The organism is Desulfonatronum thiosulfatophilum, from assembly GCF_900104215.1.
GTDB lineage: Bacteria > Desulfobacterota > Desulfovibrionia > Desulfovibrionales > Desulfonatronaceae > Desulfonatronum > Desulfonatronum thiosulfatophilum.
Window position 1 is genome coordinate 115,054 of sequence record NZ_FMXO01000007.1, and the last position, 57,671, is coordinate 172,724.

Consider the following 57,671-nt stretch of genomic DNA (forward strand, 5'->3'; position numbering starts at 1 on the left):
AACGGGCAGGAAGCCTTTCTGGTCACTCTCCAGGACATCACCCGGCGCAGACAGGCCAAGAATCTGCTCCGGCAGCGCCGCAAACAACTGGCCGTGCTGCTTGACGGGAACCCCATCGCCACCTTTGTCATCGACACCAGCCACCGGGTCATCTTCTGGAATAAAGCCTGTGAAATCCTGACCGGAGTCCCGAAGGCCCAATGCCTGGGCAAGCCCACGGACTCGCGGATATTCTACTCGGGACTTGTCAGGCCCGTGCTGGCGGATCTGGTCCTGGACATGGACCGTGATACGATTCAAGAGTTGTACAAGGACAAGAACCTGAAGCCCAGTTCCTTCATTCCCGAAGCCTTCGAGGCCACGGACCGGCTGACCATCCAGGGCTCGCCCAGATCCATCTATTTTCTGGCGGCCCGGTGCCGCGACGAAGGGGGCAGGGTGGTCGGAGCCATCGAGACCATCCAGGACATCACCGAACGGACCATGGCCGAACAGGCTCTTATCGCCAGCAAGAAACTGCTCACCGAGGTGACGGCGAACATTCCCGGCGTCGTCTACCAGTACCGCGTCGGATCACATAACCACGGACAATTCACCTTTATCAGCGACGGACTCCGAAGTTTGTTCGGTCTGCCGCCGGAAATTGCAATCCAGGACCCGGAACCGTTTTTCTCCATGGCCGGGCCGGATGTCCGGAAGCAGTTCGCCGCATCCTTGTCCCCGGCCAAACCTTCGGCCAGCCTGGTTGAGTTCGAATTTGCCCTGGACAGTGCCGGCGGCAAGAAATGGTTCAGGAACAGCGCCCTGGCTTCAACCGGAAAGGATGGACAAATCCTCTGGAACGGCATGCTCACGGACATCACGGAGCTCAAGCGCATGGAGATGATGCGTGTCGATGTGGAACGGATGATCCGACATGACCTGAAATCTCCGCTCACAGGTATTGGCGGCCTCGCCAAGGTCATGCTCCGGGACGATCTCACGGACCGACAGCGGGAGATCGTGGCCACGATCTATCAGAGCGCCATGAAGCTGCTGCACATGATCGGTCATTCCATGGCCCTGTTCAAGATGGAAGAGCAGACGTACAGGCTGCAGCCCGAGCCCCTTGACCTGATCAAGCTGCTGCGCTCTCTCCATGAAGAATTTCAACCTTCCGCCCGAGCCAAAGGCTTGCGGTTCACTTATCTGCTAAACCACGCTTCCCTGACCTGGGAGAATACCCTACAGATCTTCGGAGAGGCGATCCTGCTGGAATCGTTGTTCGCGAATCTGATCCAGAACGCCGTGGATGCCGCTCCCGATGGTTCAGTTATTACCATTGCCGTCAGCTCCACGGAGCAGCATCATGAAATCGACATCCACAATTTCGGCGCCATCCCGGAACAGATCCGGCATAATTTTTTCGAACGCTACGTGACCTGCGACAAGAGTCACGGCACCGGCATCGGCACCTACAGCGCCATGCTCATCGCCAGGACCCATCAAGGGGATATTCGTTTCACAAGCTCCGAAGAACAAGGAACCCACCTGATTGTTTCACTGCCCAAGTCCTTTGATGCCACCTAAATCTCAGATTTTTGTCTTTGCTCGCCATGACTGTTCAAGTCACGGTCATGCATTTTCTGAAGTTGTACTTGCATTCACCGGATTCCTCGGACATCATCTTGTGTGCGAGTAAAATCAATCCAACCGCAGAATTAGCGAAACTCCCGGATAATGACCGACAACACTCCTTTCCATCGAGAGAATGCAACTAATACCCGACATGGTTCAGCGGAAAAGACAATCCACTGCATCAGCCTTGGCTGTCCGAAGAACCGCGTGGACACCGAACGGATGCTGGGTGATCTGGGGACCATGCGTCCGGTCGACGACATCGGGCAGGCGAAGATCGTCCTGATCAACACCTGCGGATTCATCGCCCCTGCCGTGGAGGAATCCACCAGGGTCATCCTGGAGGCGGCGGAACAAATCAAGGAGTTGTCTCCACGTCCTTTGCTCGTGGTGGCCGGTTGCCTGGTGTCGCGCTACGGATCCGAACTGCGTACCGCCATTCCCGAGGTCGATTTGTGGCTGGCCGTGGAAGAAGAGCGTGAACTGCGAGCCCGGCTTCGCCCCATGGCCGATTTCGAACTGCCCGCTCAGGACTTGCCCACTCTGCGAGCCCTGAGCACCAAGCCGGTTTTTGCCTATTTGAAAATCGGCGAGGGGTGCAATCATCGCTGTCATTTCTGCACGATTCCGTCCATTCGGGGGCCACGGCGGAGCATGGGCCTGGACGCGGTGGTCCGGGAGGCCGAGACGATTCTGGACCAGGGTGTCCGGGAACTGATTCTGGTCGCCCAGGACCTGACCGCCTACGGACGCGATCTTGGCTTGCGCCATGGGCTGGAAACCCTGCTCGGCCGTCTGGCAAGGCTGTCCGACTTGCATTGGCTGCGGTTGATGTATCTCTACCCGGCAGGATTGACTCCACGCCTGCTGCGGTTCATGGCGGAACTTGGACCGCCGCTGTTGCCCTATTTCGACATCCCGGTTCAGCATGCCCATCCGGACATCCTGCGGGCCATGGGCCGTCCCTTTGCCAAGGATCCTCGCCATACCGTGGAGCGCGTACGGGAGCATTTCCCGGATGCCGCTCTGCGTACCAGCGTTATTGTCGGTTATCCCGGCGAACGACCCCACCATTTTCAGCGACTTTACGATTTCGTGACGGAAACGCGCTTTCATCACCTGGGCGTATTCGGATTCTGTCCCGAGGCCGGAACCAGGGCGGCATCCTTGCCCGGGCAGGTGGGCACGAAGACCAAGGCCAAGCGCCGCGACCGGTTGATGGAACTGCAGGCCGGCATCAGCGCCGATATTCTTGCGCAGTGCCAGGACCAGGAAATGGACGTGTTCGTGGAACGTCCAAGTCCGGAGTGGCCTGGACTCTTTGAAGGCCGGGTCTGGTTTCAGGCTCCGGAGGTGGACGGCATGACGTACGTCAGCGGCGTGGACATCCAGCCCGGCGATCTGGTTCGGGCCGCCATTGTTGAGACGAAGACATACGATCTCGTAGCGTTGCGCTGACCCCTCAACCGCCTCATCCGCTTTCCGCATTTTTGAAAAAATGGCTTATGGTTGTCATTGTCCAAACGATCTGCTAGGGACTTTCCAAAATATTTGTCGTTAGGACAAGGTTCAGGGGGAACACAATGAACAACACAACAGAAACGCAGGATCAATTCGCCGAGGAGATGGAACTCGACTTCGAGGCAGAGCTGGAGCAGTATCTCAACGACGATTTCGGGGATGTCGATGAAGGATGCATCGTCCAGGGGGAAGTGGTCAAGATTGATGGAGATTACGTCCTTGTTGACGTGAACTTCAAGTCCGAAGGCCAGATTCCCGCCCAGGAGTTCAAGGATCACGAAGGCAATGTGACCGTGAAGCTGGGCGACAAGATCGACGTCTACGTCATCAAGAAGAACGAAGGCGAAGGCTCGATTCTGCTGTCCAGGGAAAAAGCCAAGCGAATGCAGCTTTTCGACAAGCTTGAAGCGATCCTGGATTCCAATGAAGTCATCACAGGCGAGATCACCAAGCGTATCAAGGGCGGTTATCACGTGGACGTGGACGGGGTGGAAGCATTTCTTCCCGGGTCCCATGTGGATCTGCGGCCGGTTCCGGATATGGACGCCCTGGTCGGGCAGGAGTTCGAGTTCCGAGTTCTCAAGGTGAATCGACGCCGCAGCAACGTTATCGTTTCCCGCCGTGTCCTTCTGGAAGAAGAGCGTGACAGCATGCGTCAAACCTTGCTGCAAAACATCGAGGAAGGTCAGAAGGTTGAGGGCAAGGTCAAAAATATTACGGATTACGGCGTCTTTGTCGATCTGGGCGGGCTTGACGGCCTGCTGCACATCACGGACATGGCCTGGAAACGCATTCGCCATCCCAAGGAAATGGTTCAGATCGGGGACGAACTGGAACTGATGGTCCTCAACTTCGACAAGGAACATCAGAAGGTTTCTCTCGGCTTGAAGCAGCTTGTTGCGGATCCGTGGACGAACATTGCCGCGAAATTTCCGGAAGACACTCGTCTGACGGGCAAGGTTACCAACCTGGTGGATTACGGCGCCTTTGTGGAATTGGAGCCCGGCGTAGAGGGCTTGGTGCATATCTCTGAAATGTCCTGGACTCGAAAATTGCGCCATCCCTCCCAGATGGTCCGCGTCGGCGACGCCGTGGACGTGATCGTTCTGGGCGTGGATCAGGAAAAGAAGCGCATTTCCCTTGGCATGAAGCAGGTCGCGCCCAATCCATGGGACGTAGTGGGCGAGAAGTATCCTGATGGAACAGTGCTTGAGGGCACCATCAAGAACATCACCGAGTTCGGGATGTTCGTGGGCATCGAGGACGGCATCGACGGTTTGATCCACGTTTCGGACATTTCCTGGACCAAAAAGGTCCGTCATCCCAGCGAGATCTTCAAGGTGGGGGATATTGTTCAGGCCAAGGTGCTCACTGTGGACAAGGACAGCGAGAAGTTCACCCTGGGCATCAAGCAGCTCAGCGACGATCCCTGGTCTTTGGTTCCCACCCGCTACCCGGTCGGCTCCACTGTCTCCGGCACGGTGACCAACATCACGGACTTCGGTCTCTTCATCGAGGTTGAAGAGGGGATTGAAGGACTGGTTCACGTTTCTGAGGTCAGCCGCAAGAAGATCAAGAAGCCCAGCGAACTGTTCCAGGAGAACCAGGTGATTCAAGCCAAGGTCATCCACGTCAGCGCGGATGAGCGGCGCTTGGGGCTGTCCATCAAGGCTCTTGAGGAAGATGAACTGAAAAAAGGACGCGAGTTCCATGGTGCCGCCGGGGCGACCACCCAGGCCGCCAGCACCAACCTGGGCGATTTGATTCGGCAGAACATTGAGGATGGAACAGAGTAAGCCCCGATTCAGTCAGCGTCATCCTTTCCTCTTTGGATTATTGCTGATGTTCACGGCCGTGGCCCTCTTTTCGGGGGTCATGGCCGTTTGGCGTTCCTATGCCGAGAAGCACCCCGAGTCCTTTCTGTCCTTCGGCAAGCCGAAAATCGGACTGGTCCATGTCGAGGGCATGATTGTCGATGCCACGGACACCCTGAACTGGATTCGGCGGCTTCGGGAAGATCCCGGAGTCAAGGCTGTTCTGGTTCGGATCGATTCTCCCGGCGGCGTGGTGGGGCCCTCCCAGGAGCTTCACGGCGCTTTGGAGCGACTGCGGGACAAAAAGCCCGTGGTCGTTTCCATGGGCGCGGTGGCCGCATCCGGAGGGTATTATATAGCCGTGGCCGGCGACAAAATCGTGGCCAATCCCGGTACGCTGACCGGCAGCATCGGCGTCAGAATGGAATTGACCAATCTGCAAGGGCTGATGGAAAAACTTGGCATTCGCCGCCATGCCATCGCCAGCGGGCAATTCAAAACAACCGGGTCGCCCTTCGAGGAACTTACCGAGCATGAACGCGCCTACCTGGAGGCCGTGGTCATGGACATGCACGGCCAGTTCGTGCGGGCCATTTCCGCGGGAAGAGACCTGACGCTGGAAGATGTGGAAAAGGTGGCCGACGGCCGGATCATGACCGGGCTGCAAGCCCTGGAATACGGCCTGGTGGACGTGCTCGGCGGCCGGGAGGAGGCCCTGGAACTGCTTCGTGCCCTGGCCGGGATTGACGATCACTTTGATCTGATTGAGGATCCGACACGGCAACGCCCGATCTGGAAGCGCATTCTCGGGTCGGTGGAGGATGAATTACGCATTCAGGGACCGGTATGGGTATTCAAATAGCAACTTCTCACCAGAGGCCCGTCGCGTAATCACGCGGCCTCGCAATCTTGTTTGGAAGGATAAACAACGTGCCGGCGAGAATCTTGGACAAGGCAGCGCAAGGGGAACGGCTGACGCTGGACGATGCCCTGATTCTGGCTCAGGAGGCGGACATCCATAGCCTGGGTCGTGTGGCTCTGGCCCGCCGTACTGCGCGCCATGGCCGGAATGCCTATTTTGTCTACAACCAACACATCAACTACACCAACATCTGTCAGAACGCCTGCCGTTTTTGCGCTTTCAGCCGCCAAAGCGGAGACCGAGATGCCTACACCCTGAGCGTGTCCGAGGCCGTGGAGCGGGTCAGTTCACGTCGCGAAGATCCGATTAGGGAGGTTCATATTGTTGGCGGGTTGAATCCGAATCTACCTTACGAGTACTATCCTGAACTCGTGCAGGGTGTGAAAAATGCCCGTCCCGCTGCCTCGGTCAAAGCCTTTACCGCCGTGGAGGTGGCTTTTCTGGCTGAGCGCGGCAACATTTCTCCGCGTCAGGTCCTGGAAGATCTTCGTCAGGCCGGTCTTGACGCTCTGCCTGGAGGCGGCGCGGAAGTCTTTTCTCCAGCGCTGCGCCAAAAGCTCTGCCCGGAAAAAATTTCGGGACAGCAATGGCTGAACATCCATCAGCTGGCTCATGAACTGGGCATTCCTTCCAATGCCACCATGCTCTTCGGGCATGTGGAGACCTGGTGGGACCGCCTGGAACACCTTCTGGCATTGCGGGACCTGCAGGATCGCACCGCCGGTTTCCTCTGCTTCATTCCCTTGCCGTACCAACCGCACCATAATGAACTTCGTGCCAAAGGACCGGACGGACTGGACATCCTGCGCATGCTCGCGATTTCCCGTATTTTTCTGGACAACTTTGCTCATCTGAAGGCCTACTGGGTCATGACCGGGGTCAAGGCCGCCCAGATGGGCCTGTGGTATGGCGCCGACGACCTTGACGGAACCATTGTCGAGGAACGTATCGGTCATGCCGCCGGAGCGACGTCGCCCAAAGGCATGACCCGTGATCAGATCGCGCAGGCCATTGTTCAATCCGGGTTCACGCCTGTCGAACGGACCAGCCATTTTGAGGCGGTTGCGCAGTAGCCGCCCGTTCTCTCCTCGCGATCGACGCATCAACTTTTGCATCATCCCTTTCAGGGAGCAATCCAAACGTGAAAGTCATCAAAATCGGCGGCGGCTGCCTTAACGGCAAGGAAACCATCGCCGCTATCCTGGACCTGCTGGTCACGCGGGGCCGGGGAAATGTTATCGTGGTCTCGGCTCTGGGCGGCGTGACGGACTTGTTGCTGGGCGGCATGTCCCAGGCCCTGGCCGAAGAGGAGGCCGTGGGCCGGATCATGGACCGCCTCAAGCACAAGCACATGCTCGTGGCCCGGCACCTGATCCACGACGAGCAGCATATCCGGTCCTATGCCCGGGAACTGGGCAAGTCCCTCGCCAGACTGGAACGGCTGTTGTACGGACTGCACTACACCGGGGAAATCACCGCGAAAATGGAAGACGCCATCAGCAGCTTTGGCGAGAGGATCTGCGCCCAACTGCTTGCGGCGGTTCTGAATGCGCGAGGATGCAAGGCGTCCTGCCGCCTGCCCGAAGAAATCGGCGTGGTCACGGACGGCAAGTTCGGAGATGCTTCGGCCCTGCTGGCTCCCTCGGAACGACATTTCCGGGAGCGGCTTCTGCCCCAGATCAACAACGGCCAGGTCACCATCATTCCAGGGTTCTACGGAATCAGCTCCTCCGGGGAGACGACCACCTTCGGCCGGGGGGGGAGTGATTATTCAGCGGCCGTGCTGGCGGCAATTTCCGGAGCCGAGGTTCTGGAAATCTGGAAGGACGTGGACGGATTTCTGAGCGCGGATCCCAAATTCGTGCCCGAGGCCAGGCTGATCTCCGAGCTGTCCTACGACGAGGCCGCGGAACTGGCATATTTCGGCGCCAAGATCCTGCATCCGCGCACCGTGGAACCGTTGCGGAAAAAAGCTTTGCCCATCGCCATCAAGAACACGCTGCGCCCCGACGAGGTGGGCAGCCGGATCACGGCCCGCGGCAAGGCGGATGCGGGAGTGATCAAGAGCGTGGCCTACACCACGGATATCGCCATCCTCAAGGTTCATGCCTCGGGGGTGGGCAAGCGGCGGGGAATTCTGGGGGAAGTGGCCAACGCCGTGGCCGCACGGGGCGTGAATATCAAGTCGGTGGTCACCTCCCAGACGTGTATCAGCCTGCTCCTCTCCCGCCGGGATCTGGAGCCGGCAGCCCAGGCTCTGGCCGCGCTGAAACCCCGCCCCTACCGCAAACTGGAAAAAAACGAGAACATCGCCCTGATCGCCGTGGTGGGCAAAGGGCTGTCCACCAAACCGGGCATTGCCGCGGCCTGCTTCAGCGCGGCCGCCGGATGCCGGGTGAACATCGAGATGATCGCCTTCGGTCCCTCTCCGGTGGCGCTGTACTTCATTGTCCGGGAGCATACCCTGCACAAGGCCGTGACCGCCATCCACTCCGCCTTTTTCGCTGATCCGGCTTGCGCCGTGGACGCATCGGCTACGCTGTCGAAATAACCTGGACGTGGGGCTTCGCACGCCAGCAGTGCTCCGTCCACGCAGCCTCGATCGCTCCCGCCACGCAGGAGCGAACTTTCTCCACGCATGCATTTCATCGGTCCAGGACGGGAATCACGACATGACAAATACAAAGCAGTCAACAAACAAGGCCGACCTGGAACTGGATCTGGAACACTGTTCCGGTTGTCAGGCCTGCCTGGAAATGTGTCCGGAAGTGTTCGGCTGGGATGACAATCTTGATAAACCCGTGCTCAAGGAATCATCAGGTCCGCGTGATCAGGTGCTCCAGGTCGCGGCGTTCTGCCCCATGGACTGCATCCGGGTGGCGGGCTGGAAACGGGACTGGTAGCTTCGCGCTATTGCGGGCTTGGCGTCCCCGCCTCTTTCCCCTCCGCAACCTGGGTTGATCCGTTCAGGGGCCTGACAGGGGCCAAGCGTGCGCTGAGCCGGGTGGGGGAGTTGCCGAGACGGTGTTCATAGATTGCGGTATAGCACAGCACGCGCTCCACATAATTCCGGGTTTCATTGAAGGGGATGGTTTCCACCCATGCATCCGCGGGCAGTTCGTTTTCCCGGGGCAGCCATCCCTTTACTCGGTGCTGCCCGGCATTGTAGGCGGCGGTGGCCAGGGCGTAATGGTTCTGCAAGTCGTCCAACTGCCGGCGCAGATACGTCGTCCCGAATCGGATATTCCGGTCCGGCTGAAGCAGAAGCCGTGAGTCGCTTAACTGTTCTCCATGCCATCCCGCGATACGTTTGCCCGTCTGGGGCATGATCTGCATCAGGCCGAGCGCTCCCGCCGAAGAGCCGACATCCTCCATGAACAGGCTTTCCTGGCGCATCACGCCGTACACCCAGGCCGGATTGAGATTCTTTGCATTGCTCTGGATGGTAATGGCCGCTGCATGGGGCAGGGGAAAACGAATATCCAGGTCCGTTGAATGTCTGGCAACGACCGTGGCCGTAATTGCCCGGTCATGCCAGCCGATCTCCTGGGCCCACCTGGCCGCGGCCTGGGCCTGGGCGTTATCGAGCCTTCCCAAGGCTTTCTGCCACTCGCTGCGCCCCGGGCCGTAACGCTCCAAGGCGAACAATTCCACGGCGCGCTGGAGTCCGGCTTCCTGACGGACAGCGGCCATTTGCTCCGATGTCACCGCAATGGGTGCGTGGTCGACATTATAGGTTCGGCCGAGTCGATCCGCCGCCAACATGCCGAAATAGTGAGATTCCGGGGCCAGCGTTTCATATATGGCCAAAGCCTGCTCCGTCCATCCGGTTTGCTCCAGAGCCCGGGCCCGCCAATATTGCCAGCGCGGCTCCGCTTTCTGACGCTCGGTGAGACCATCAACCATATGCAGCACCTGTGGCCAGTCCAGACGGCGCAGGGCGGCTCGCACCCCCCATTCCCGGAGTCGGTCGCTGCGCAGATCGCCAGGCAGCGAGCCCACTCTTTCCAAGGCGCCATCCTCAAAGCGCAGGCTCATGTACAAGGCAATATCTTCTTCAATGGCGGAAAACCGTTCCCCGATGAGCCCGTTCCGCAACTTCAGCCTGTCCCATTCTTCAGCGGTTCTGGAAGCATCAACGCGGGTCAACTTGCGGATACCGTGGGTCAGGACCGGAATCACGAAATCGTTTTCAACTCCTTTCCAATTTCGGTCCAATACCAGGCGCGGGGATTCATTCACGCTTTGCCAATAGGCCACCCAGGCTTTGTCCTCCTCAGCAGGCAGAAAACGGCTCAGGTAACGCACCAGCGAGATCTGCCCGGCGTTTATGGCAAGTTGCATGCGCTCGATAACCAATTCCCTGGTCAACCCTTTGCTGTTAATCAGGGCTTCGAACAAGGGATCACAGCTCTTGGGCCGAGAATTTCCAGACAACCACATCACCCTGGCCTGTTCCATGGCCTGTTCCGTTTTGCCGGCGCCGAGCAGAGCCTGACCATAGAGGCACTGCAGGTTCTCATTGGATTGGGGAGTATAATCCTGCAGAAAATCATTCCAGCGACGATGTTTTGCCAGTTCCGAGAGCCATTTTCGGCGCAGGGAATCCGCCACCGGAGAATCTCCGTATTTTTCAAGATAGGAACGGACATCATGAGCCAACGACGGGCACAGCCTTCTTTCCAGATCCTGCCCGACCAGATAGGGGGTCAGCGGATACCCTTCAAGCCTGGACAGAAGAGTGCGGAAGGTCTGCTGCTGCCCCTTGCGTAGGGCTTCCTCAGCTTGCAGGAAAAGCTCTCGTTGTCCCGCTCTGAAATCCGCATCGGCGTGCAGCGGCCAAAGATGCAGGGCGAACAAGGCGACAAGGCCGCAGATCATCAAACGCAGTATGCTCATGTGGGAAACTCCGAACGGTTGTGGTTCTCCGACTCAGTAGGTATGCATACTGTCAATTACTGACGAAGCTGGCAACCCCTTGACTCTCACGACGGGCTGGGGTCATGTTCCGGGGGGATGCTGGAAGGCCTGCTACCCGAAAAACGGCTGCTCAGGCAGATCCGGAAGACTTTCGATGCCGTAAAAATGAGATTTTAAGTGAAAAAATGATAGACGCACTGATATTTGACCTCGACAACACCGTGTACCCGGCTTCGGCCTCGCTTTTCCCGCTTATCGACGCCCGGATCAACAGGTATATGATGGAACACGCGGGCATTCCCGAGGACCAGGTTGACCATCTTCGCCGAAGCTACTGGAAGGAATACGGCCTGACCATGGTCGGGTTGACCTTGCACCATGGCGTCGATCCGGAGGAATACCTGGAATATGTTCATGACGTGAATGTCATGGATGTCTTGCAGCCCTGTCCGGAACTGGCAATATCTCTGGCCGCACTGCCGGGAACGAAGGTCATCCTGACCAACGGTTCTCTGGGGCATGCGCACCGGGTTCTGGAAGCCCTTGGGATACGTGATGTTTTTACGGAAATATTTGATGTCCGGTTGGCGTCCTACCGCCCCAAACCGTATCCGGAACCATACCGGGAGGTCTTGAAGCGACTGGGATATGCGGGATCGCGATGCATCATGGTCGAAGATATGGCCCTGAATCTCAAAACGGCCAAGGACTTCGGCATGTCCACCGTGCTCATCGGCCCGGGCAACGGAGAAACGTACGTGGATGTCCGGATTGATGAAGTGGCCACGTTTCCGGCTGCATACGAACAGATATTGCAACTGCTGGAGTAGCAGAAGGCAGGAGTCCTAAGACTATAAAAAATGTAACAGTCGGAATGGGTCCTATGGGTCCTATAGGTCCCATAGGACCCATTCCGACTCAAAAAAAGGCGTAACTCAGGTTCGCCCTCTGACTTTACTTGCCGGCTGTCCGCGCGGCGTTGCGAAGCCATTCGTACCATGCCTCCAGCCCTTCTCCGGTGCGGCAGGATACCGGAAAGACGAGAATTTCCGGATTCAGGGCCCGGGCAAACCGGGAGGCTTTGTCGAGATCAAAATCCACATAGGGCAGCAGATCGATCTTGTTCAGCAGCATCACCTTGGACTGGGCAAACATCATCGGATACTTTTCCGGCTTGTCGTCGCCCTCGGTCACGCTGAGCAGGGTCACCTTGGCTTCCTCGCCCAGGTCGAATTCCGCGGGACAAACCAGGTTGCCCACGTTTTCGATGAACAGAACGTCGAGTTCAGAAAGATCCATCTGTTTCAGGGCTTCCAGGATCATGGAACTGTCCAGGTGACATCCGCCGTCCGTGTTGATCTGCACGGCCTGGGCGCCGGTGGCGGCCACACGTTGGGCGTCGTTGTCGGTTTGCAGATCGCCTTCGATCACGGCCATGCGCAATTCTTCCCTCAGGTCGGTCAAGGTGCGCTCCAGCAGGGAAGTCTTTCCCGCTCCCGGAGAACTCATCAGGTTCAGGGCAAGCAGCTTGTTGGCGGCATAGACATTTCGGAGCTGGTCAGCCAGACGGTCGTTGGCTTCCAGGATATTGCGGATCACAGGGATGATCTTGGCCATGGCCTTACGAATCTCCTTCGATTTGTTCGAGGTTCATTTCCTTGCCGCTGATCACGGTATGGCCAAACTCTTCACCGCATGACGGGCATGGGGCAAAATGCAGACTCTGCACTTCCGGCGCGAATGTGGTGTTGCAGGCATTGCACCGCATGGTCAGGGGCACTTTTTCGTATTCAATCACGACCCCTTCCAAGGCCGTCCCTTTGGTCATGATTTCAAACGCAAGATCCAGCGCGTCCGGCACCATGGTGGAAAGCGCACCGTGTTTGATCTTGATCCGTTGGACGGTGCGCAGGCCGTGGTTGGCCATTTCCGTCTCCACCATACGTATTAGCGACTCGGCGATGGACATTTCATGCATGGACAAATCATTACCGGAATCAAGTGAAATCGTCCAGAGAAGAACTTGGACCGCACAGTGTTGATGCCGATGACGGCATGACTTCCGTCAACTCCTTGGCGCTGCAATCTTTGCTGGACTCAACGGCCTCAAGCGATTATCAGTCGCGACACTGACAGACAATGATCCTGCCGGATTTTTCCGTTCATGCATTGATAGCGCCGTTCGCGGAGAAGGCATGGACAACGTTCGGTTCGCGATGTCTTTTAATTGACCTTTTTCATACCTACGTCTTCACAAGCCCCAAGGAGCGCCCCGCCATGTATGTCGGACTGAAAATGATCACGGACATGCCTACCATCACCCCCGCGACATTGGTGATGGAAGCGGACAAGATCATGGAAAAAAACCGCCTCTGGATGCTCATGGCGGTTGATCAACAGAATCGGTTTCTCGGAGCCGTGCGCAAGGAAGACGTCAGGGCGGCCCTGCCTTCTCCCGTGACCACCTTGAGCCGACATGAACTGAACTATTTGATGTCCAAGCTGAGCGTGGAAAAATTGATTCTCAAGAACATCCCGTCCATCCCTCCGCAGATGGAGATCGAGGAAGCAGCCAAAATTATGTTCGATGAGGATCTGGCCGGATTGCCCGTGGTGGATTCGAAAAACAACCTGCTGGGCTACATCAACCGCAATGTGATGCTGGATGTGCTGGTGGAGGAGATGGGCCTGGCGCAGGGTGGTTCACGCATCGTTTTTGAGGTCGAAGAACGAACCGGCGTAATTGCCGAGGTATCCGGCCTCATCGCGGACATGAGGGTGAGCATCATTTCCACGGCCACCTTCTATCACAACGGCAAACGCATGGTGGTCATTCGGGTTCAGATGGACGATCCGGCCCCGATCATCAAGGCCTTGCTGGAGCGCAACTACAATATCGTCGGCCCATGCGACTTCGCCAAGGAGTGGTGCTGATCATGCCCTTGCTGGAAGTCCAGGGTGTGACCCTGACCTTTCGGGGTCTGGCCGCCTTGCTCAACGTCGGCTTCAGCGTCGAAAAAGGCCAGGTTGCATCCCTGATCGGCCCCAACGGCGCGGGCAAGACGAGCATGCTCAACTGCATCAGCGGCCGTTACCATCCTGATGAAGGCCGCATCACGCTCGACGACCGCGACCTGCTTTCCATGGCCGCCCATGACCGGGTCAAGGCCGGCCTTTCCCGCACCTTTCAGAACATCGCGCTGTTCAAAGGCTTGAGCGTGCTGGACAACCTGATGGTCGGCCGCCATGTCCGGCTGGATTACGGACTGCTTTCCTCTCTGTTCTATTGGGGCAAGGCCCGGCGCAAGGAAGACCTGCACCGGAGGCGGATCGAGGAAATCATCGATTTCCTGGGGCTGTCGCCCTATCGACATCAGGTCGCGGGCAAGCTGCCCTACGGGGTCCAGAAACGTGTTGAACTGGGACGAGCTTTGGCCGGCGAACCGGAACTGTTGCTTCTGGACGAACCCATGGCCGGGATGAACCTGGAAGAAACCGAGGACATGGCCCGCTATATCCTGGACATCAACGAGGAGTGGGGCATCACCATCCTCCTGGTGGAGCACGACATGGGCGTGGTCATGGATATTTCCGACCATGTCGTGGTCCTGGATTTCGGTCAGATCCTGGCCGCCGGGACACCGGCACAGATCCAATCCGATCCGGACGTGATCGCCGCCTATCTCGGCAGCGACAATGCCGCTTTCACCGGAAGATGATCGCTGGTTCACAAATCTGAAATTTTTGGAAGAGGCGCCTTCGGCCTCTGAACATGACGATAAGCACGGCCATGGGCTTCGGCTGACGGTCTGGCAAGACACGCACGTATACGGAAGAATCAATGCAGGAAGATTATCAACGCAACGGGAAAGGACATGAAACGACTCTGCCCCGGTTGCTGCTGGACAATGCGCAACGTTACGGCGCCAAGACCGCTTTGCGGGAGAAGGAGTGGGGCGTCTGGCAGCCGTATTCCTGGGACGAGTATCTGCGCAAGACCGCGGAGTTCGCCGCCGGGATGAAGAAGCTGGGGATGGGTAAGGGCGACGTGCTGGTGCTGATCGGGGACAACCGTCCGGAGTGGCTCTGGGCCGAATTGGCCGTGCAATCCATCGGCGGCATGGCTCTGGGGTTGTACCAGGACGCTCCCGTGGACGAGATCGAGTACATCTTCTCGTTGACCAAATGCCGGATGGTCGTGGCCGAGGACCAGGAGCAGGTGGACAAGATGCTCTCCCTGAAGGACCGGGTTTCCCACCTCCAGTACATCGTCTACCACGATGCCAAAGGCCTTTCCGGTTCCACCGAGCAGGGACTGCATCCTTTTGAGAGGATCTGTGAGCAGGGCCGCGGGGATATTGAAAAATTCGCCTCCTGGGTGGATCAGATCCAGCCCGACGACACCTGCCTCATCGCCACCACCTCCGGGACCACGGGACGGCCGAAGCTGGCCATGCTTTCCCACCGCAACCTGCTGTCCATGGCCGCCAACCTGGGACGGGTGGATCCGAAGCAGGACAGCGACGAATTCGTTTCGTTCCTGCCCCTGGCCTGGATGGGTGAGCAGATGATGGCCGTGGCATCGGCGATGCTGTTCGGCTTTTGCGTCAATTTCCCCGAAGAACCGGACACGGTCCAGGAGAACATCCGCGAAATCGGCCCGCACCTGATTTTTTCACCTCCCCGGGTCTGGGAAAACCTGGCCGCTCGGGTGCGGGTCAAGATCATGGAAACCAGCCCGCTGAAGCGGTTCCTGTACAACCTGCTGCTGCCCATGGGCATGCGGTACGCGGACTGCCTGCTGGCCGGCACCAAGCCGGGCGTGGCGTTGCGCCTGGGGCGGGCTGTGGCGGATGCCGGGCTGTTCCGGCCGTTACGGGATCGACTGGGCTTCTCGCGAATCCGCTCGGCCACCACCGGCGGCGCGGCTCTTGGCCCGGATACCTTTCGTTTCTTCCATGCCCTGGGCGTCAATCTGAAACAGATTTACGGGCAAACGGAAATCGCCGGTATTTCCTGCATCCATGCGGACGGCCGCATCGATTTCGATTCCGTGGGCGAACCTATCCCGGAAACCGAGATCATCATCTCCGAGGAAGGGGAAATCCTGTCCCGCTCGCCGGCCGTGTTTCAGGGCTACTACGCCAATCCCGAAGCCACGGCCGAGACCATCCGGGACGGCTGGCTGCTCTCGGGGGATGCCGGTTTTTTCAAGGAAAACGGGCAGCTCGTGGTCATCGACCGGCTCAAGGACGTCATGCACCTGGCCGACGGCACCCGCTTTTCCCCGCAGTTCATGGAAAACAAGCTCAAGTTCTCCCCCTACGTCCGCGAAGCCGTGATTCTGGGACGGGACCGACCCCACCTTGCGGCCATCATCAGCATTGATCCGGAAATTGTGGGCCGGTGGGCCGAGAGCCGGTTGATCACCTACACGACGTATCAGGACTTGGCATCCAAGGAACAGGTCTACAATCTGATCCGCGACGAGATCGCCGACATCAATTCGTCCTTGCCGGAAACAACGCGCATCAAGCGCTTCGCCCTGCTTTTCAAGGAACTGGACGCCGACGACGGGGAATTGACCCGAACCCGCAAGCTGCGCCGCAAGGTTGTCGAGGAGCGCTACGGGAACCTGATCGAATCCCTCTACGGCCCGGACGCCTGCATCGACCTGACGGCCTCCATCCAGTACCAGGACGGGCGAACCCGCGAAGTATGCGGAACCATTCAGATCGCCTCGGTACAGTGAGAGATGTTCCAGCCACGGAACCAAGATAAATTACCCAAAACCAGATAGCCACTTAACATGGAATACTACCTCCAACTTATCGTCAATGGTCTCGTGGTCGGCAGCATCTACAGCCTTGTGGCCCTGGGTTTCGTGATCATCTACAAGGCGACCAAGGTCGTCAATTTCGCCCAGGGGGAAATGGTCATGGTTGGGGCGTACATTTGTTTCGCCCTGACCGTGCAGATGGGGCTGCCGTTTCTGGTTTCATTTTTCATGACCCTGGCCTTTTCCGTTATCCTCGGCTTATGTATCGAACGAGTGATCCTGCGGCCGCTGATCGGTCAGCCCATTATCAGCGTAATCATGGTCACCGTGGGTTTGGCCACGGTCCTCAAGTCCCTGGTGCAGCTCTTTTGGGGCACCCAGATTCGGGTTTATCCGCCCATCCTGCCCACCACGCCGATCTGGATCGCCGGGGTTCCGGTGGCTCCGGTCTACATCGCGGCCTTTGCCCTCTCCGCGCTGCTCTTTGCCGTCTTTGCCTTGTTCTTCAAGTATTCCCGGACCGGCATCGCCATGCGGGCCACGGCGCAGGACCAGCAGGCGGCTCAGTCCATGGGCATCGGGGTGAAGAACATTTTCGCGCTGTCCTGGTGCATTGCGGCGGTGGTTTCCAGCATCGGCGGCATCATTTTGGGCAATATCAACGGGATCAATGCCCAGCTTGGTCACCTGGGCCTGAAGGTTTTTCCGGCGGTCATCCTCGGCGGGTTGGACAGCCTTCTCGGCGCTGCCCTGGGCGGGTTGATCATCGGCGTCCTGGAGAATGTGGCCGACGGGTTCATGCAGCAGGTCTTCAATCTGCCCGGCTTCAAGGAAGTGGCCGCCTATGTAGTGCTGGTGATCATTCTGATGATCCGTCCCTACGGCCTTTTCGGAACCAAGGAAATTGAAAGGGTCTAGGCCGAATGCGATACACGATTCAATCGATAAAGCAGGTTGCTCATGCGCGGTAAATGCGGACTTTTCCATACCTCCTACGCTTCGGAATCCCATTTTTTTCAAACGGGATTTCAGAAAATATGCCTGGCCGTCTTTCTCGGATTGATGCTTTGCTCCCCGCTGTTTTTGAGCAATTACCAGGTTTCCATGTTGATCATGATCAACATTGCCGTGATCGGCGCGGTGTCTCTGAACCTGCTTACAGGCTGCTGCGGCCAAATTTCCCTGGGACACGGCGCGTTCATCGGGGTCGGAGCCTATACCACGGGCTTGTGCACGCTGGCGGGCTGGCCTTTTTTCGCGGCCTTGCTCTTCGGTGGATTCGTCACGGCAGTTGTGGGCATGATCTTCGGCATTCCCTCGTTGCGCCTGAAGGGAATTTACCTGGCCATCGCCACTTTGGCCGCCCAGATGATTCTCAGCTATGTCTTTTTGCACTGGGAATCCGTTACCGGTGGAGCCATCGGCATGGGCCTGGACGCCCCGGTGGTTATGGGCATGGCTTTTGATAACGACGCCAGGATGTTCTATCTCACATTCGGCGTAGCCGCGGCCTGCGTGCTCCTGGTGGCCAACATTCTGCGCACGCGCCATGGCCGGGCTTTCGTGGCCATCCGCGATTTTCATCAATCCGCCGAGTCCGTGGGCGTGAACCTGTTCTCCTACAAGCTTCAGGCCTTTGCCGTGAGTTCCTTTCTGGCCGGAATCGCCGGCGGCCTCTGGGCGCACTACACCATGTACATCACCCCGGAGCAATTCGACATCATGCTGTCCATTCAGTATCTGGCCATGATCATCATCGGCGGGCTGGGCAGTGTCCTGGGAAGCATTTTCGGCGCCGTCTTCGTGGTCCTTTTGCCGGAAGGGCTGGGCATCCTGGCCCAGTTTGCCGGCACATTCTTTCCGAACATCAGCTCGTATTTTCTTGCCCTGCGCGAAGGCATCTTCGGCCTGATCCTCGTGCTTTTCCTGATTTTCGAGCCGGAAGGACTGGCCCACCGCTGGCGGCTGATCAAGGCGTACTGGAAACTGTATCCCTTTGCGCATTGATTCATATATTGTTTTGCACATGTTTCCAGGAGGGATTGAAATGAGACGTGCATTGATTGGCGTATTGACGGCCATGGTGCTTTTTATTGCCGCACCGGCTCTGGCCCAGATCAAGATTGGCGTGCTTTCCGATTTGAGCGGCCCGACTTCCGATGTGGGGCGGCCCTATGCCGACGGCATCCGCCATTGCATCGAATACCTGAACAAGCAGGGGGGGATTGCCGGACAGCCCATCGAGATGCTGCAGGTGGACTATGCCTATAATGTTCAGCAGGCCATCGCCGCGTACAACCGCTTCAAGAGTCAGGGTATCGTGGCCTTGCAGGGATGGGGCACGGCGGACACGGAAGCCCTGGTCCGTTTTGTGGCCCGGGATCAGATTCCGACCTTTTCCGCATCGTATTCCGGGCACTTGGCCGATCCCAAAAACGGCCCCTACAATTTTTTCGTTGCCGCGGACTATTCCACCCAGGGGCGGGCTGTCCTGCAATATCTGAAGGACAACTGGACAGAGGAACGCGCTCCGAAACTCGGCTTGCTCTATCCCAACCATCCTTACGGACTGGCGCCGATTCCGGCCATCAAGAGCTTTGCCGCGGAGTTGGGCTTCGAACTGATGGCCGAGGACAACGTGGGGCTGGGCGATATGGACGCCACAACCCAGCTTTTGCGCATGCAGCGTCAGGCGCCGGACTACATCTGGGTGGGCGGAACCATCTCCTCCACAGCGGTCATCCTCAAGGACGCCCAACGGATCGGCATGCAGGGCAAATTCATCACCAATATCTGGGGCAGCGACGAGCAGCTTTTGAAGCTTGCCGGACCTGCCGTGAACGGCCATTTGGGGCTGCACACTTCCGTTGTTTACGGAGCGGATGTTCCAGGCATGAAAGTCATCGAAGAGATGACCGGCGGCCGGCCGCAGATGATCCACTATGTTCGCGGTTTCGCTTCCATGTACGTCATGGCCGAGGCCATCCGGGTCGCAGCGGAAAAGGGCAGGGTCACAGGGCCGTCGATCCAGGATGCCGCCAGAAGCCTGCGCGATTTCGACCCCATGGGCCTGACTCCGCCCATCAGCTTTTATCCGGATGACCATCGGCCCAATATGTCCGTATACATCTATCAGTTGTTCGAGGATCGGATGGAACTCCTGACCGAACAGACCCTGGAGCGCAAACCGGAATGGCTTGGGCATTAGGAACGGTGGAGGTTGGAACGGGAGCGGGCGTTGCAGCGCTTTCCGTTTGGGCAGCGAAAGAACTAAAATCTCGTTCCGCCGTCTGCTATCCGCAACCATTATTTAACCTGCGAAACAGCAACATCGTCGTTTGGTGGTACTAGCGGAAAATAATGTTATCAAATTCGCAAAAGATAAAGTACAGTCATGGATTTGTTGAAGATTGAAAATCTCGAGGTCGTGTACAACGACGTCATTCTGGTCCTCAAGGGGCTTTCCCTGAAGGCGAGGCAGGGCCGGATCACGGCCCTGCTGGGCCCCAACGGGGCGGGCAAGTCCACCACATTGAAGGCTGTTTCCGGATTGATCCGCACCGAAGACGGCGAAATCACCGAAGGTTCGGTTCTTTACCAGGATCGCCCGATCCACAAGTCCCTGCCGGAACGAATCGTGCGGGACGGCATCTTTCAGGTCATGGAAGGACGCAGGGTCTTCGTGGACCTGAGCGTTGAAGAAAATCTGCGCTGCGGCGGCTTCACCCGCCCCTCGTCAGAATATCCTGAATCCCTGGCCAAGGTGTACGCATATTTTCCACGTTTGCAGGAACGCCGAAAACAGCTTGCCGGATATCTTTCCGGCGGCGAACAGCAAATGCTGGCCATTGGCCGGGCCCTGATGGCCAAGCCCAAGCTGCTGCTTCTGGATGAACCCTCCCTGGGCCTGGCTCCGTTGCTGGTGGAGGAGATCTTCACCATTGTCCAGCGCGTCAACCAGGAGGAAGGGGTAACCATTCTTCTGGTGGAACAGAACGCCCGCGCCGCCCTGAGTATTGCTCAGCATGGGTACATTATGGAAAACGGCCGGATTGTCATGGACGGCACCTCCGAGTCCCTGCTGAACAATCCGGACGTTCAGGAGTTCTACCTTGGCCTGGGTCATGGCGGCGAGAAACGCAGCTACCGCGACGTGAAGCACTATCGTCGACGCAAGCGCTGGCTGGGATAGCAGGCGCACTGCCCATCCTAAGTCCGGCTTTCTTCATGCCGCGGCCTCGCAGATTTTGTCACATCGCTGACAATGTCGCCTCTCGTCTGGTTGTCACCCGGCAGGAAGTGCCGTACCGGGGTGCGGCGGTCCCAGGGCAAGGTGGGGGCCGCATTGGGATGCGATACGACAAGTCCTGTCCGCAAGCCTGCCCCGTGGAGATGAGGAGCGGGCGTCCTTTCTCTGTGCCGAATCGTTACTCCATGCCTTCCTGGCCAATCATACTTCTCACGAGTTTGTTTCCCCCGCCGCGCTTGATCCGGCATTCCGGTCGATGATAACAATGGCACTCAAGAGGTCATTAAATCGACGAAAACCGCGGCATCCGACCGTAACATGGAATAGAATCTATCATGGTTGAGGAAACGAAAGACGCCATTGAGCCCCAACTGCAAGCATTGCGGGACATGTTCCGGCAGCGTTTGGAGGTTGACCTTCCGGAACTGCAACGCCTGGCAGACATGCTTCTGATCCGGAGCAGTCCCTTAATTAAGACGAACCTGATCGAACTGAACCGGATCTTGCACAAGCTGGCCGGTTCCGCCGGAACTTTCGGCTTTTCGGAACTCGGCGCCGCGTCACGGTACCTGGAGATCCGTGTGCAGCAATGGCTGCAGGGCGAAAACCCGAGCCTTCAGGATTTGCATGCCCTGCAGCGGGAAATCCACTCCTTGCGCGTTCATGTCGCCAGACGTCAGCCATCAAGATCATCGATGTCCATGATTCAGGCTGTCGTTGAAAGCATGCGGAAAAGCGACGAGATCAGCATCTGTCTCGCGGAGGCCGAAGAACCGTTTGCCGAGGAATTATCACGTATTTTTGGTCATTTTGGCTACACGGTCAATCGTCACATCCGCCTGGCCGAGGCTGCTGAAGGTCTGCACCGGTCAAAACCGGATGTCCTGATTCTGGATGTGACGTCCCATCCCGATGGGTTGAACACCATTGAGCATGTGGCCCTTTCGCCGGAATTTCAGGGTCTGGATTGCCCCATGATTTTCCTGTCCGACCAGGATACCTTTGAAATCCGAATGCAGGCCGCCAGAATCGGAGCCGAAGGTTTTTTTCTCAAACCCGTAGACATTCCCAGGCTTATTGATCGGGTGGAGCAGATTGTGCGCCGTAGACAGGCCCTGCCGTATCGACTTTTGATTGTGGACGACGATGAGGAACTGGCCCGGCATTATTCCTTGATCCTGCGTGGGGCCGGCATGGAATCCAGAACATTGAGCGATCCGGTGAGCATCTTTGAAGTTCTGGACGAATTTCAACCGGACTTGATCCTGATGGATCTGAACATGCCAGGGTACACCGGCGTCGACCTGGCCCGGGTGATCCGGATGCATGACGACTGGCTCAGCCTGCCCATTATCTATCTGTCCGCGGAAACCGATATCGACCAACAATTGTCGGCCATGAGCAACGGGGGAGACGATTTCCTGACCAAACCCATTTCCGACCGGCATCTGGTGGTCGCCGTTTCGGTGCGTGCCGCACGGATGCGCCAGTTGAACGAATTGATGGTCAAGGACAGCCTGACCGGACTGCTCAAGCACTCCAGGATCAAGGAGCAAATTGCCCTTGAATATTCCAAGGCCAGACGCGTAAACAGCCCTTTATGCGTGGCCATGCTGGACATAGACCATTTCAAGCAGGTCAACGACACCTACGGCCATGCCGTTGGGGATCAGGTGATCAAGGCCCTGGCGCATTTATTAAAGCAACGGCTGCGCAAAAGCGACAGCATCGGGCGCTACGGCGGAGAGGAATTCGCTGTGGCGCTGGTGGATTGCGACGCCGACGCAGCCATCGCGTTACTGGACGACATTCGGATGCGATTCAAGGAAATCCGCTTTTCAGCCGAGAAGGAAAACTTCACTGTGACTCTGAGCGTCGGCGCCATCATGGCCGCTGACTATCCTGAAGCTTCCTCGATACTTGTGGCTGCGGACGAGGCCCTGTACAACGCCAAACGGGGCGGGCGGGACCGGATTTGCCTTGGCGACTGCCTTCAGACGCGGCACGAAAACGAGACCGCACCCCACGAGATGCACGAGGCGGACGGATAGCGGATTAGAGAGTATAGCACTTCATCTTCCGAGTCTTTTTTTGCCGACATCACAAATCCTGGAGAATCGGGCGCGGCTGAACGGCGTGCATGGTCCGGGTCAGCGGGAATTTGACCTCGGCAAGCCACGGGGCTAGATACCCACTTCATTTTGCGCTTGAGAAGGAGACGCTCATGCAACGCCGTTTGACCCGGATCTTGGTGACGGGAGGTTGCGGTTTTATTGCCTCGAATTTCATTCTCACGCTGTTGGAACAGCGACCCGACCTGCATATCGTCAATCTGGACAAGCTGACGTATGCCGGCAACCGGATGAATCTGCTGGCCCTGGAACAGGACCCACAGCGCCTGGAGCAGCGCGCCCGCTACGTTTTCATCCACGGCGATATTGCTGATCCGGTATTGGTGCCGCGTCTGTTGTCGGAATACCGCATTCAGGCCGTACTCAATTTCGCCGCGGAATCCCATGTGGATCGCTCCATTCACGATTCATCCCCTTTCATCACCACCAACATCCAGGGCGCCCACAACCTGCTGGAAGCTGCCCGCAAGGCGGAGATCGAGCTTTTTCTGCAGGTTTCCACGGATGAGGTTTATGGAACGCTCGGCCCCACGGGGCTGTTCAGCGAACAAACCCCCCTGGCTCCCAACAGCCCGTACTCCGCGTCCAAGGCGTCGGCGGATCTGCTGGTGCGCGCCTACCATGAAACCTATGACCTGCCCACGGTGATCACCCGCTGTTCGAACAACTACGGCCCCTTTCAGTTTCCGGAAAAACTGATTCCCCTGATGCTGACCCTGGCCCAAGAAGATAAACCGTTGCCGGTATACGGCGACGGGGCCAATGTCCGCGATTGGATCCATGTCCTGGATCATTGTCGGGGCGTCGAACTGGCCATGGATCGAGGCCATTCGGGCGCGGTCTACAATTTCGGGGGCAATGCCGAGCGAACGAACATCCAGGTGGTGACCACCCTGCTTGACCTTTTGGGCAAACCTCATTCCTTGATCCGTCATGTCCAGGACAGGCCCGGGCACGACAGGCGCTACGCCATGGACTACACCCTCGCCGCACGGGAACTCGGCTTTGCTCCGAAGTATACCTTTGAGCAGGGGCTACGGGAAACAATCCTGTGGTATCAGGACAACCGGGAATGGCTGGACCGGGTTCAGGACGGCAGCTACCGGGAATTCATGAATGCATGGTATGAGGATCGGCAATGATCTCCCCCACAGCTCCCAAGGTTTTGGTTCTGGGCGGCAAGACGGGGCTGCTGGGGCAATCCCTGTGCGCCAGTCTTACAAAAGCGGGTTGGCAGACTGTTTCCGTTGGGCGTGACGACCTGGATCTCTTCGACCAGGATCGGGTTGCCGCCTTCCTAGACGACCACGAACCGGACATCATTTGCAATACCGTGGCCTATACCCAGGTGGACCAAGCCGAGGACGAACCAGAAGAGGCCGCGCGTCTGAATCATCGGCTGCCCGCAGCCCTGGGCCGGTTGGCCAAGCAACGGAATATCCGGCTGGTCCACTACAGCACCGACTTCGTCTTTGACGGAAAAGCCGCCACGCCGTATTGCTCCGAAAGCCCGACCAGTCCGCAAAGCGTCTACGGCAAGACCAAGCTGGCCGGCGAGAAGGCCCTCCAGGACCTTGGCCTGGACCGGTTGACCATCATCCGCACGGCATGGCTTTTCGGGCCGGGGCGGACCAACTTCGTGGCCAAGATTCTTGCTCTTGCCGCCCAGCGAGCTTCCTTGAACGTCGTCCACGACCAGACCGGCTCTCCCACCTATACCCCGGACCTCGCGGACTATTCCGTGGAACTGCTCAAGGCGGAAGGAACGGGAATTTTTCATCTGGTGAACTGCGGCTGCGCCACATGGTGCGAACTGGCCGGGGCCGCGGTGCAAGCCAAGGGACTGCAGTGCGACGTCTTTCCCATCCCTTCGGACCAGTATCCGCAAAAAGCCAAGCGACCGGCCTATTCGGTGCTGGATACCTGCGCCTTCACAACCCTCACCGGCATCAAGCCCCGCCCCTGGCTCCAGGCACTCAGAGAGTACGTCTTCCAGCACCTCACCTGATCCCACACATCAAAATCTTTGCCGAATCGAAATCCAAATCACAATCGCAATCGAAAACACAATCACCCTCGAACCATAACCCAAACTCAACAGCACATCCCGTATACCTCATACCCGGCGCTGGAATCCGGCTCCCCGCCACCACCACGTCGCCAGCGTCGAGCGCGTCTTGTAACTGCTTTTTTCAGGCCAAAAAACGATCGTTCCTTGACAGAACCTATTCACATATTTATTGGGACTAGCACTCTCTCACATCGAGTGCCAGCAAGGTAAGGCAATATGGAACTGCAAGCACGTGAAATAGGCGTCCTGGTCACGCTCATCGAAGACTATATCCAAACAGCCGCGCCAGTCGGCTCAAGGACTATAGCCAAAAAATCCAACCTGAATCTGAGTCCGGCCAGCATCCGGAACATCATGGCCGACCTGACCGAAAAGGGCTACCTGGAGCAGCCCCACACATCTGCCGGCCGCATCCCATCCTCACAGGGATTTCGTTTTTACGTCGACTCACTGATGAAGTATTCTCCTCTTTCCCCGGAGGAGCGGAATCAGCTTGCGGCCAGCCTGGGCGATGGAAAACTGGACGTATCCGAGTTGTTGCGCAACGCTTCACGACTGCTGTCGGCCTACACCAGGCAGGTGAGCATGATCCTTGCTCCCAAGGCCACGAATATTGGGTTCAAGCACATCGACTTCATCCTGCTGAAGGCCGGTCTGGCCATGGCCATACTGGTGGTGGAGGGCGGCATTGTCCGCAACAAGATCGTGACGATTGACCCCGAACTGGGCACGGATGACCTGACCAAGTACAGCAACTATCTGAACCAGCTTTTTCAGGGCCGGACCCTGTCCCAGGTCCGGAGCAAACTGTTGCAGGAAATGGACGCCGTCCAGCGCGAATATCAGGCGGTCAGCCAGCAGGCGCTGGTTCTGGCCCAACAGGTTTTCAGCGAAAACAGTCCGAGAGAAATGTTCGTCGAAGGCACCGTCAATTTTTTCACCCATCCCGAGTTCGCCAACCCGGCGAAGCTTCAGGAACTTTTGCGGATGCTCGAGGAACGGACCCAGCTTTTGGAAATTCTGGACAAGGTTTCCAAACCCGATGGCATTTCCATCATCTTCGGGCGCGAGGAAGATCAGGAGGGATTGCGAGAATTTACTTTGATCTCGTCGCCCTACCTGGGACAGGACGACCCTCTTGGCGTCGTCGGCATTATCGGGCCGATCCGGATGGATTACGCCAAGGTCGTCCCGTTGGTTGAGTTCACGGCCCAGGTCATCAGCCGACTTTTGAAGAATCGTTTTTGATGGACATCAAGATTTTGCAAGGAGGAATTTCATGCCAGGAAAAGAGCAGAAAGCATCACCGGACAGCAATGCCAAAAACGCTGCCGGAGACAATATCGACATGAAGGATCTCTTGGATAGCGAAGATCAGGTCATGACTGGGGAGCCCGAAGTTGTCGTGGATGACGACGAACTGCTGCGGCTCTGCAAGGAGAAGGTTTGCACGCAATGCCAGGAGCTGGCCAAGGTGCAGGATGAAAAACTGCGCATGGCGGCGGAAACGGAAAACCTGAAAAAAAGATTGCACCGTGAAAAAGAGGAATTCTGCAAATTCGCCACGGAATCCGTGCTCGAAGATCTTTTACCGGTCCTGGACAATCTTGATCTGGCCTTGGAGCATGGACGCAAATCCGGGCAAGGGCTCGATCTCCTCAGCGGCGTGGAAATGACCCGCAAGCTTTTTCTGGACATTCTGAGCCGCCATAATCTGGAGCCTCTCGGTGAAGCCGGAGAGGACTTTGATCCCGCATGGCATGAAGCCCTGGCGCAACAGCCCGACCCGGAACTCGAGCCGGGCAAGATCTGTCAGGTCGTCCAGAAAGGCTATCGCCTGAAAGGCCGTCTGCTTCGGCCGGCCAAGGTGCTGGTCAGCACCGCATGCAGTCCATAACTTTCAATTTCGTCCCTTTACAAGCCGCCATTCAAACTTAACTTGCACAACATACAAAGCTTTCAGGAGGATTTTGAACATGGGAAAAATAATTGGGATTGATCTTGGAACAACCAACAGCTGCGTTTATGTCATGGAAGGCAAGGAGCCGAAGTGCATCTCCAACCCCGAAGGCGGGCGTACTACCCCTTCCATCGTTGCCTTCACGGACAAGGAGCGTCTGGTGGGCGAAATTGCCAAAAGGCAATCCGTAACCAATCCCGAAAAGACGATTTTTGCAATCAAAAGGCTTATGGGCCGCCGGTTCGACGCTCCGGAAATCAAGGCCTGGAAAAGCAATTCTCCCTACAAGATCGTGGAAGGGAGCAACGGCGACTGCTACGTGGACATTGACGGCAAGAAATACAGCGCTCCCGAGATTTCCGCGATGATTCTCCAAAAGCTGAAATCCGATGCAGAGGCCTATCTGGGTGAAACCGTTACCGAAGCCGTGATCACCGTTCCGGCCTATTTCAACGACAGCCAGCGCCAATCCACCAAGGACGCCGGACGCATCGCCGGCCTGGAAGTGAAGCGGATCATCAACGAACCGACCGCGGCCTCCCTGGCCTATGGCTTCGACAAAAAAAAGAACGAAAAGGTCGCGGTCTTCGATCTGGGCGGCGGCACCTTCGATATTTCCATTCTCGAGGTCGGCGACAATGTCGTTGAAGTCAGAGCCACCAACGGCGACACTTTTCTCGGCGGCGAAGATTTCGACCACCGTGTGATTGACTATCTGGTGAACGAATTCAAGCGCGACAACGGCATCGACCTCTCCAAGGACCGCATGGCGCTGCAACGGCTCAAGGAAGCCGGGGAAAAAGCCAAAAAGGAACTTTCCACTTCCATGGAAACCGAGATCAACCTGCCGTTCATCACCGCGGACCAGAACGGGCCCAAGCACTTGCTGATCAAGCTTTCTCGGGCCAAGCTGGAAACCCTGGTGGAAGACTTGGTGGCCAAGACCATTGAGCCTTGCAAAAAAGCTTTGGCGGATGCCGGGTTGAAGACTTCGGACATTGACGAAGTCATCCTGGTCGGCGGCATGACCCGCATGCCCCTGGTCCAGAAAAAGGTGCAGGATTTTTTTGGACGTGAACCGCACAAAGGCGTGAATCCCGACGAAGTGGTGGCCATGGGCGCGGCCATCCAGGGCGGTATCCTGGCCGGCGACGTGAAAGACGTGCTTCTCCTGGACGTGACGCCGCTTTCCCTGGGCATCGAGACCCTGGGCGGAGTCTGCACCAGGTTGATCGATCGCAACACCACCATTCCCACCCGCAAGAGCCAGGTCTTCACCACGGCGGCGGACAATCAGCCTTCGGTGTCCATCCATGTCCTGCAGGGCGAACGGCCCATGGCCTCGGACAACAAGACCCTCGGCCGGTTCGAACTGACCGGCATCCCACCGGCGCCCCGCGGCATGCCCCAGGTCGAAGTCGCCTTTGACATCGACGCCAACGGCATCGTCAACGTTTCCGCGAAGGATCTGGGCACGGGCAAGGAGCAGTCCATCAGGATCACCGCGTCCAGCGGCCTGTCCGAAAGCGAAATCCAGAACCTGGTCAAGGATGCCGAGGCCCATGCCGAGGAGGACAAGAAGAAACAGCAGCTCATCGAAGCCCGCAATCATGCCGACTCGCTGATCTATGCCACGCAGAAATCCATCACGGATCTTGGCGACAAGCTGGATTCCGTGCTTCGCGGGGAGATCGAAACCAAGATCGAGACCCTGAAGAAGCTGATGGAGGGCGATGACGAGGCTGAAATTCGCAAGGCGTCCGAAGAGCTGGCCCAGGCATCGCACAAGCTGGCGGAACAGCTCTATGCCCAGAAAAGTGGCGCGGAACAAGGCCCGCAGTCCGGCGACCAGCCAGGATCGTCCCAGGCTTCCGGCTCCAAGAAAGACGACGACGTCGTGGATGCGGACTACACCGAGGTGAAGTAGCCGCCTCCGCCAGTCGCCTTGACAGGCCGTTCTACGACTATCTATACCTCAAGCCTGACCCGTTCCACGGGTCAGGCTTTTTTTTTGCAGTCTCTCACCTGAGGTTTCCCGGAGTAATTGAATGATTTTGCGGCACATTGCCTCGCTATTACTGTTGTGCATGTTCTTTCTCGTTCTTCTTGGCGGTTGCGTTGAGAAGAAACGCCTGCCCCCCGTCGCTCCTCCCGTGGCGACTACCGTGGAGAGCCTGGTTCTTCAGGCGGACAGAGCCTGGCAGGCCGGCGATTATCAGCGCAGCAAACAGCTGTACGAACTTCTCGTCTCGGAGCCTCTGGATACGTCCCTCCAGTCGTTGGCCTGGGAGCGACTTGCGGTCAGTTCCCTGCGAACCGGCGACTACGCCCGCTCCCAGGATGCCCTGATTCGCGCGGCATTGCATGATCCGACCCTGCGGCAGCAATGGATATGGCATGAGTACAGGGTCAAAGCGCTTCTGGGCATGGGCAGGGGTGACGCAGCCGAGGAATACCTGCGTCAACTGATGGCGCAACCGGAAACACCGTGGTCCCTGCGTTCTTCAGCCGGCGTCCGGCTCTCGGAAATATATCGTGAATTCAGGGACTACGATGCTCTCAGTTCGCTTTTCTCGACCCTGTATGATTTGGCGCCCGACGAAGGCGCCAGGGCCGAGGTGGAGCGTATTGCCGTCCGGATCGCCAGGGAAATCCCGGACAGGGCACTGGAGCACCTTACGGGTCTGGTGCTGCCCGGGGATGTCGCTCTCTTTCCGAACGCCGTGTTCCTGTGGGAGCAACGCCGCCGGGAAGTCACGGAAAGTCCCGAGGCGTGGCCGCAGGTCAGGATGACGTTGAACCGCCTTTTGCAGCAGGGGGATTGGGCCGATGTTGATCCTTTCGCCGCGGAACTGGAAGACCTTGATGAGCAGTTCGGTCTCCCGGGAGTCTGCGTCGGATTGATGGTTCCGCTGGACGGCGTGCTGGCCGAAACCGGCTGGAAAATTGTGCGCGGAGCCGAGGCCGGTCGCAATGCCCTGCTGGAAGACGGCATGACCCTGCGGTTGGAGATCATCAATTCCCAGGCCCAGGACGTGCTGGATACCCTCGCCACGATGGCTCCGGAGTGCGCCATTGTCGGCGGTCCGGTTCAGCGCGAGACCTGGGACCGGATTCAAGCCGCGGGGCTGGCTGCGCATCGTAATTTCTTTACCTTTCTGCCGACCATGGGCGAGGAACAGGAGGGCAGTCTTGCCTGGCGGTTCTTCGGCAGCCCGCGGGATCAGGTCCATGCCCTGGCCGACCTGGCAATAAATGAAATGGGCATTCACGACATGGCGGTGCTGTTCCCCCAGGACCGTTTCGGAGAGCACATGGGTGAGGCCTTTACCGCCGAAGTGTCCAACCTGGGAGGGCGCGTTAGGGGATACAGAAGTTACCAGCCCGGGGAGCATGCGACGTGGGGCGAGTCCGTGGCCGGACTTTTGGGCGTACAGGCACAAGTCCGCCGGGGGCGAAACGAAGAAGCCCGGATGCCCAATCCGCCGTTCCAGGCGATCTTCATTCCGGACAGCCTGCGCAACGCGGAGATGCTTCTTCCGCAGTTTTTCTACTATGATGAACAGCGGCTGCTTATTCTCGGTCCTGAAATATGGAGTCAATCATGGATTCGACGCGCGGAGCAAATGGAGCAGCAGTACTTCCGGCTGGCGGTCATGCCCGGCGGATGGTGGCCTGAAAATCCGTCCCCCGCGACCAGGGAACTGACGCGGCTTGCCGAGGAATCTGGCCAGCCCGTCGATTTCTGGGTGGCTCTGGGCTATGACTTCATCCGCATGAGCTCCCGGCTGGGCCACACCTCCCGGGTCCTGCCGCCTGAAAGGCTGAATGCCTTGTTGTGGGAAGCCGCGGATTTCGAATGGAGCATGGCGCCGCTGTTCTGGGACGAACAAGGCAGGGCCCGCCAATCCATGTTCCTCTTCCAACCGACATCCCGGGGTCTGACCATCATGGATCCGGTCGCGCTGCGCAACCAGATTGACCGGATTCGGATGCGTTTTTCCCGGTGATGTTTGTCTCTTCGCCGTCATAAACAGCAAGTATTCTGACGACATGTCTTCAAAATCCTCCAGGAGCTGGAAATGAGCATTAGTACTGATGAAGTGGCCAAGGTGGCTGGTTTAGCCAGGCTGAATCTGAAACCGGAAAAGCTCGAGCAGTTTGCCGGCCAGTTTAACGATATTCTCGGCTACATGGAAAAGTTGAACGAACTGGACACCTCCGGAGTGGAGCCGCTGTTTTCGCCGGTGAACCATGAAACGGTCTTCCGGGACGACGACGTCCGGCAGGAGTACAGCCGGGAGGAAATTTTGGCCAACGCCCCGGAAACCGACGGAAGCTACTTCATCGTTCCTCGTATTGTCGGCTGATTCGTATTGTTGAGCATTGCCGACGTTCACCCATTTCGTTCAATTTCATTAAAACAATAGATCAAGGTCATTCATGTCTGAATTCCATTTGCACTCCATGGCTGCGATTCGCCGGCAACTGGCCGCCGGCGAAGTCCGGGTCGAGGACGTGGTCCGTTCCTGTCTGGACCGGATGGACGCTCTGGAACCGTCCATCCGCGCCTTCGTCACCCGGGCCGACGAGCAGGCCCTGAACCAGGCCCGGGAAATGGACCGCGTCGGGCCTGGAGCGGACAGCCCGGCAACCAAGCCTTTGTGGGGCGTGCCCCTGGTCATCAAGGACGTGCTGACCACCAGGGGAATACGGACCACCTGCGGCTCAAAGATGCTGGACAACTTCACGCCGTGCTTCGATGCCGAGGCCGTGACCCGGCTGCGCGATGCCGGGGCCGTCATCCTGGGCAAGGTAAACATGGATGAATTCGCCATGGGTTCTTCCACGGAAAATTCCGCCTACAACACCACGGCCAACCCCTGGAAGCTGGACGCCGTGCCCGGCGGTTCCAGCGGCGGCTCGGCCGCTGCCGTGGCCGCGCGGATGGGCTTTGCCGCTCTGGGCACGGATACCGGCGGATCCATCCGTCAGCCCGCGGCCTTCTGCGGCGTGGTCGGGCTCAAGCCCAGCTACGGGCGTGTCTCCCGTTACGGCCTGGTGGCCTACGCATCCTCCCTGGACCAGATCGGCCCAATGACTTTGAGCGTTGAAGACGCCGCACTGTTGCTGCGGGTTATCGCCGGTCATGATCCCAAGGATTCCACCAGCGCCGACCGGCCCGTGCCGGATTATCCGGCCCTGCTGGCCGAGCGCGCCGATCTTGCCGGCCTGCGCATCGGCATGCCCGAGGAGTTCTGGGGCGAGGACGGCCTGGAGCCGGACGTGGCCGAAGGCTGTCGGCAGGCCACGGCCCTGGCCGAGGAACTGGGCGCGACCTGCGTGCCGATCTCTCTGCCGCATACGCCCTATGCCGTAGCCGCATATTATGTTGTGGCCACGGCCGAGGCCAGCTCCAATCTGGCTCGGTTTGACGGAGTGCGCTACGGGTTTCGGGACAAGGACGCCCAAGACCTTATCGAGATGTACCGCAATTCCCGCAGCAAGGGCTTCGGCGAGGAGGTTCAGCGCCGGATCATGCTCGGCACCTACGTGCTGTCATCGGGCTACTACGACGCCTATTACAAGAAGGCCGCCCAGGTCCGCCGTCTGATCCAGCAGGATTTTCTGGCGGCCTTTGAGCGTTGCGACGTGATCTGCGGACCGGTCACGCCCACAACCGCTTTCGGCATGGGCGAGAAGACCTCGGACCCGCTGCAGATGTATTTGACCGACATCTTCACCATCTCCCTGAATTTGGCCGGCCTGCCCGGCCTGAGCCTGCCCGTCGGCCTGGGCAAGCGCAGCGGCCTGCCGGTGGGAATGCAGATTTTCGGTCCGGCTTTTCGGGAGGACCTGCTGCTCCAGGTTGGCCATGTCCTGGAACGACGCCTGCCTCGGCTGCCCCTGCCCACCGGAGTTTCCGCCCTGATCCGATGACCGTTGCCGTGGCCGTCAGCGGGGGCCGGGACAGCCTGCTGGCCCTGGCCCTGCTCCGGCGGCAGGAACGCGATTTGGTCGCGGTCCATGCCATGCTGGCTTCCGAGACTGATCCCGCGGTCCTGGCCGGACTGCGGGGAAACTGCCGCGCCCTGGGCGTTGCGTTCCAGGTTCTGGACCTGCGTGAACAGTTCGAGGAGCTGGTGGTTGCGCCCTACATCCAAAGCTATTTGGAGGGCCGCACGCCAAACCCGTGCGTCTGGTGCAACGTCAGGATCAAGTTCGGCCTGCTTCTGGATGCCGTCCGGGAACAGGGTGCCAGCACCCTGGCCACCGGCCATTACGCCCGCCTGAAGCTTGAGGACAGCCGCCCAGGACTGTGGCGGGGAACGGATGCGGCCAAGGATCAGAGCTACTTTTTGGCCCTGCTCTCCCCGGAACAGCTCCGGCCTGCGGCCTTCCCCCTGGAAGATCATCACAAGCAGGACGTCCTGCCGGAACTTGATCGCTTGGGACTGACGCCGCCGCTGCCCGGCGAAAGCCAGGAGGTCTGCTTCATTGCTGACGATTACCGGGATTTCCTGGCCCGACGGCTACCGAACCTGCCGCCTCCCGGTCCCATTGTCCTTGAGGATGGCAGAACCGTGGGCCGGCACAAGGGCTTGTGGCGCTACACCATCGGCCAGCGCAAGGGATTGGATATTGCCTGGAGCAAACCGCTTTATGTATTGCGCAAGGACGTGGCCACCAATCAACTGGTCGTGGGCGAACGCACCAGATTGCTCAGTGACGCCTGCCGGCTGGAATCCGTCAATTTTCTGGTCCCGCCCTCGGTCTGGCCGGATAATCTTCTCTTGCAGACCCGCTACCGCCAACGACCTGAACCGGCCCGTCTGACATCGCCGCCGGAAACCAACCACGAATCACCATCCGTTTCCGATATGATTGTGCTGTCATACCCCGACCCCCGCGAACCCGCTGCATCCGGTCAGATCGGCGTGATCTACTCCACACAGGGCCAGGTCCTGGCAGGCGGAGTGATCAGCTCCTGATTTTTTTTATTTGAAGAAACAGACAATGCAATTTTTCTTGACCACCTTCGGTTGCAAGGTCAATCAATACGAATCCCAAGTCATTCTGGAACGCTGGACAGGGCAGGGGCATGTGCAGGTTGCTGACGCCTCACAAGCTGAAGTGATTCTGGTGCATTCCTGTGCCGTGACCGGCAAAGCCGTGGCGGATCTGCGCAAGTCCGTGGCCGCATTGCACAGGGCAGCACCGGATGCGGAGATCGTGATCGCCGGATGCGCTGCCCAGACCTTTGCCTCGGAACTGACCGGACTTGGCGGCGTATCAAGGGTTGTCGGCCTGAAGGACCGCGAACAGCTCCTGCGCGGGCCGCTGCCGTTTCCTGCTCGGGATTCGGCAGAAGATCATGGAAGCATGCTCGCCGGGATCAGCCGTTTTCAGCGGGCCCGTGCCCAGGTGAAGGTTCAGGACGGCTGCTCCCATGGGTGCACCTACTGCATCGTACCCTTGGCTAGAGGGGCGGCTCGGAGCCGGGAGCCGGGAGCGGTGGTGGAAGAGGTGGGCAATCTGTTGGCCGCGGGATACCGGGAGGTGAGCCTGATCGGTATTAACCTGCGGCTTTACGGGCGGGGTCTGGATGAGCGGATGGATTTTTGGGATCTGGTGCGGACTTTGGAACGAACTTTCGCGCCGAAGTGGGCGGGCCGGGCGAGATTCCGGCTCAGCTCGCTGGATCCGGCGATGCTGGGAGCCAAGGCCATGGACGTGATCGCCGGCTCCCGGATGCTCTGTCCGCACCTGCACCTTTCGCTGCAAAGCGCCAGCGAGTCCGTATTGGCAGCCATGAATCGCGGGCATTACCGACCCGGACCGGTGCAGGAATTTTGCCGCGAACTGTCAGCGCATCTCGGGGTGCTCGCCCTGGGCGCGGACCTGCTGACCGGTTTTCCCGGTGAAGAGGACGCGCACTTCCAGGAAACCCTGGATTTCTGCTCCGCCTTGCCCCTGACCTACGCTCACGTCTTTCCCTTTTCGCCTCGCCCCGGAACCCCGGCGGCCGAACGTACGGACCCGGTGCCGGAAAACGTGCGCCATGGGCGGGCCAAGGTATTGCGGGGACTGGCGGATCAAAAACGCAGGCAGTTCTGGAGCGATCTCGTGCAACGGGAAGAGCTGACCATGGTCGTGGAAGGCGACGATCCTGGGCAGGGCATGTGTGAATACTACGTACCATGCCGGCTCGAATCGGATGCGCCGGGCGGGGCTGTTCGCGAGTTGCTCCGTGTTCGTCCTCTACGCGCCGGAAAAAAGGCTTTGGTCTGCCTCCCGTTAAGGGACCAGGATCACTCGGGTTGAATCGTGATCGTCAACGGAATGGCATGTAGGTCATGGCTCCTGGGCTCCGTCTGGCCCAGTTTCCACTGGAGCCGGGAGGCGGGCAAATCAAGCGTATCGGCCACCTCCTCGACGATTTTGCGGATGTTGATCACCGGATGTCGTGAAAAAACAGCGGGCAGGCCGTAGGTCAGGTTGCAGGCCAGGCACTTGCCGGGACGTTGAACCAGCAAGAACTGAAACTGCACTTTTTCGCCGTTTGCGCCGGCGAAGCCCATTTGAATGTCAAATGCCGCATCATCGGCATCCCCGTACAAGGCTTCAAAAAAATCATGGCTGCGTTCAGGTGGGAAAATTTGCTCGAGCACTTCCGGTGTGAACACTGCCTGCATGTTTTGTGATGTCATAACAGTATCTTTTTGATATTATTAAGTGAAATATTGTTTGCCAATTGCCCTCAGCGGCCGGATACTGCAAGCAATGTCCATGGCTGTCAACAATCCGAATGAAGAGTCGCGATAACTACTCGGGCGAGTTTTGTTTTTCCCTATTGCTTACGCCGCTCCACGGTACAGCTTGCCACCGGCTCCGGCCCGGTCTAGGTTCTTCAGAGCCGCCGCGATGAGGAGATACAAATGGAAGAAGCAGCCAATCTGACAAGTCTGGCCCCGGTCATGTTGATTTTCATTTCCGCTGCCTTTACGGACAACATCTTGTTGGCCCGCTTTCTAGGGATGTGTTCGGTTCTGGGCGTATCCAAGAAGGTGGACACCAGCCTGGGGCTGGGGGCAGCGGTGATCTTCGTGACCACCTGCACTTCGGGATTGAACTATCTCGTCTATAAGTATCTGCTTGTTCCATTGGAGCTGGAGTATCTGCGACTGATTGTGTTCATCGTGGTTATTGCCGCCTTTGTTCAGTTCGTGGAAATGCTCGTGGAACGTGTCTCCGAAGGACTGTATAACGCCCTGGGAATTTTTCTGCCGCTGATCACGGTTAACTGTGCCATTCTTGGTGTATCCCTGTTCATGCTCGGCACGCCTTACAATCTCCTGCAAACCTTGGCCTTCGGCGCCGGCGCCGGCACAGGCTGGGCGCTTGCCATTGCCATCATCGGAGGCATCCGGGAGAAGATCAACGAACAGGCGCTGCCCCGCGGACTGGCCGGCCCCGGCATCACCTTGATCATTATCGGGATCATGTCTTTGGCATTTATCGGTTTTTCCGGTATGATCAAGATCTAATGCAACTTCTGAGCTGATTCATGTAACCATCAATAATGATTGCGCCAATGCTCCTTCCTTCTGAACCTGCAACTTCCAAAACCACATGATTTTTTCCATCGGCGTAGCTGTTGGATTTCTTTCGACCGTCACGCTTTTGCTGGCGTTGCTTCTGCTGTTCGCCGAACGCAGGATTCTCAATTACGGTCCCTGCACCCTGGACATCAACGAGGGCAGGAAGACCCTGGTGGTGAACGGCGGTTCGACGTTGCTTTCCAGCCTCGGCGAGAACGAGATCTTCATTCCTTCGGCCTGCGGCGGACGGGGAACCTGCGCCTACTGCAAGGTCAAGGTTCTGGAAGGGGGTGGAGTGATCGGTCCGGTGGAAGAGTCCAATCTTTCATCTGAGGATGCCAAAAAGGGGGTGCGGCTTTCCTGCCAGGTCAAGGTGCGACAGGACATCAAGCTGGTGATCCCGGACGAATTGTTCCTCGCGAAACGTTTCCAGGGCAAACTGATTCGCAAAAGGCTATTGACCTACGACATCGTCGAGCTTCGGATTGCCCTGATTCAGCCGGAAACCATTCAGTTCGCCGCGGGGCAGTACATCCAGTTGGAGTCCCAGGAGTATCTGGGGCGGGATGCGGTGATGCGGGCCTACTCCATTTCCTCGGTCCCCTCGGATGATCGGCATGTGGAGGTGATCATCCGCAGAATGCCCGAGGGCATCTGCACCACCTGGGTTTTCGACCATCTCGAAGAAGGCCGGGAACTCAATCTGAGCGGGCCCTACGGCGACTTCAAGCTCAAGGAAAGCAAGGCGCCTGCGGTTTTCCTGGCCGGGGGCAGCGGAATGGCGCCCATCTGGAGCATCCTCAGGGACATGAAGGAACAAGGAGACGACCGGGAATCCTATTATTTTTTCAGCGGTCGCAACCAGGACGACCTCTTTTTCACCGAGGAACTTTTCGCCCTGGAAAAGGAACTGCCCAACTTCCGCTACATCCCCTGCCTGACCCGGGAAGACAAGGGTTCCAGCTGGCAGGGCGAGCGCGGGCGTGTCCCCTTCATCCTGCCCAAATACATCCCCGATGCGACAAAATTTGAAGCCTACCTCTGCGGGTCATCCAACTTCATCGATTCCTGTGCCGCCGCCCTGAAACAGGCAGGCATCAACGAGAACAGCATTTTCTACGACAAGTTCGAGTAGCCCAGAGCTTCGACGATCCAACCGGTTCACGTTCCGGAAACGCTGATCATGGAAAAGTCGTTTCCGGTCAGGCAGCGTCCGCCGTCGGCCGTGATCTCGAAGGTGTTCTCCACGCCGACCATGCCCAGCCCCGGCAGGCCGATCTTGGGTTCCAGGGCCATGACCATGCCTTCTTCCAGTGGGTCCTCGAATCCTTTGGCCAGTGCCGGCCATTCGTCGATGGCCAGGCCGATGCCGTGCCCCAGGAAACGGACCTTGTTCCCTCCCAGGGCCATGAATCCCTCGGACCAGCCCTCCCGGTCGGCCCACTCCCAGCAGTGCTGAAAGAGTCGGCCGGGGATCGCGCCGGGACGCAGGTTCTCCGCCAGCCAGTTCTGGACGGAAATGCAGAAGTCGTGCGCTTGGCGAGGCTGATGGGGAATGTCCGCGGCGCTGCCCGCCCAGTAGATCTGCGTCTTGTCCGTATGGTAGCCTTCCAGGCCGAAACCCACGTCCAGAACCAGCGGTTCGCCGCTTTTCCACACTTTTCCGGCATAGCCCATATGCGTGACAGCCGGATGCTGCCCGCGCAGCCCTACAGGTCCGTCGAACACGCTGGGATAATTGGCGCTGTCTCCGGCAGAGACATGGCCCAGAAAAATTTCCTCACCTGGGTTTTGCATACGCAACAGGCCATGATGGCCCTGGCTGAAAAAGACGTCCCAGATCTGGACGGAGATTTCGCGTTCGGTCATTCCCGGCGCAATTTGCGCGGGCAGCAGCTCCCGGAGGCAATGGTCGTGCCGGGCGCCGATCAGGCGCATCTTGGCCAGTTCCCAGGGCGTCTTCACGGCTCTGGTCTTGTGGATGATGCTGTCTCCGGCGACCAATTCATGCGCCTTTAGATGCCTGTCCAGTCCCTGACCCAGAGCCCAGGACAGCCCGGTCATTTCCACCGCGGCCACGGCCGATAGCTCGGATCCCGCCTCCTTGATCAGACCGGGCAGTTCACGAAACGAGCGGTAACTGAACACCTGTTCCACGCTTGATTCCAGTCGGACCCGCTCGATGCCTTTCCGGACCAGCAGAACGGGCGGACCTTCCAGAGGCAGCCAGAAAACGCCGTTGGCCCAGGTTCCGGTGAAGTAGTAGATATTCATGCGGGAGAAGACGAGGATTCCGCCCGCGCCAGGCAGGGCAGTCCGCATCAGTCCACGGCATCGTTCCCAGCGCAAGGACAGTTCTTCTTCGGCGATCCGCTCCAACGCTTCAAACGCCATCTTATTCTCCATTATTCCTGCTCGGCCTCAACCAAGGTATAATCCATTTTTCGGCGCATCGGCGTGAATCCGGCTCCCTGCACAATGGCGCGCAGTTCCTCTTCCGGCAGCAGAAAGCGCACGCCGGCGGCGGCGACCACGTTTTCCTCAATCATGGTCGAGCCCATGTCGTCCGCCCCCCAGAGCAGGGCCATCTGGCCGACGGACGGCCCCTGGGTCACCCAGGAGGCCTGGATGTGCGGGATGTTGTCCAGAAAAAGGCGGCTCAGGGCCAGGAACTTGAGATACTCCACGGAGGAAGCCTCGGGGACGTCGATTTTGGTGTTCCGGGGCTGGAAGGTCCAGGGGATGAATGCCGTGAAGCCGCCAGTCGCATCTTGCAGTGCGCGCAGCTTTTCCAGGTGCTCCAACCGGTCTTTAATTGACTCGCCATGACCGAACATCATGGTCGCGGTGGTTTTCAATCCCTGGCCATGGGCGCAGGCCATGACCTCCAGCCAGGCGTCGGCGGAACACTTTTGCGGGGAAATCCTGTCGCGGACATGATCCACCAGAATTTCCGCGCCCCCGCCGGGTATGGAATCCAAGCCCGCTTCGGACAGCCTGGCCACCACATCCGCGATGCTCAACCCGGATGATTCCGCCAGGTAGGCGATTTCCGGCGGGGAAAAACCGTGCACGGCCACCTCTGGAAAATCCCGCTTCAGAAAGCGGAGCATTTCAAGATAATAATCCAACCCCAGTTCCGGATTCATCCCGCCCTGAAGCAGAATTTGCCGTCCGCCCAGCTCCAAGGTTTCCTGGACCTTGATCCCAAGCTCCTCACGACTCAGAACATATCCTTCGGCATGGCCCGGAGGACGATAGAAGGCGCAAAATCGGCATCCGGAAACGCAGATGTTGGTGTAGTTGATGTTCCTGTCCACGATATATGTAACCACCGGCCGGGGATGCAGGGCCATTCTTCGCGCATGGGCCATGGCTCCGAGCTCGATGACGTCCTGTTCGTTCCACAGTTTCAATGCTTCCGTCGTAGTGATTCGCTGCTGCGCCATATTCAACTCCTGACCATGTGGACAATTTTCATCGAGATGATGTGTTTATATGTACGGACCGAGCTTTCGTATCAGATATTCGCCGTGGCGAAAACTCATATGAAATTGCAGATATCGGGCATGTTTACTTGCCAAGAACCGTAGAGTAGAAAAGTCCTTTGTGTCTTTTCAGCCAATACGAGCCGAATCTCTTATTTTACGATTTGCAGGTTCAGGATCGCAATATTGGCTTTAACATGGTGCCGAAAGGCGCGAGGCTTTCAAGGAGACGTGCCCATGCTCCATCTTTCAGAGCTAGCCGCCCGATTGGCTCAGGTCAAGACAATAGCCGTAGTCGGCGCCAAGGACGTTCCTGGACGACCCGTGGATCGTGTCGGCCGCTACCTGATCGGCCGTGGTTTCAAGATTTTTCCGGTCCATCCCGTTAGGCGGGACGTCTGGGGCTTGCCCACCTATGCCCGGCTCATTGATATTCCCGAACCTATCGATCTGGTGGATGTGTTTCGAGCGCCCCAGTTCTGCGCGGAACACGCCCGGGAAGTTCTGGAACTGAATCCTCTGCCGGCGATATTCTGGATGCAGTCCGGCATTTCCAATGCCGAAGCTCGAACTTTGCTGCAAGCAGCCGGGGTTTTCGTGGTTGAAGACCTTTGTCTGATGATTGAACATCAACATCTTTAATCCCCTATGACGAACCAGACATCTTCTGCTTCCTTTTCGACTCCCGAAGCCTTCATCTGTCTGCGCTGCGGCAATTGCTGTCACGGTGAAGGCGGCATCGTGCTCAACGATTCAGATGTGCACCGGCTTTGCAATCACCTGGACCTGGACTTGGCCTCCTTTGCCGCGGTCTATATGGAAAGCGTGAACGGCAAGAATCGATTACGCACCAATGAACAAGGCTGGTGTATCTTTTTCGAACAGGGGTGCGCGGTGCATCCCGCGAAGCCGGCCGTGTGCCAGGCTTGGCCTTTTTTTCGGGGCAACATGGTGGACGCGAACAGCTGGCTGATGGCCCAGGACGCCTGCCCCGGCATCAACAATGAAACCGGTCATCAGGAGTTTGTCGCCCAAGGTAACTCCTATCTTCAGGATCTGGATTTGGAACCGTCCACGGCTACGAGTCCGAATGCCCTGAACAGATCCACGTAAGATGCCCGTTCGATGAGGTGACGGCTGATGGACGAAATCCAGACTGTCCCATGGTCGGCAATTCCGGACAGCAGCCTCTTTGCCCACTGATTTGGCCATGTCTTTGGATCTCAGCTACAAAATTCTTCAGGTCGCTCCAAATGCCGGCCTTGAGGAGGTCAAAAAAGCCTTCCGCAGGTTGGCTTTCGCCTATCATCCTGACCTTCATCCAGACATGCCCGAGGCGTCGCGCCGCTTTCAGGAATTGAACGAGGCCTACATCAAGGTGTCCCGGCATCTGGGAAATCAACCCGAAGCAAGTCGAACGACGCCTCCTCCGCGCCGGGAATCTCCCGGGGCGACTTCAAAAGACCGAACATCCGCCAAGGAAAGCTTCGGCAAAGCCCGGTACGCCGACCGGGAAACAGCCCATTCCAGATATCGCCGACAAGCCGCGTACCAGCGCGAGGATCTGCTCAAGGATCTGCTTAAGGATCCGTTTGCCCGCCAAGTCTACGAGGATATTTACAGCCGTGTCCGGGGAACAGGGCAGGGTAAGCCCGGCGAATCGGCTGAAGAGCATGCCAAAAAGGTGCTTCGCGTGGAATGGGGCACACGCAAGCTGGAACTGGACTTGTCCAAGTCCATCAGAACCCGGCTGCAGGATTGGTTCAGACACCAGCTTGACGACCACCAGACCATCTCGTTTCCCCGCAACCAGCTTCTTCCCGGCAAAACCGTGCGCATCCAAATCCAGCAGGGGTGGCGCGGCCCCGCCGCAACTCTGGAAATCAACCTGCCTCCGGACTTTGCTCCATCCAAACCCATCCGCCTTAAAGGAAAAGGTCGAAAAATCGGCCCGTGGCAAGGTGACTTGTACCTGCGCATCGTGCCACGGGACTCGTAAGTTTTGGGCAGAGACGTGTGAAGTGCTGCTCCCGTTTCCGGATCAATTATATGGCATGCTTGGGCAATTCAGCGTTCAGAAGGTCCTGTCCAGGGCCAGGTGCGAACAGTAGCCGGTAACCGAGGCTAGGTAGAAGGGCACAACCGAGACGAGAGAACGGTCGTAGAAAACCATTGGCAGGATGATGATCGGCAATGGCACCAGAAACATGGCCCACCAGCTGTGGGTCCAGCCGCGGTGGTGGCCGACGGCCGGAAGCAGGGCGCAGAACCCCAGGATCGCGGCCAGCCTGAAGCGGCCCTGGATCATCAGCACCAGGTAGACCGCCAGCAGCGCTCCGTAAAACAGCACACGACCCTTGGAATCCGTGTCCACGTCCGGGAACAGCGCGCTGAGCAGGGCGATCAGGGCCAGAAACATCAGCGTCTGGTGGTCCGGCTGATAGACTCCCAACCAGAGAACCAACGTCAAAACCAATCCAAAAAAAAGCGCACCCCCGAAAAGGTGCGCCTTGAAACCAGGCATGATTTGTCTCCAAATCGGATTATGAGCCGTTCAGCTACAGCTCCTAAAACATGTCCTTTTGATTTTCCTCAATCGTTTTTTCAATGGTCTGCCGCAGTTTTTCGGGCAGCCCCATGATGTCGACGTTCAGGAAGCCGCGGACGATGGTGGACGTGGCTTCGTCCTCGTCCAGGCCGCGAGCCATGAGGTATTCGATCTCTTCCTGGGCGATCTTGCCCACGGCCGCCTCGTGGGACAGCTCCACCCCGGCGATGGTCCCTTCCAATTCCGGAATGGCATGGATGATGCCGTTGCCGAGGATCAGCCCTTTGCATTCCAGATGGCCCTTGGATGGCACATGGCTTCCGATGATGTGTCCCCGAGCGATGATCTTGCCGCCGGTGGTGATGGTTCGGGAGATGATCTCCCCGCGTGTCTCCGGTGCATTCAGAAATATTCGATTGCCGGTGTCCACCAGAGAACCTGTCGGCGCGACAATGATGGAGTTGAACCGGGCCACGGCCCGGGGGCCGTTCAAATGAATGGAAGGATAAGACTGTACGGATTCCACGGGCTTGAGCAGAACGTAGTTGCTCTGGAACTCGCCGTCCTCTTCGACTACGCCCACGGTGCGCGGCCGGACCATGACCTTCTCGCCCCAGTTGTGGATCATGGTGAAGGTCAGCTTGCCGCCCTTTTTGATATAGATTTCGGAGATGCCCAGGTGCAGGGCGGACTGCTGGTTGTGGGCCGTGGCGCATCCGGTGATGACATGCAGTTCGGCGCCTTCCTCCACGACAATGATGTTGTGCACGTTTTGGGCTACGGCCTCGCCCTTGATGAACAAGCAGGACTGGACCGGCTCGGTGATCTTCATTCCCGCTTTGGCCCGGATGAAGTAGCCGCCATGCAATCCTTCCTTGGCGGCCATGCGGGTAAAATCATCCTGCTCCTTTTTCACGGCAGCCCAGAAGTATTCCGGCAAGCCGTCGTACTTCTCCAGAGCTTTGGTGATGTCCAGGATTTCCACGTTGGGATCGCAGGAATCACAGTGCACGTTCTTGTGGTCCACCTGCAGATACGTTCCGCTTCGGCTCGCCTGATCCAAATCAACGCCGGACATCAGCAGACGCTCCTTGTCTTCCGGACTCAAGGAGCGGAAGTCGACCAAGCCGTCGTCCTTTTTTGCGAACGCAAACCTGGAAACATCCATGCCCGCGGGCTTGCCGGCGTTTTTTTGTTCCGGTTTTTCGACTATTTCAGACATCGCACACACTCCTTGTAGCCAAACTTGCCGATATGTTCGAGGATCACCCGTGGACTGGCCTCGCAGCAAAGCACGCCGTCATGCAGCACCTGACCGCGATCCGCGTGGATATAGTCAAGGATGTACCCGGTGTGGGTGATGATCAGGCCGGAAGTGTGGCGCTTGGCCCGCAAATCCTTCAGGCTCAGATCCAGCTTCGGTTCCTGTGAGCCATTGAGCAGTTCGCGCACGGTATTGCCGATCAGAGCCATGTTTTCCAGATCCACTCCGGATTCCGGCTCGTCGAACAGCAGCAACGACGGCTTCTGGGCCATCAGCTGGAGCAGTTCGGAGCGCTTGATCTCTCCCCCGGAAAAACCCGCATTGATGTCCCGCTCCAGGAATTGATCAAAATTGACTTTTCGGGCCAGAGCGTCCACATCGACTTCTCGGTCGCGATGGTGGGCGCACATGGAGATCAGGTGCCGCGTCTTCAGGCCGTGGATGGTCGGGGGGCGCTGGAAAGACATTCCGATCCCCAGACGGGCCCGCTCGTAGATCGGTGCATGGGTGATGTCTTTGCCCTTGAAGGTAATTTTTCCCTTGGTAACGTTGTAATTCGCAAATCCCATCAGCGTCATCAACAGCGAAGTCTTGCCGGAGCCGTTGGGGCCGAACAGAATGAACGTCTCTCCATCCTGTATTTCCAGACTGACGCCCTTAAGTACCTGTCGGTCGTCAATGGAAACATGGAGATCTTCGATCAGCAGCATAATCTTTCCCTCACCTAGTATGTTTGTAAACAGCGAAACATGGTATGCGCTTCCCCATGCCAAGTCCAGTTATATGCATCATATTGCGCTGTTTCATGAATATTTTTCTTGCCAACCTTGGTGCTTTGCAATAAAGAGAAACGTGGGCGGTTAACTCAGTGGTTAGAGTGCCATCTTCACACGGTGGAAGTCCGGGGTTCAAATCCCCGACCGCCCACCACCGGTAAATCAAGGAATCCAGGCCATGCCCGGATTCCTTTTTTTATGCCATGAAGGCGGAGGTTGCGTATTGTATCAACCACCATTTGGCGGCAACAGCATCTCCATCAACCCAATAATTCGTTTTTATGACCTTTTCGCGTTGTTGACATAAATGAAATGTTTTCTTTCAGGAATGACAATAATGTTGCGGGAGTTCATTGCGGGTCTCGGGTGGACAGCAGCGGAAACGAGAAGAATCAAGCGCTTGTGTCCGGCAGGATGGCATATACTCGGCCAATGCACTCACTGGGGCATGTAATATGCTTATGCAGGTCCGCTCAATACAAACGCAGGTCGGCATTTGCCATCCTGCTTCGGCCCGCGTTCCTCTTCAAGGACACGCCGAGCATTCTTGAATCAACGGCATCAATCATTCCAAAACCACCACCGGCGAGAAGAGAAAATGACGAAACCCCATCTGCCCCTTTCTTTCAGTGAAATCGATATGGCTTTGGAAGGGAGCGGGCTGATCACCCTGCCGGGGAGGGCGACGATTACGCTGGAGAGTGCGTTTCAGCCCGTGTACAGTCTGGCCCACAAGCGCATGATCGGCATGGAGGCTCTGATTCGGGCCAAGGATGATCAGGGGCGGTCCATCAGTCCGCCCGCGCTGTTCAGTGCATGCAACGGCATTACGGAACTGATCGTTCTGGACCGGATGGCCCGCCATGTCCATGTTCGCAATTTTACCCTGCTGAACGATCCCCTGAGCTGGCTTTTTCTCAATGTTCACCCACGAGTCGTCCAGCAAGGAAAGAAGATGGGATCTTTTTTCAGCGAATTGCTGGACCGGTTCGCATTGCCCGCCCACCGCGTGGTGATAGAGATCGTTGAGCACCCCATCGAGGATACAAATCTGTTGCAGGAGACGGTGGAGTACTACAAAAGCCTCGGATGCCTGATCGCCCTTGATGACTTCGGGGCCGGAGGATCGAATTTCGAGCGAGTCTGGAGCCTCAAACCGCATATCATCAAGCTGGATCGCAGCTTTGTGGTTCAGGCCACGGCGCGGCCCGATACCAGGGACATCCTGCCGGACCTGGTCTATTTGCTGCGTCAGGCTGGGTGCCTGGTGCTCATGGAGGGGGTGGAAACCTTCGAGCAGGCTCTTATAGCCATGGAATCGGGCGTAGATTTCGTTCAGGGATATCATTTCGCCATGCCGACACCCAACCCGATGGCCATGCGGGAATTCAGCTTTGATGCGCTGTTTTCCTTCTTCAAGTCATTTGCTCAAAACGAGGAGACGTCCAAGCAGGACAAGATCCGTCATTATCAAAAGCTGTTCGACGAGATGGTCCGGGAAGTGGAGTCCGGAATCTCCCTGGAAGTCGCCGGCAGGACATTTTTTGCCCACGAGAAATGTGTCCGCTGTTTTCTAATCACGAGCGACGGCGCCCAGGTCGGGCTGAACATGCTTTCACCAAAATACGCCCAGAACCAGGACCCCCGCTTCAAGCCGCTGGAGAACACCAGCGACGCGGACTGGTCACGGCGGTTCTATCTGCGGCGAGCAGTGGCAAATCCCGGCCGCGTTCAGTGCACCCGCCCCTACCTGTCCCTGACCGGTGCGCATATGTGCGTGACGTTTTCCCGGACCGTCCAGACACCGCAAGGAACACTGGTACTCTGCTGTGACGTGAACTGGGATTGACCCTTCACCTGGCGGAGCGATGGCTGTTGACTGAATCATGCCAGGCTCCTTTAACGGCATCAGCCGCAAAGCCTGTTGATGGCCAACTCCAGATCCTTCATTCGCACCGGCTTGGCCAAATAGTCGTTCATGCCCGCTTGCAGGAACTTTTCCCGGTCGCCAAGCATGGCATAGGCCGTCAGGGCGATGATGGGGATTCTGGAATGCTGAGATGCTGGAATATTGGGGTTTTCACCTCCCAACTTTCCTTTTTCATCCTCCAACCTCCTGATCTCTCTGGCAGCTTCAATCCCATTCATGACGGGCATCTGGATGTCCATGAGTATGCAATCAAACTCCTGAGCCGTGAGCAGGCCCAAAACCTCTCGGCCGTCCTCGGCCAGGGTGACGACATGCCCGGCATTCTCCAGCAGTTTTTTCGTTGCGAAAGAATTGGACGGTTCGTCCTCGGCCATTAAGATGCGCAGGCGCCGTGGCTTTGTCATCTTGCCGGAACTCATCGTCATCCCGGACTGAGAAGCCTGCTGCCCGGTTTTCAACCACAATGCCACCTCAACCCTGGTTCCCTTGCCGAGGTCGCTTTGAACCTCGATGCTTCCGTCCATCAGGTGCACCAGCCGTTGCACGATTGCCAGACCAAGACCTGCGCCCTGATAGTAGCGCGTGTAGTTTCCTTCCACTTGTCTGAAGGGTTCAAAGATATCCGTCAGCCTGTCCTCGGGAATGCCGATGCCCGTATCCTGGACCGTGAAACGGACTCGTAGACCATTACTGGTTGACTCCAGTAAGCCGACTTCCAAACACACTTTGCCCATTTTCGTAAATTTCAAGGCATTGCCGACCAAGTTGAACAATATCTGCCGGATGCGTGTTTCATCCCCGATCAACGTCGGCGGCAGAGCCTGGTCCACATTGCAAATGAGTTCAATGCCTTTGTTTCTTGCGTTGATGGAGAAAAGACCGGCAACGGAATCCCGTAATTCTGTGAAGTTGATCTCTGATTCCAGGACAGCCATCTTCCCCGCTTCAACCCTGGACAGATCCAGGATGTCCGAGAGCAGCCGGTTCAACCGTTTGGCGGAAGAGAGGGTCAACTGCACGTACTGTTTCTGGTCGTTATCCAGGGATGTGGTTTCCAGAAGCTGCATCATTCCCATGATGCCGTTGATGGGGGTCCGGATTTCATGGCTCATGTTGGCCAAAAATTCGGATTTGGACTTATTCGCGGCTTCCGCGGCAAATCGCGCGTCCTTGATAACCTGTTCCGTCATTTTTCGCTCGGTGATGTCGAATACAATGGCCAGGAGAACGCGTTCTCCATTCATTTTAATGGGGTTCAAACGTATTTCGGCGGGGTATTGCGTGCCGTCCTTGCGGATTAGTCTGGTTTCGACGGAACGCGATTCATCATAATTCAGTTCATGCCAAAAACGAACGGCTTCCTGTGATAAAGAGGCGCTTTGATCCAAATCCGTCACGGCCATGGTCATCAACTCCCGGCGTGAATATCCGCTGATCCGGCAGGCATTTTCATTAACAAAAATAAATTGCCCGTCCATGTCGTGGACAACGACTCCTGCGGGGATGTTTTCCAGGATGACGGCCAGCCGGTCGCTGACTTCCTTGAGCTGTTCTTCCGTTTTCTTGAGCCTGGAGATATCAATCCCGACTCCAACAAAATATTGCTTATCCTCAATGGCGAATCGACTAATTCTGAGATAGACAGGGATCTTCCCGCCGCCCTTGATTTGCGGATAAGTTTCGGCTTCCCCCAAACCTTCCCCAATGGCCATGGCGATAGCGTCCTGAACCGCCTTGCGGCTCTGTTCATCGCCTATATACCAGTCCATGACCTGCATGCCGGCCAACTCTTCGGCGGAATAGCCGGAAAGGTATTCAAGGTTCTTGTTCCAGCGAACCAGACGGCCTTCCGGGTCATAGAGAAAAAGCATGCCGGGCGCGCTGTCGCTGATGGCCTGGTTCAACTTTTGTTCATACATCAAGGCATGTTCGGCATGCTTGCGCTGGGTGATGTCCGAAAGAAAACCTTCGTAGATCATCCTGCCGTCCTGGGTTCGCTTGGCTCTTGTGTTCATGGAAACCCAAATCGTATTGCCGTCTTTTCTTCTCAACTCTGCTTCAAAATTGTAGGATTGGCCGGATGTATTCAGTTGCTCCTTGTAAATTTCCCGCTCTTCCGGGCGAACATACAGCTGTGTCGCAATGTCCGTGACGGAATCGATCATCTCCTCCGGGTCCTGGAAGCCGAGGATGCGGACGTATTCGGGGTTGACCGAGAGGTAGCGTCCCTGGGGGGTGGATTGGAAAATGCCAATCGGCGCGTTTTCGAAAATTTCCTGGTACTGCCGTTCCGTTTCCCGTGCGTATTTTTCCAGCTCCTTGTTCAGCTTGCTCATGTGCTCATAGGTCTCGATGCTTTCCAGAGCCGACGCGCTGGACAACAAGACGATGGAAAGCAGCGACAGCTGCACGTCCGGAATATCAGCGACCTCCTTGTCGAGAACTCCAATGAACATGCCCCTGATCCTGGAAGGAGTGGCAAGGGCGTGTAACAAGAGTTTGCTTGACCTGTCCGTGCTCGGAACGACCACTGGCCTGCCGCGTCTGAGAATCCAGGCAAAGCGGTGATCCTGAATAAGCTGGTCGACCTCGGCATCCAGGTCCGGCCCAAAGTCCTCAGGTGTGCAGTAGGAACGCTGGAAACCGTTGTCCGTCGAGTCCACCAGAAAAAAAGACAGCACCTTGCACTTGATCAGGTTCCTGACTTTTTTGGCGGTTTCGCGCAGGACAAAGCCCCTGTCGATGCCCGCTTCCGGCCTGGCGTCGAATCGGCCGAGACATGCGGCCATCTCCAGGGCGTCCACGGACCTCCTCTTTTCTTCGCGCAGGAATCGGTTTTCCTCCTCCAGGCTGAGGATACGTTGTTCCAGTTCGTTCATGGGATGTTCACTCCCTGCCGATAAAAATTTGGATGATCTCTTCAAGCTGTCTTTCCGCCAGCACAACCGCCGGATAAAGATCGCTGACATCGATCCCCATGCTTTCCCACCCGGTTGCGCATAAAGGCGGAATCACCCCTTCGCCGCAGGCTCCCGGCGAGGTGAAGGATGCCATGAGATTGGCGAGATTCACGATGCCCGCTTCCATGATGTTTTCGGCTTTCGCAGGAGCATGGTGATACCGGACCATCTGTTCGAGAGATCCCGGGATCTTCCATTCCCTGCACAGCAATCCGCCTACGTGGGCATGGTCGAAGCCAATTACCCTGCGCTCGGCCAGGAACAGAGGCATCCGCTCTTTCCGGGAAAGGCAAATGGCTTCACGACAGGCGTCCGGCATGCCTTTGAGCATGATCAGCCGCCCCAGGTCGTGGAGCAGCCCGGCGACGAAAAACCGCTCTCCGGATAGATTTTGTTTCCAGGAAGAAACAAGGCTGGCATAGATGCCGCATGTGATGCTGTGTTTCCAGAAGCTTTCAACATCCATCACCTTTTTGGGAATGCGGTCAAACGTATTGACCACGGAAATGCCGAAGGCCAGGGAGGTCAATTCCTTGGTCCCCAGAAGGGCCACGGCTCGGCGGATGGAACCGATTTTGGAAGGAAAGCCGTAGTAGGCGCTGTTCACCAGCTTGAGCAGCTTGGCTGTCAGGCTGCTGTCCTTGGCCACGACGTCCGCTATGTGGGACGCGGAACTGAACGGGGATTCCATCACCTGCATGATCTTGTAGAAAATGTCCGGCATGGATATCAAGCCAACCTGTTCCCGGACCAAGTGTAAAACGGCACGTGGCCCATCGTCGCCGAGCCTGCTTTTGCCAGGGACCATTTCACAATGCGGGCAGTCTCCGTCTCCGTCGTCGCACCATACCGGCGTACCGGCTGCAATTCTTTGCGCAGTGCGTTCTATGGCAATTCTGGTGATTTCTTCTATTGCCGGATGTCGGTGATCAACATGATTCAGGTACGGGCGGATGTATTGTCCCGCCTGCATTATGAATTTCGGGGGAATCGCGGCCATTCTGGCCTCGGTGAGCTCCTCCTGCTCGTGTCCGACAATCTCGGCACGGGTGACGCCCCAGGCCTTGCAGGTGAGAATGCTTCTCTCACTGAGCACCGCCCCTTGGGGAAGCAAAAAGCGCCCCTCCCGGGAGCGCAGATCCGAGGCCAGGCTCATTCCCGGTGTAATATCGTCAATCTTGATGAACGCCATCACTATATTACCTTGAACATTTCCGTGTTGATACACAATGCGATCAGCATATCGCTTTATTATTATCGCTAAACCAAAAAAACAAACAGAGCAATGATTACGAAGTGGAACTACTCAACTCGTCAATAAGCAAGAAACTGAATCTCCGAGTTTACTGGTATGACTTATTCAGAGATGCTCATGCATGAGCGGCGTTTCATGCCGAACAATGGTTGGTGTTCGATTCCTCAGCTGTTATGTTGATACGTTGGGTGCAGATAGGGAGCAGGGATTCGACGGGCGAGCCATGCGTCTTGTCTTGCACCCTTCCGGCATGGCATAGGGAAGACGCACAAGGCGTAAGAGCAAACCCTTTTATCGAAAAAAGCGGGACAGGAGCAGAAGAAATGGCCATTTCCAAAAAGTACAAAAAAAGGGTTTACGATTTTCATCGTAAACCCTTGATTTTTTATGGTGGGTCACCAAGGAATCGAACCTTGAACCTCCGGATTAAGAGTCCGCTGCTCTGCCAGTTGAGCTAGTGACCCGCTGCTAGCGACTTGCCCTTACGGCAAGTCGACATCTTTAGACTTCATGCTTGTAGTTTGTCAAGGCGGATGACTCATGTTTCAAAAATTACTGCGTGGTGTTTCATTCGAGAGTGGAAAACTCCTTCCAAGTGCTCGTCATTGTCTGGCTTTTTTTGTCGCTTTTCTTGTGATTCTGTCGGCATTGCTTGCGGTACCCGGTTCAGGGGCGGGCAGGGTAACGGCTTTTGCGGATACCGCTCCTGCTCCGTATTCCTCCCGGCTGGAGTTGCATGTCCTGGAAGAGGATCTTGGCCCGTTGCCCAGGGAATCCCTTCTAGGAGTGTTCTGGGTCACTCCGGCTCCCGGATGGTACGCCTATGCCCACGATCCCGGCCCCACCGGCATGCCCACCACGCTCCAGGCCATGCTCGCCTCTGAAGAGGAATACCTGCAGGTTCTGTATCCACCAGGAATCATCAAGGAGGACAGCCTGGAGCCGGGGGTGCTGGTGGAGGCTTTCGTTGATTCGACTCCGCTGTTCATTCTTTTGCCGGATCGGGAAGATCTGGTCGACGAGGAAGTTTTGCACGTCCATCTGCGGATGCTGCTCTGTTCGGATCGCAGTTGCTGGCCTATCGACATGCGCGAGGAGCATTCGCTTGACGCATTGTTCGACCAGATCGCATCCGGTGAGGCAGAGCAGCCGGATCAACGGGCCTGGATGGATGTTCTGCCGTCATCGTCGCCCGGCGCGACCAGAACGCCGTTTGTCCGACCCGGCACGCCGGGCACGGCTCAACCAGCTCAGGCCGTACCTGGAGAGTTCGCCCCGGAACGTCTTGAGCCGGTTTCATTCCAGCCCGGACTGGAAGTCCGGGGCTTGGGCAAGGCATTGCTGCTGGCCTTGCTGGGCGGTTTGATCCTCAACCTGACGCCCTGCGTGCTGCCTGTGGTCAGCCTGAAACTCCGGGGGCTGATCCCTGATGCCTCGGCCGGAGACATGGAAATCCAACGCAAGGCCTTCCGGGATCACAACCAGCTTTTTGCTCTGGGCATCCTGACTTTTTTCATGTTCCTGGCCTTTCTGCTTTCCTTCACCGGAATGGTCTGGGGGCAGCTCTTTCAGAATCCGACCACGGTGATTGTTTTGGCAACACTGCTTCTGGCCTTGAGTCTGAGCCTTTTCGGGGTATTCAATCTGCCGGTGATCGACCTCAAGATGGGCCGCAAGGGTGATTCCGCCTTGTCCAGTGAGGGCCAAGCCTATTTCACGGGCATGCTGGCCACCTTGTTGGCCACGCCCTGCAGCGGGCCGTTTCTGGGCGGCGTGTTGGCCTGGACCCTGGTTCAGCCGCCCTTGGTGGTTGCCGGAGTCTTTTTCTGCGTCGGCCTGGGCATGGCCTCGCCGTATTTCGTGGTCAGTTTTTTCCCCCGCTTGGTGCGGTTTCTACCCCGACCAGGCAACTGGACCCTGTACCTGGAGAAGGCCCTGGGTTTTTTGCTGCTGGCCACCTGCATCTATCTGCTCTCCTTCCTGTCCGAGGAATTTCTTTTTCCCGTGCTGATCCTGTTCTGGGTTACGGGCATGGCTTCCTGGATCTGGGGCGGATGGACCAACCTGTCCCATTCCGCCCTGCGACGCTGGTCCATTCGGGCCGCGGCCTTGATCCTGGTCCTGGCCGCGGGCGGATGGGCACTGACGGCCAGGCCGGTGTCCAGTGAATGGGAGTTGTTTACCGCGGATCTGTACATGGAAACCCTGGGCCGGGACCGCATGCTGGTGGAGTTTACCGCGGACTGGTGCCCGAACTGTAAATTCCTTGAAAAAACAGTGCTCACTCCGGCCAACTTGGCGCCTTTTCAGGAACGCTACGGGCTGCGGCTGGTCAAGGTGGACCTGACCCACGACAACCCGGCGGGCATGGCCCTGCTCCGCGGCCTGGGCAGCCAAAGCATCCCCCTTGTCGCCCTTTTCGACCTCGGCGACCGGGCAATGCAACCCTTGATCCTGCGCGACCTGTTCACCCTCGGCCAACTGGAGCAGGCCATGATTACGGCGTTTCAGGAATAGCCTTCCCCGCAATCGCAATCGCAATCGCAATCGCAATCGCAATCGCAATCGCAATCGCAATCGCAAAAGAGGGGAGAGCCATATCTATGTCAACACTTGGGCACCACCGATAAACGACAAAGCTCACGTTGCGTGAGTAAGTGCGCTTTGATACCGGACATGGACAACGATTTCGATTGCGATTTTGATTTCGAGGAACGTGGTGGGTCAGGCGGCAAGGAGGAAATGGCGGCCCTGGATGTATCCACGGTTGGTCATGAAGGCGGTGATGTCCTCCGCGGCGCCGTGGCCGGCGACGTAGGACACGATGAACCTTTCTCCGGGTGGGGGGATGTCGTTGCGGTGGATCACTGGGCGTTCGGCCACGCGACGGTTGACCTTTCGCGGATCGATATCCACCCAGGCCGTGATTTTCACGCCGTGGGGCAGGAGCATTTCGGCGCGGCGTCGTGTTATTCGTCCGGCTCCCATGACCATGATTTCGGGATGGCCGGGGTTGTGCGCGGCCAGCCACTGGGCCAGGTAGCGGGCCTTGGTTCTGTAGAACGCGGCGACGTCGTATCGAGGATGGGTTCGGGAAAGGCGGTTGGGGGGATCGTTCCAGACATACAGCATCTCAGGCGCTTTTTCCATGCGCACCCCGCACTCCAGCCATCGCAGCCACAGTTCGTAGTCTTCGGGAAACGGCCCGTCGCGGTAGCCTCCGAACTGTTTCACCAGGCGGCGTCGAAACATCACGGTGGGGTGGACCAGCGGGGATTCACGGAAGCGCCCCAGGGACATCTGGTCATGGGTGAGCAGAGTGTTGGTCCAGTCCAGGTGGCGTTTATAGCCTCCGGCTTGATTCGAGTTGCCTCCGAAATCGGCCGCACAAGCCACAAGACCGACCTCTGAATGGAGCCGCAGGAATTCGGCCTGAACCCGCAGCCGATCAGGATGGCAGACGTCGTCGGCGTCCATACGGGCGATCAGCTCCCCAGCGGCGCAGTCCAGCCCTCGATTCAAGGCCTGAACGATTCCTCCATGCTCAAAGAACAACGGCCGGATCCGTCGGTCAAGAGCGGCATACTCAGATAAAACGGCGTGGGTGCCCGGAACGGTGCCGTGGTCGTCATTCGATCCATCATCCACAGCCAGGATTTCGAAATCCGCCCATGTCTGCGCCAGCAGGCTTTCCAGAGCCGCCGGCAGCGTCTTTGCGGCATTATGAATCGGAAGAATTACAGAGATCATGAAAAACCTCGGCTGACTGAAAAAATACGCTGGTGCAATGCCGGGGCTTGAAACAAAGGTCAAGCCTGAGTATGCCTGTAATATGTGCGCAAGTATTCAAGGAGTGTCTCCATGAAGCGTCCGCGTATCTCTCTCGGGTGGAAGATTTTGGGGTTGATTACCCTGGTGAGCTGCATTGTTTTTTTTGGGTTGTTCGCCGCCAATTTTTACTGGAAACAGGCGATCACCATCCATCAGATCGACCGTCTGGGGATGCGGATATCCGAACTGCTGAGCATGGCCATTGATGGCCCCATGCTTCGCGGCGACAATGACGGCACGCATGAACAATTCCGAGTCGCCTCGGAAATGTACGATGATATTCGGGTCTACCTGACCGACTTCCGGGGAAACATCACGTATTCCACCGAGCCGGGAACATTGCGGCAAGACCTGCTCGACATTTACGACCATCATGAAGTTCGCGGAATGTTGGATCAAAGCCTGCTCCAGGGCAGAGATTCGGGAATGCTGCTTGAACTCCAGGGCGACCCCTATTATCTGCGCGTTCGGAGCATTGCCAACGGTCCGGAATGCTATCATTGCCATGGATCAAGCCAGCCGATACTCGGAGCGCTATTCGAGTTTCAGAACATGAACCGGGATTTCGTCCAGTTGCGGACCATGCAACTCTACGGAGGGCTCATTGCTCTTGGCGGTCTGGCTATACTGCTCGGCTGCGTTCTGCTTTTTCTGCGGGCGCATGTTGTCGACAGGATCGGAAAGCTCTCCCGGATCAGCCGGGAAATCCGTCAGGGAAATTATTCGGCTGATTTCAACATCCAGGGCGATGATGAAATCAGCGAACTCGGCACCAACCTTTCCACAATGGTCCGGCGCCTTCAGGCCGCGGAAAAGTACGCCGCCATCGGCGAATTCTCAACGTATATCGCCCATGAGATCCGCAATCCCCTGTTCGCCATCGGCGGCTTTGCCAATACCCTGGTTCGTGCGCCCAAGCTGGACGCCACCACCATGCAAAAGATCCAGATCATTCTGAGCGAATCCAAACGCCTGGATGATATTCTGCGCATCTTCATCAACTTTTCCCGCCCGCTGGAACTGACAATGAACCGCTTCGACGTCAACGACGCAGTGGTCCAAACTTTGAATTCTCTGAATGTTTCGGCTCAGTGGCCCTCCGTCCATGTCCACATGCAGTTGGATGAGAGAATCGACCGTATCATGTCCGATCCGGAAATGGTCAAGCAGTGTCTGAAAAACTTGATCAAAAATTCCATCTCCACCATGCCTGCCGGCGGAGAGTTGCGCGTTTCCACACGAGAGGACAAGGACAACATCCTCCTGGAAGTCGCGGATTCCGGCCACGGTCTGCCGAGTGAAGTCCTGGAGCAGCCGTTCAATCCGTTCACCAGCCTGGAACTGGCCATGACCCGCAAGATCGTCGTCGACCTTGGCGGAGAACTGCAGCTGGAAAGCAATGAAGCATCCGGCACCAGAGCAACCCTGAAACTTCCCAAAGTTATGACGCTGGCCAGGAAAACGGATCAGGGAGAAGGATGATTGGTGTTCGATCTTTTGAAATCGCAATCGTAATCGCAATCGAAATCGACACCGATTGAAACAAGCTTGATCAAGAACCATACTCTTCAACATACGCATTCCAGTACCATAAGCGAAAGCGTTGTGCGGTGAAGAAATCGATTTTTTTCGATTTCGATTTCGATTTCGATTGCGATATCGATATCGATTTCGATGAAGAATAAGGAGAGAATGTGGAAATTGTTATTGCCTCGCGGAATAGGGGCAAGGCGGCGGAAATCGCGGCTTTGCTCGGACAATTTGATGTTCAGGTGCTGACCATGGATTCCTTTCCCGAAATCGGGGATATACCCGAAACCGGAACGACTTTTGAGGAAAATGCCCTGATCAAGGCGCGAACCGTGGCGCGGTTGACGGGAATGATCGCCATGGCCGACGACTCCGGATTGGAGGTGGAGGCTTTGGGGGGGGCGCCTGGGGTCTACTCGGCGCGGTTCAGTGGGCCGGACGCGACGGATGAGAGCAACAATGCCCTCTTGCTGGCCAAAATGGAAGGCGTTCCTCAGAAATCTCGTCAAGCACGTTTTGTGAGCGTGATTGCCGTTCATGCGCCGGTGCAAGGGGGAAAAGAGTTGCTGGCTCGGGGCAGCTGGTCTGGTCAGATCGCCTTGAGGCCGCTGGGTGAAAATGGATTTGGCTATGATCCGCTTTTTCTCGACGAGGAGTTGGGACTGACCTCCGCCCAGCTTCTGCCGGAGCAGAAGAACGCACGCAGCCACAGGGCCGCCGCCATGATGGAGCTGGCCCGTTTTTGGCCCGACTTTCTGCGGGAAATGAGGCTGCCTGAAGATCTTCCGCGATAATCCAGCCGGCCAGGTCGCTCCGCAAGCATATTTCGGCCACTGCAGCCGTGCTGCTCAACATTGCAGTTGACGCAAACTCTTGACTTGGCATGGGATCATAGCCAATCTGACCTCTTGTCACGCGTCGTGGGATGAAGATATCATTGAAGAATACAGTGGTTCCTTTGCCGCGGTCCCTTCATCTCTTCCTTGATCCTCTGGCCCGGAATTCGCAATGCAATCATTGGCCCTATCTGCGTCGAAAAAATAATTCCAATCAAGCCGAGGCGACTATGCCGATACGTCACTACTTTCTGTTTCTTTTTCTGATAGGGTTTTTGTGCGTCGGGCCTTTGGCAAGCGAAAGCCGGGCCAGTGCCGAGCGGGACTATTCCAGCGGCTGGAACGAATTCCAGCGGCTGCTCAAGGATCCCGTTCAGTCCAAGCAGCGTACCGCATGGATTGCCGCGCGCAACATGTTCAATAGTGCGTATCAGAAAGCTCCGGACGGCTCGGAAGCTCCCAAATCGCTTTTCTATCTGGGCCGTGTGCACGAGGAAATGGGGCAACGCTTCGGACAGGCCGCGGATTACACTCAGGCAGTGGATTACTATGGGCGGGTGGCTCTGCGATTCCCCAATCACACATGGGCGGACGATGCCCTGCTGCGCAAGGCCAAGATCCACCTTGAGCATTTGAATGACTCGGCCCAGGCCTATATTGATCTGT

48 protein-coding genes and 2 tRNA genes (2 of these 50 only partly in view) are annotated in these 57,671 nt (G+C 57.4%); 37 read left to right on the forward strand and 13 right to left on the reverse strand.

The features are described 5' to 3' along the window. The 7 genes from BLP93_RS07280 to BLP93_RS07310 all read left to right on the forward strand — a co-directional run. Positions 1 to 1,569 carry the 3' portion of a sensor histidine kinase gene (locus BLP93_RS07280; protein WP_092119307.1) on the forward strand. The gene continues 423 nt to the left of window position 1, outside the view, so 1,569 of the gene's 1,992 nt are visible here — the last part of the coding sequence; its start codon lies beyond the left edge, outside the window; it ends in the stop codon at positions 1,567 to 1,569. Positions 1,570 to 1,719: 150 nt separating this feature from the next. Then, positions 1,720 to 3,075, forward strand: a complete 1,356-nt coding sequence (rimO, locus tag BLP93_RS07285) for a 30S ribosomal protein S12 methylthiotransferase RimO (RefSeq protein WP_092119310.1) — start codon at positions 1,720 to 1,722, stop codon at positions 3,073 to 3,075. Positions 3,076 to 3,200: 125 nt separating this feature from the next. Next, positions 3,201 to 4,934, forward strand: coding sequence for a 30S ribosomal protein S1 (locus BLP93_RS07290; RefSeq protein ID WP_092119314.1), 1,734 nt, complete (start codon positions 3,201 to 3,203; stop codon positions 4,932 to 4,934). Then, positions 4,921 to 5,814, forward strand: coding sequence for a signal peptide peptidase SppA (sppA, locus tag BLP93_RS07295; protein ID WP_092119317.1), 894 nt, complete (start codon positions 4,921 to 4,923; stop codon positions 5,812 to 5,814). The genes BLP93_RS07290 and sppA overlap by 14 nt, the downstream gene beginning before the upstream one ends. Before the next feature lie 68 nt (positions 5,815 to 5,882). After that, on the forward strand, positions 5,883 to 6,947 hold the full coding sequence (gene mqnE / locus BLP93_RS07300) for an aminofutalosine synthase MqnE (protein ID WP_341844747.1): 1,065 nt from the start codon (positions 5,883 to 5,885) through the stop codon (positions 6,945 to 6,947). A 68-nt stretch (positions 6,948 to 7,015) separates the two neighbouring features. Then, complete coding sequence (locus tag BLP93_RS07305) at positions 7,016 to 8,425, forward strand: aspartate kinase (protein WP_092119320.1); 1,410 nt, start codon at positions 7,016 to 7,018, stop codon at positions 8,423 to 8,425. Between the two features lie 121 nt (positions 8,426 to 8,546). Beyond that, on the forward strand, positions 8,547 to 8,777 hold the full coding sequence (locus tag BLP93_RS07310; protein ID WP_092119323.1) for a ferredoxin: 231 nt from the start codon (positions 8,547 to 8,549) through the stop codon (positions 8,775 to 8,777). A gap of 7 nt (positions 8,778 to 8,784) precedes the next feature. On the opposite strand, the gene BLP93_RS07315 is transcribed toward BLP93_RS07310, so the two are convergent. Beyond that, the gene (locus tag BLP93_RS07315) at positions 8,785 to 10,773 is read right to left on the reverse strand and encodes a lytic transglycosylase domain-containing protein (protein ID WP_092119326.1); all 1,989 of its coding nucleotides are present in this window, start codon (positions 10,771 to 10,773) and stop codon (positions 8,785 to 8,787) included. Positions 10,774 to 10,979: 206 nt separating this feature from the next. Here BLP93_RS07315 and BLP93_RS07320 point away from each other — a divergent pair, with 206 nt between their 5' ends. Then, positions 10,980 to 11,624, forward strand: coding sequence for a pyrimidine 5'-nucleotidase (locus BLP93_RS07320; protein ID WP_161946227.1), 645 nt, complete (start codon positions 10,980 to 10,982; stop codon positions 11,622 to 11,624). Between the two features lie 124 nt (positions 11,625 to 11,748). Here BLP93_RS07320 and hypB read toward each other — a convergent pair whose 3' ends face one another. Both hypB and hypA read right to left on the reverse strand, forming a co-directional pair. Beyond that, on the reverse strand, positions 11,749 to 12,411 hold the full coding sequence (gene hypB / locus BLP93_RS07325; RefSeq protein ID WP_092119332.1) for a hydrogenase nickel incorporation protein HypB: 663 nt from the start codon (positions 12,409 to 12,411) through the stop codon (positions 11,749 to 11,751). A gap of 4 nt (positions 12,412 to 12,415) precedes the next feature. Further along, positions 12,416 to 12,772: a hydrogenase maturation nickel metallochaperone HypA gene (gene hypA, locus BLP93_RS07330; protein WP_092119335.1), complete on the reverse strand. Its 357-nt coding sequence runs from the start codon at positions 12,770 to 12,772 to the stop codon at positions 12,416 to 12,418. A gap of 299 nt (positions 12,773 to 13,071) precedes the next feature. Between hypA and BLP93_RS07335 the strand changes: the two genes are divergently transcribed. The 18 genes from BLP93_RS07335 (at position 13,072) to BLP93_RS07420 (ending at position 35,310) form a co-directional block, all read left to right on the forward strand. After that, positions 13,072 to 13,728 carry a CBS domain-containing protein gene (locus tag BLP93_RS07335; RefSeq protein ID WP_092119338.1) on the forward strand — a complete coding sequence of 219 codons (657 nt, stop codon included), beginning with the start codon at positions 13,072 to 13,074 and terminating at the stop codon, positions 13,726 to 13,728. Positions 13,729 to 13,730: 2 nt separating this feature from the next. Further along, positions 13,731 to 14,513 (forward strand): ABC transporter ATP-binding protein, encoded by a 783-nt coding sequence (locus tag BLP93_RS07340; RefSeq protein ID WP_092119341.1) that lies wholly within the window; start codon positions 13,731 to 13,733, stop codon positions 14,511 to 14,513. Positions 14,514 to 14,635: 122 nt separating this feature from the next. Further along, the gene (locus BLP93_RS07345) at positions 14,636 to 16,546 is read left to right on the forward strand and encodes an AMP-binding protein (RefSeq protein ID WP_092119344.1); all 1,911 of its coding nucleotides are present in this window, start codon (positions 14,636 to 14,638) and stop codon (positions 16,544 to 16,546) included. Between the two features lie 57 nt (positions 16,547 to 16,603). Continuing rightward, positions 16,604 to 17,491: a branched-chain amino acid ABC transporter permease gene (locus BLP93_RS07350; protein WP_092119347.1), complete on the forward strand. Its 888-nt coding sequence runs from the start codon at positions 16,604 to 16,606 to the stop codon at positions 17,489 to 17,491. 42 nt (positions 17,492 to 17,533) lie between these two features. Then, entirely contained in the window at positions 17,534 to 18,580 is a 1,047-nt protein-coding gene (locus BLP93_RS07355) for a branched-chain amino acid ABC transporter permease (protein ID WP_092119350.1), read from the forward strand. A 40-nt stretch (positions 18,581 to 18,620) separates the two neighbouring features. Continuing rightward, positions 18,621 to 19,781: an ABC transporter substrate-binding protein gene (locus BLP93_RS07360; protein ID WP_092119353.1), complete on the forward strand. Its 1,161-nt coding sequence runs from the start codon at positions 18,621 to 18,623 to the stop codon at positions 19,779 to 19,781. Positions 19,782 to 19,967: 186 nt separating this feature from the next. Further along, positions 19,968 to 20,765, forward strand: coding sequence for an ABC transporter ATP-binding protein (locus tag BLP93_RS07365; protein ID WP_092119356.1), 798 nt, complete (start codon positions 19,968 to 19,970; stop codon positions 20,763 to 20,765). A gap of 392 nt (positions 20,766 to 21,157) precedes the next feature. Beyond that, entirely contained in the window at positions 21,158 to 22,873 is a 1,716-nt protein-coding gene (locus BLP93_RS07370; RefSeq protein WP_092119359.1) for a diguanylate cyclase, read from the forward strand. Positions 22,874 to 23,046: 173 nt separating this feature from the next. Continuing rightward, positions 23,047 to 24,096 carry a dTDP-glucose 4,6-dehydratase gene (rfbB, locus tag BLP93_RS07375; protein WP_092119362.1) on the forward strand — a complete coding sequence of 350 codons (1,050 nt, stop codon included), beginning with the start codon at positions 23,047 to 23,049 and terminating at the stop codon, positions 24,094 to 24,096. Next, entirely contained in the window at positions 24,093 to 24,962 is an 870-nt protein-coding gene (gene rfbD, locus BLP93_RS07380; protein WP_092119366.1) for a dTDP-4-dehydrorhamnose reductase, read from the forward strand. Before rfbB ends, rfbD begins: the two co-directional genes overlap by 4 nt. Positions 24,963 to 25,241: 279 nt before the next feature. Beyond that, entirely contained in the window at positions 25,242 to 26,273 is a 1,032-nt protein-coding gene (gene hrcA / locus BLP93_RS07385) for a heat-inducible transcriptional repressor HrcA (protein ID WP_092119369.1), read from the forward strand. A gap of 31 nt (positions 26,274 to 26,304) precedes the next feature. Further along, positions 26,305 to 26,922, forward strand: coding sequence for a nucleotide exchange factor GrpE (locus tag BLP93_RS07390; protein WP_244148676.1), 618 nt, complete (start codon positions 26,305 to 26,307; stop codon positions 26,920 to 26,922). Positions 26,923 to 27,001: 79 nt separating this feature from the next. After that, positions 27,002 to 28,912 carry a molecular chaperone DnaK gene (gene dnaK, locus BLP93_RS07395; RefSeq protein WP_092119372.1) on the forward strand — a complete coding sequence of 637 codons (1,911 nt, stop codon included), beginning with the start codon at positions 27,002 to 27,004 and terminating at the stop codon, positions 28,910 to 28,912. A 121-nt stretch (positions 28,913 to 29,033) separates the two neighbouring features. Further along, positions 29,034 to 30,995 carry an ABC transporter substrate-binding protein gene (locus BLP93_RS07400; RefSeq protein WP_092119375.1) on the forward strand — a complete coding sequence of 654 codons (1,962 nt, stop codon included), beginning with the start codon at positions 29,034 to 29,036 and terminating at the stop codon, positions 30,993 to 30,995. 72 nt (positions 30,996 to 31,067) lie between these two features. Beyond that, positions 31,068 to 31,355, forward strand: coding sequence for an Asp-tRNA(Asn)/Glu-tRNA(Gln) amidotransferase subunit GatC (gene gatC, locus BLP93_RS07405; protein ID WP_092119378.1), 288 nt, complete (start codon positions 31,068 to 31,070; stop codon positions 31,353 to 31,355). A 73-nt stretch (positions 31,356 to 31,428) separates the two neighbouring features. After that, entirely contained in the window at positions 31,429 to 32,925 is a 1,497-nt protein-coding gene (gene gatA, locus BLP93_RS07410) for an Asp-tRNA(Asn)/Glu-tRNA(Gln) amidotransferase subunit GatA (protein WP_092119381.1), read from the forward strand. Then, positions 32,922 to 33,977, forward strand: coding sequence for a tRNA 2-thiouridine(34) synthase MnmA (mnmA, locus tag BLP93_RS07415; RefSeq protein WP_092119384.1), 1,056 nt, complete (start codon positions 32,922 to 32,924; stop codon positions 33,975 to 33,977). The genes gatA and mnmA overlap by 4 nt, the downstream gene beginning before the upstream one ends. A gap of 25 nt (positions 33,978 to 34,002) precedes the next feature. After that, positions 34,003 to 35,310: a MiaB/RimO family radical SAM methylthiotransferase gene (locus BLP93_RS07420; RefSeq protein ID WP_092119387.1), complete on the forward strand. Its 1,308-nt coding sequence runs from the start codon at positions 34,003 to 34,005 to the stop codon at positions 35,308 to 35,310. On the opposite strand, the gene BLP93_RS07425 is transcribed toward BLP93_RS07420, so the two are convergent. After that, positions 35,298 to 35,696, reverse strand: coding sequence for a pancreas/duodenum homeobox protein 1 (locus BLP93_RS07425; RefSeq protein ID WP_092119390.1), 399 nt, complete (start codon positions 35,694 to 35,696; stop codon positions 35,298 to 35,300). The two genes, BLP93_RS07420 and BLP93_RS07425, sit on opposite strands and share 13 nt — an antisense overlap. A gap of 228 nt (positions 35,697 to 35,924) precedes the next feature. On the opposite strand from BLP93_RS07425, the gene BLP93_RS07430 reads away from it, so the two are divergent. Next, on the forward strand, positions 35,925 to 36,533 hold the full coding sequence (locus tag BLP93_RS07430; protein ID WP_244148677.1) for an electron transport complex protein RnfA: 609 nt from the start codon (positions 35,925 to 35,927) through the stop codon (positions 36,531 to 36,533). Positions 36,534 to 36,618: 85 nt separating this feature from the next. Then, positions 36,619 to 37,722, forward strand: coding sequence for an NADH:ubiquinone reductase (Na(+)-transporting) subunit F (locus BLP93_RS07435; RefSeq protein ID WP_092119393.1), 1,104 nt, complete (start codon positions 36,619 to 36,621; stop codon positions 37,720 to 37,722). 26 nt (positions 37,723 to 37,748) lie between these two features. Here BLP93_RS07435 and BLP93_RS07440 read toward each other — a convergent pair whose 3' ends face one another. Beyond that, complete coding sequence (locus BLP93_RS07440; RefSeq protein ID WP_092119396.1) at positions 37,749 to 38,981, reverse strand: M24 family metallopeptidase; 1,233 nt, start codon at positions 38,979 to 38,981, stop codon at positions 37,749 to 37,751. 11 nt (positions 38,982 to 38,992) lie between these two features. Next, entirely contained in the window at positions 38,993 to 40,036 is a 1,044-nt protein-coding gene (mqnC, locus tag BLP93_RS07445; RefSeq protein ID WP_092119399.1) for a cyclic dehypoxanthinyl futalosine synthase, read from the reverse strand. 276 nt (positions 40,037 to 40,312) lie between these two features. On the opposite strand from mqnC, the gene BLP93_RS07450 reads away from it, so the two are divergent. The 3 genes from BLP93_RS07450 (at position 40,313) to BLP93_RS07460 (ending at position 42,074) form a co-directional block, all read left to right on the forward strand. Next, complete coding sequence (locus tag BLP93_RS07450) at positions 40,313 to 40,717, forward strand: CoA-binding protein (RefSeq protein ID WP_092119402.1); 405 nt, start codon at positions 40,313 to 40,315, stop codon at positions 40,715 to 40,717. 6 nt (positions 40,718 to 40,723) lie between these two features. Continuing rightward, a complete protein-coding gene (locus BLP93_RS07455) occupies positions 40,724 to 41,188 on the forward strand; it encodes a YkgJ family cysteine cluster protein (protein ID WP_092119405.1) in 465 nt (154 codons plus the stop codon). A gap of 79 nt (positions 41,189 to 41,267) precedes the next feature. After that, on the forward strand, positions 41,268 to 42,074 hold the full coding sequence (locus BLP93_RS07460) for a J domain-containing protein (RefSeq protein ID WP_139162948.1): 807 nt from the start codon (positions 41,268 to 41,270) through the stop codon (positions 42,072 to 42,074). A gap of 75 nt (positions 42,075 to 42,149) precedes the next feature. Here BLP93_RS07460 and BLP93_RS07465 read toward each other — a convergent pair whose 3' ends face one another. Genes BLP93_RS07465 through BLP93_RS07475 form a run of 3 tightly spaced genes read right to left on the reverse strand, consistent with a single transcriptional unit; the run spans position 42,150 to position 44,597 of the window. Next, positions 42,150 to 42,599: a metal-dependent hydrolase gene (locus tag BLP93_RS07465; RefSeq protein WP_092119411.1), complete on the reverse strand. Its 450-nt coding sequence runs from the start codon at positions 42,597 to 42,599 to the stop codon at positions 42,150 to 42,152. 43 nt (positions 42,600 to 42,642) lie between these two features. Next, positions 42,643 to 43,791: a SufB/SufD family protein gene (locus BLP93_RS07470; RefSeq protein WP_092119508.1), complete on the reverse strand. Its 1,149-nt coding sequence runs from the start codon at positions 43,789 to 43,791 to the stop codon at positions 42,643 to 42,645. Between the two features lie 41 nt (positions 43,792 to 43,832). After that, positions 43,833 to 44,597, reverse strand: coding sequence for an ABC transporter ATP-binding protein (locus tag BLP93_RS07475; protein WP_092119414.1), 765 nt, complete (start codon positions 44,595 to 44,597; stop codon positions 43,833 to 43,835). A 144-nt stretch (positions 44,598 to 44,741) separates the two neighbouring features. Between BLP93_RS07475 and BLP93_RS07480 the strand changes: the two genes are divergently transcribed. Continuing rightward, positions 44,742 to 44,817, forward strand: a tRNA-Val gene (locus BLP93_RS07480). A 444-nt stretch (positions 44,818 to 45,261) separates the two neighbouring features. Further along, complete coding sequence (locus BLP93_RS07485) at positions 45,262 to 46,512, forward strand: EAL domain-containing protein (RefSeq protein ID WP_092119417.1); 1,251 nt, start codon at positions 45,262 to 45,264, stop codon at positions 46,510 to 46,512. Positions 46,513 to 46,571: 59 nt separating this feature from the next. Here BLP93_RS07485 and BLP93_RS07490 read toward each other — a convergent pair whose 3' ends face one another. The 3 genes from BLP93_RS07490 to BLP93_RS07500 all read right to left on the reverse strand — a co-directional run bounded on the left by BLP93_RS07490 (position 46,572) and on the right by BLP93_RS07500 (position 51,272). Then, positions 46,572 to 49,472 (reverse strand): PAS domain S-box protein, encoded by a 2,901-nt coding sequence (locus BLP93_RS07490; RefSeq protein ID WP_161946228.1) that lies wholly within the window; start codon positions 49,470 to 49,472, stop codon positions 46,572 to 46,574. Positions 49,473 to 49,479: 7 nt separating this feature from the next. Next, positions 49,480 to 50,745 carry an HDOD domain-containing protein gene (locus BLP93_RS07495; RefSeq protein WP_092119423.1) on the reverse strand — a complete coding sequence of 422 codons (1,266 nt, stop codon included), beginning with the start codon at positions 50,743 to 50,745 and terminating at the stop codon, positions 49,480 to 49,482. A gap of 451 nt (positions 50,746 to 51,196) precedes the next feature. Next, positions 51,197 to 51,272: transfer RNA gene (locus BLP93_RS07500), tRNA-Lys, on the reverse strand. Between the two features lie 76 nt (positions 51,273 to 51,348). Between BLP93_RS07500 and BLP93_RS07505 the strand changes: the two genes are divergently transcribed. Then, the gene (locus BLP93_RS07505; protein WP_092119426.1) at positions 51,349 to 53,325 is read left to right on the forward strand and encodes a cytochrome c biogenesis protein CcdA; all 1,977 of its coding nucleotides are present in this window, start codon (positions 51,349 to 51,351) and stop codon (positions 53,323 to 53,325) included. Positions 53,326 to 53,532: 207 nt separating this feature from the next. Here the strand turns inward: BLP93_RS07505 and BLP93_RS07510 are convergent, their stop codons facing one another. Then, positions 53,533 to 54,558, reverse strand: coding sequence for a glycosyltransferase family 2 protein (locus BLP93_RS07510; RefSeq protein ID WP_092119429.1), 1,026 nt, complete (start codon positions 54,556 to 54,558; stop codon positions 53,533 to 53,535). A 111-nt stretch (positions 54,559 to 54,669) separates the two neighbouring features. Here BLP93_RS07510 and BLP93_RS07515 point away from each other — a divergent pair, with 111 nt between their 5' ends. The 3 genes from BLP93_RS07515 to BLP93_RS07525 all read left to right on the forward strand — a co-directional run. Next, the gene (locus tag BLP93_RS07515) at positions 54,670 to 56,121 is read left to right on the forward strand and encodes a sensor histidine kinase (RefSeq protein ID WP_092119432.1); all 1,452 of its coding nucleotides are present in this window, start codon (positions 54,670 to 54,672) and stop codon (positions 56,119 to 56,121) included. Positions 56,122 to 56,333: 212 nt separating this feature from the next. Further along, positions 56,334 to 56,963 (forward strand): RdgB/HAM1 family non-canonical purine NTP pyrophosphatase, encoded by a 630-nt coding sequence (gene rdgB, locus BLP93_RS07520; RefSeq protein WP_092119435.1) that lies wholly within the window; start codon positions 56,334 to 56,336, stop codon positions 56,961 to 56,963. Positions 56,964 to 57,235: 272 nt separating this feature from the next. After that, positions 57,236 to 57,671, forward strand: partial view of an N-acetylmuramoyl-L-alanine amidase gene (locus BLP93_RS07525; RefSeq protein ID WP_161946229.1) — the beginning only. It continues 1,388 nt past the right edge of the window; the window shows 436 of its 1,824 coding nt (coding positions 1-436); the start codon lies at positions 57,236 to 57,238; the stop codon falls past the right edge of the window.

Excerpts from the sequence above, each read along its gene's own strand:
- rimO (WP_092119310.1), top strand. The coding sequence starts at position 1,720 with ATGACCGACAACACTCCTTTCCATCGAGAGAATGCAACTAATACCCGA.
- BLP93_RS07290 (WP_092119314.1), top strand. The coding sequence starts at position 3,201 with ATGAACAACACAACAGAAACGCAGGATCAATTCGCCGAGGAGATGGAA.
- sppA (WP_092119317.1), top strand. The coding sequence starts at position 4,921 with ATGGAACAGAGTAAGCCCCGATTCAGTCAGCGTCATCCTTTCCTCTTT.
- BLP93_RS07310 (WP_092119323.1), top strand. The coding sequence starts at position 8,547 with ATGACAAATACAAAGCAGTCAACAAACAAGGCCGACCTGGAACTGGAT.
- BLP93_RS07315 (WP_092119326.1), bottom strand. The coding sequence starts at position 10,773 with ATGAGCATACTGCGTTTGATGATCTGCGGCCTTGTCGCCTTGTTCGCC.
- BLP93_RS07320 (WP_161946227.1), top strand. The coding sequence starts at position 10,980 with ATGATAGACGCACTGATATTTGACCTCGACAACACCGTGTACCCGGCT.
- hypB (WP_092119332.1), bottom strand. The coding sequence starts at position 12,411 with ATGGCCAAGATCATCCCTGTGATCCGCAATATCCTGGAAGCCAACGAC.
- hypA (WP_092119335.1), bottom strand. The coding sequence starts at position 12,772 with ATGCATGAAATGTCCATCGCCGAGTCGCTAATACGTATGGTGGAGACG.
- BLP93_RS07335 (WP_092119338.1), top strand. The coding sequence starts at position 13,072 with ATGTATGTCGGACTGAAAATGATCACGGACATGCCTACCATCACCCCC.
- BLP93_RS07340 (WP_092119341.1), top strand. The coding sequence starts at position 13,731 with ATGCCCTTGCTGGAAGTCCAGGGTGTGACCCTGACCTTTCGGGGTCTG.
- BLP93_RS07345 (WP_092119344.1), top strand. The coding sequence starts at position 14,636 with ATGCAGGAAGATTATCAACGCAACGGGAAAGGACATGAAACGACTCTG.
- BLP93_RS07350 (WP_092119347.1), top strand. The coding sequence starts at position 16,604 with ATGGAATACTACCTCCAACTTATCGTCAATGGTCTCGTGGTCGGCAGC.
- BLP93_RS07355 (WP_092119350.1), top strand. The coding sequence starts at position 17,534 with ATGCGCGGTAAATGCGGACTTTTCCATACCTCCTACGCTTCGGAATCC.
- BLP93_RS07360 (WP_092119353.1), top strand. The coding sequence starts at position 18,621 with ATGAGACGTGCATTGATTGGCGTATTGACGGCCATGGTGCTTTTTATT.
- BLP93_RS07365 (WP_092119356.1), top strand. The coding sequence starts at position 19,968 with ATGGATTTGTTGAAGATTGAAAATCTCGAGGTCGTGTACAACGACGTC.
- BLP93_RS07370 (WP_092119359.1), top strand. The coding sequence starts at position 21,158 with ATGGTTGAGGAAACGAAAGACGCCATTGAGCCCCAACTGCAAGCATTG.
- rfbB (WP_092119362.1), top strand. The coding sequence starts at position 23,047 with ATGCAACGCCGTTTGACCCGGATCTTGGTGACGGGAGGTTGCGGTTTT.
- rfbD (WP_092119366.1), top strand. The coding sequence starts at position 24,093 with ATGATCTCCCCCACAGCTCCCAAGGTTTTGGTTCTGGGCGGCAAGACG.
- hrcA (WP_092119369.1), top strand. The coding sequence starts at position 25,242 with ATGGAACTGCAAGCACGTGAAATAGGCGTCCTGGTCACGCTCATCGAA.
- BLP93_RS07390 (WP_244148676.1), top strand. The coding sequence starts at position 26,305 with ATGCCAGGAAAAGAGCAGAAAGCATCACCGGACAGCAATGCCAAAAAC.
- dnaK (WP_092119372.1), top strand. The coding sequence starts at position 27,002 with ATGGGAAAAATAATTGGGATTGATCTTGGAACAACCAACAGCTGCGTT.
- BLP93_RS07400 (WP_092119375.1), top strand. The coding sequence starts at position 29,034 with ATGATTTTGCGGCACATTGCCTCGCTATTACTGTTGTGCATGTTCTTT.
- gatC (WP_092119378.1), top strand. The coding sequence starts at position 31,068 with ATGAGCATTAGTACTGATGAAGTGGCCAAGGTGGCTGGTTTAGCCAGG.
- gatA (WP_092119381.1), top strand. The coding sequence starts at position 31,429 with ATGTCTGAATTCCATTTGCACTCCATGGCTGCGATTCGCCGGCAACTG.
- mnmA (WP_092119384.1), top strand. The coding sequence starts at position 32,922 with ATGACCGTTGCCGTGGCCGTCAGCGGGGGCCGGGACAGCCTGCTGGCC.
- BLP93_RS07420 (WP_092119387.1), top strand. The coding sequence starts at position 34,003 with ATGCAATTTTTCTTGACCACCTTCGGTTGCAAGGTCAATCAATACGAA.
- BLP93_RS07425 (WP_092119390.1), bottom strand. The coding sequence starts at position 35,696 with ATGACATCACAAAACATGCAGGCAGTGTTCACACCGGAAGTGCTCGAG.
- BLP93_RS07430 (WP_244148677.1), top strand. The coding sequence starts at position 35,925 with ATGGAAGAAGCAGCCAATCTGACAAGTCTGGCCCCGGTCATGTTGATT.
- BLP93_RS07435 (WP_092119393.1), top strand. The coding sequence starts at position 36,619 with ATGATTTTTTCCATCGGCGTAGCTGTTGGATTTCTTTCGACCGTCACG.
- BLP93_RS07440 (WP_092119396.1), bottom strand. The coding sequence starts at position 38,981 with ATGGCGTTTGAAGCGTTGGAGCGGATCGCCGAAGAAGAACTGTCCTTG.
- mqnC (WP_092119399.1), bottom strand. The coding sequence starts at position 40,036 with ATGGCGCAGCAGCGAATCACTACGACGGAAGCATTGAAACTGTGGAAC.
- BLP93_RS07450 (WP_092119402.1), top strand. The coding sequence starts at position 40,313 with ATGCTCCATCTTTCAGAGCTAGCCGCCCGATTGGCTCAGGTCAAGACA.
- BLP93_RS07455 (WP_092119405.1), top strand. The coding sequence starts at position 40,724 with ATGACGAACCAGACATCTTCTGCTTCCTTTTCGACTCCCGAAGCCTTC.
- BLP93_RS07465 (WP_092119411.1), bottom strand. The coding sequence starts at position 42,599 with ATGCCTGGTTTCAAGGCGCACCTTTTCGGGGGTGCGCTTTTTTTTGGA.
- BLP93_RS07470 (WP_092119508.1), bottom strand. The coding sequence starts at position 43,791 with ATGGATGTTTCCAGGTTTGCGTTCGCAAAAAAGGACGACGGCTTGGTC.
- BLP93_RS07475 (WP_092119414.1), bottom strand. The coding sequence starts at position 44,597 with ATGCTGCTGATCGAAGATCTCCATGTTTCCATTGACGACCGACAGGTA.
- BLP93_RS07485 (WP_092119417.1), top strand. The coding sequence starts at position 45,262 with ATGACGAAACCCCATCTGCCCCTTTCTTTCAGTGAAATCGATATGGCT.
- BLP93_RS07490 (WP_161946228.1), bottom strand. The coding sequence starts at position 49,472 with ATGAACGAACTGGAACAACGTATCCTCAGCCTGGAGGAGGAAAACCGA.
- BLP93_RS07495 (WP_092119423.1), bottom strand. The coding sequence starts at position 50,745 with ATGGCGTTCATCAAGATTGACGATATTACACCGGGAATGAGCCTGGCC.
- BLP93_RS07505 (WP_092119426.1), top strand. The coding sequence starts at position 51,349 with ATGTTTCAAAAATTACTGCGTGGTGTTTCATTCGAGAGTGGAAAACTC.
- BLP93_RS07510 (WP_092119429.1), bottom strand. The coding sequence starts at position 54,558 with ATGATCTCTGTAATTCTTCCGATTCATAATGCCGCAAAGACGCTGCCG.
- BLP93_RS07515 (WP_092119432.1), top strand. The coding sequence starts at position 54,670 with ATGAAGCGTCCGCGTATCTCTCTCGGGTGGAAGATTTTGGGGTTGATT.